The 56189-nt window shown below is 61.2% G+C and carries 56 protein-coding genes (2 of these 56 running past the window's edge); 29 read left to right on the forward strand and 27 right to left on the reverse strand.

Annotated elements, in window-relative coordinates; genetic code table 11:
• The 7 genes from O9K64_RS02910 to O9K64_RS02940 form a co-directional block, all read left to right on the forward strand.
• Nucleotides 1-100: the 3' end of a CmpA/NrtA family ABC transporter substrate-binding protein gene (locus O9K64_RS02910; RefSeq protein ID WP_335342221.1), read on the forward strand. 1334 nt of this gene lie to the left of the window's left edge; the window shows 100 of its 1434 coding nt (coding positions 1335-1434); the start codon falls outside the window, past its left edge; it ends in the stop codon at nt 98-100.
• Nucleotides 101-162: 62 nt separating this feature from the next.
• Nucleotides 163-1185, forward strand: coding sequence for an ABC transporter permease (locus O9K64_RS02915; protein WP_275096576.1), 1023 nt, complete (start codon nt 163-165; stop codon nt 1183-1185).
• An 11-nt stretch (nt 1186-1196) separates the two neighbouring features.
• Entirely contained in the window at nt 1197-2075 is an 879-nt protein-coding gene (locus tag O9K64_RS02920; protein WP_275096577.1) for an ABC transporter ATP-binding protein, read from the forward strand.
• Nucleotides 2076-2354: 279 nt separating this feature from the next.
• Nucleotides 2355-3311, forward strand: coding sequence for a DnaJ C-terminal domain-containing protein (locus O9K64_RS02925; protein ID WP_275096578.1), 957 nt, complete (start codon nt 2355-2357; stop codon nt 3309-3311).
• Nucleotides 3312-3629, forward strand: coding sequence for a chaperone modulator CbpM (locus O9K64_RS02930; protein ID WP_275096579.1), 318 nt, complete (start codon nt 3312-3314; stop codon nt 3627-3629).
• A 337-nt stretch (nt 3630-3966) separates the two neighbouring features.
• A complete protein-coding gene (locus tag O9K64_RS02935; RefSeq protein ID WP_275096580.1) occupies nt 3967-4254 on the forward strand; it encodes a BrnT family toxin in 288 nt (95 codons plus the stop codon).
• The gene (locus tag O9K64_RS02940) at nt 4251-4475 is read left to right on the forward strand and encodes a CopG family antitoxin (RefSeq protein WP_275096581.1); all 225 of its coding nucleotides are present in this window, start codon (nt 4251-4253) and stop codon (nt 4473-4475) included. Before O9K64_RS02935 ends, O9K64_RS02940 begins: the two co-directional genes overlap by 4 nt.
• Nucleotides 4476-4719: 244 nt before the next feature.
• Here O9K64_RS02940 and O9K64_RS02945 read toward each other — a convergent pair whose 3' ends face one another.
• Nucleotides 4720-5331: a glutaredoxin domain-containing protein gene (locus O9K64_RS02945; protein WP_275096582.1), complete on the reverse strand. Its 612-nt coding sequence runs from the start codon at nt 5329-5331 to the stop codon at nt 4720-4722.
• Nucleotides 5332-5901: 570 nt separating this feature from the next.
• Between O9K64_RS02945 and O9K64_RS02950 the strand changes: the two genes are divergently transcribed.
• The 3 genes from O9K64_RS02950 to O9K64_RS02960 all read left to right on the forward strand — a co-directional run bounded on the left by O9K64_RS02950 (nt 5902) and on the right by O9K64_RS02960 (nt 7202).
• Complete coding sequence (locus tag O9K64_RS02950) at nt 5902-6171, forward strand: hypothetical protein (RefSeq protein WP_275096583.1); 270 nt, start codon at nt 5902-5904, stop codon at nt 6169-6171.
• A gap of 31 nt (nt 6172-6202) precedes the next feature.
• A complete protein-coding gene (locus tag O9K64_RS02955) occupies nt 6203-6550 on the forward strand; it encodes a GFA family protein (protein ID WP_275096584.1) in 348 nt (115 codons plus the stop codon).
• 100 nt (nt 6551-6650) lie between these two features.
• Nucleotides 6651-7202 carry a YdeI/OmpD-associated family protein gene (locus tag O9K64_RS02960; protein ID WP_275096585.1) on the forward strand — a complete coding sequence of 184 codons (552 nt, stop codon included), beginning with the start codon at nt 6651-6653 and terminating at the stop codon, nt 7200-7202.
• A 206-nt stretch (nt 7203-7408) separates the two neighbouring features.
• On the opposite strand, the gene O9K64_RS02965 is transcribed toward O9K64_RS02960, so the two are convergent.
• Nucleotides 7409-8107 (reverse strand): copper resistance protein B, encoded by a 699-nt coding sequence (locus tag O9K64_RS02965; protein ID WP_275096587.1) that lies wholly within the window; start codon nt 8105-8107, stop codon nt 7409-7411.
• A gap of 10 nt (nt 8108-8117) precedes the next feature.
• Nucleotides 8118-10103, reverse strand: a complete 1986-nt coding sequence (locus O9K64_RS02970) for a copper resistance system multicopper oxidase (RefSeq protein WP_275096588.1) — start codon at nt 10101-10103, stop codon at nt 8118-8120.
• Nucleotides 10104-10778: 675 nt separating this feature from the next.
• On the opposite strand from O9K64_RS02970, the gene O9K64_RS02975 reads away from it, so the two are divergent.
• On the forward strand, nt 10779-10931 hold the full coding sequence (locus tag O9K64_RS02975) for a hypothetical protein (RefSeq protein ID WP_275096589.1): 153 nt from the start codon (nt 10779-10781) through the stop codon (nt 10929-10931).
• 268 nt (nt 10932-11199) lie between these two features.
• Here O9K64_RS02975 and O9K64_RS02980 read toward each other — a convergent pair whose 3' ends face one another.
• From O9K64_RS02980 to O9K64_RS03000, 5 genes are all read right to left on the reverse strand, one after another.
• A complete protein-coding gene (locus O9K64_RS02980) occupies nt 11200-12519 on the reverse strand; it encodes a TRAP transporter large permease (RefSeq protein ID WP_275096590.1) in 1320 nt (439 codons plus the stop codon).
• Nucleotides 12516-13031 carry a TRAP transporter small permease gene (locus O9K64_RS02985; RefSeq protein ID WP_275096591.1) on the reverse strand — a complete coding sequence of 172 codons (516 nt, stop codon included), beginning with the start codon at nt 13029-13031 and terminating at the stop codon, nt 12516-12518. Before O9K64_RS02985 ends, O9K64_RS02980 begins: the two co-directional genes overlap by 4 nt.
• Nucleotides 13028-14086 (reverse strand): TRAP transporter substrate-binding protein, encoded by a 1059-nt coding sequence (locus O9K64_RS02990; protein WP_275096592.1) that lies wholly within the window; start codon nt 14084-14086, stop codon nt 13028-13030. The genes O9K64_RS02985 and O9K64_RS02990 overlap by 4 nt, the downstream gene beginning before the upstream one ends.
• Before the next feature lie 210 nt (nt 14087-14296).
• A complete protein-coding gene (locus O9K64_RS02995; RefSeq protein ID WP_275096593.1) occupies nt 14297-15874 on the reverse strand; it encodes a benzoate-CoA ligase family protein in 1578 nt (525 codons plus the stop codon).
• A gap of 345 nt (nt 15875-16219) precedes the next feature.
• Entirely contained in the window at nt 16220-17185 is a 966-nt protein-coding gene (locus O9K64_RS03000; protein WP_275096594.1) for a sigma-54 interaction domain-containing protein, read from the reverse strand.
• Between the two features lie 209 nt (nt 17186-17394).
• Here O9K64_RS03000 and O9K64_RS03005 point away from each other — a divergent pair, with 209 nt between their 5' ends.
• Nucleotides 17395-18642 carry an MFS transporter gene (locus tag O9K64_RS03005; protein ID WP_275096595.1) on the forward strand — a complete coding sequence of 416 codons (1248 nt, stop codon included), beginning with the start codon at nt 17395-17397 and terminating at the stop codon, nt 18640-18642.
• 195 nt (nt 18643-18837) lie between these two features.
• On the opposite strand, the gene O9K64_RS03010 is transcribed toward O9K64_RS03005, so the two are convergent.
• The 3 genes from O9K64_RS03010 to O9K64_RS03020 are packed head-to-tail and all read right to left on the reverse strand — an operon-like array spanning nt 18838 to nt 21172.
• Nucleotides 18838-20052, reverse strand: coding sequence for a vWA domain-containing protein (locus O9K64_RS03010; RefSeq protein ID WP_275096596.1), 1215 nt, complete (start codon nt 20050-20052; stop codon nt 18838-18840).
• 17 nt (nt 20053-20069) lie between these two features.
• A complete protein-coding gene (locus O9K64_RS03015) occupies nt 20070-20639 on the reverse strand; it encodes a hypothetical protein (protein ID WP_275096597.1) in 570 nt (189 codons plus the stop codon).
• Complete coding sequence (locus O9K64_RS03020) at nt 20636-21172, reverse strand: PspA/IM30 family protein (protein WP_275096598.1); 537 nt, start codon at nt 21170-21172, stop codon at nt 20636-20638. Before O9K64_RS03020 ends, O9K64_RS03015 begins: the two co-directional genes overlap by 4 nt.
• Before the next feature lie 217 nt (nt 21173-21389).
• Here O9K64_RS03020 and O9K64_RS03025 point away from each other — a divergent pair, with 217 nt between their 5' ends.
• Both O9K64_RS03025 and O9K64_RS03030 read left to right on the forward strand, forming a co-directional pair.
• A complete protein-coding gene (locus O9K64_RS03025; protein ID WP_275096599.1) occupies nt 21390-22091 on the forward strand; it encodes a response regulator transcription factor in 702 nt (233 codons plus the stop codon).
• A gap of 2 nt (nt 22092-22093) precedes the next feature.
• Entirely contained in the window at nt 22094-24175 is a 2082-nt protein-coding gene (locus tag O9K64_RS03030; RefSeq protein ID WP_275096600.1) for a sensor histidine kinase, read from the forward strand.
• Nucleotides 24176-24333: 158 nt separating this feature from the next.
• On the opposite strand, the gene O9K64_RS03035 is transcribed toward O9K64_RS03030, so the two are convergent.
• Nucleotides 24334-24777 (reverse strand): CBS domain-containing protein, encoded by a 444-nt coding sequence (locus O9K64_RS03035; RefSeq protein ID WP_275096601.1) that lies wholly within the window; start codon nt 24775-24777, stop codon nt 24334-24336.
• A gap of 223 nt (nt 24778-25000) precedes the next feature.
• On the opposite strand from O9K64_RS03035, the gene nosD reads away from it, so the two are divergent.
• From nosD to ppc, 4 genes are all read left to right on the forward strand, one after another.
• Nucleotides 25001-26212 (forward strand): nitrous oxide reductase family maturation protein NosD, encoded by a 1212-nt coding sequence (gene nosD, locus O9K64_RS03040; RefSeq protein WP_275096602.1) that lies wholly within the window; start codon nt 25001-25003, stop codon nt 26210-26212.
• A 534-nt stretch (nt 26213-26746) separates the two neighbouring features.
• A complete protein-coding gene (locus O9K64_RS03045; RefSeq protein WP_275096603.1) occupies nt 26747-27253 on the forward strand; it encodes a HugZ family protein in 507 nt (168 codons plus the stop codon).
• A gap of 5 nt (nt 27254-27258) precedes the next feature.
• The gene (locus O9K64_RS03050; protein WP_275096604.1) at nt 27259-27999 is read left to right on the forward strand and encodes a tRNA1(Val) (adenine(37)-N6)-methyltransferase; all 741 of its coding nucleotides are present in this window, start codon (nt 27259-27261) and stop codon (nt 27997-27999) included.
• A 3-nt stretch (nt 28000-28002) separates the two neighbouring features.
• Nucleotides 28003-30606: a phosphoenolpyruvate carboxylase gene (ppc, locus tag O9K64_RS03055; protein WP_275096605.1), complete on the forward strand. Its 2604-nt coding sequence runs from the start codon at nt 28003-28005 to the stop codon at nt 30604-30606.
• A gap of 358 nt (nt 30607-30964) precedes the next feature.
• Here the strand turns inward: ppc and O9K64_RS03060 are convergent, their stop codons facing one another.
• Together O9K64_RS03060 and tal are read right to left on the reverse strand one after the other, a co-directional pair.
• The gene (locus O9K64_RS03060; RefSeq protein WP_275096606.1) at nt 30965-31546 is read right to left on the reverse strand and encodes an alkylphosphonate utilization protein; all 582 of its coding nucleotides are present in this window, start codon (nt 31544-31546) and stop codon (nt 30965-30967) included.
• A 371-nt stretch (nt 31547-31917) separates the two neighbouring features.
• Complete coding sequence (gene tal, locus O9K64_RS03065) at nt 31918-32895, reverse strand: transaldolase (protein WP_275096607.1); 978 nt, start codon at nt 32893-32895, stop codon at nt 31918-31920.
• Between the two features lie 531 nt (nt 32896-33426).
• On the opposite strand from tal, the gene O9K64_RS03070 reads away from it, so the two are divergent.
• From O9K64_RS03070 to O9K64_RS03090, 5 genes are all read left to right on the forward strand, one after another.
• On the forward strand, nt 33427-34185 hold the full coding sequence (locus O9K64_RS03070; RefSeq protein WP_275096608.1) for a 3-hydroxybutyrate dehydrogenase: 759 nt from the start codon (nt 33427-33429) through the stop codon (nt 34183-34185).
• Nucleotides 34186-34201: 16 nt separating this feature from the next.
• Nucleotides 34202-34393 carry a DUF5522 domain-containing protein gene (locus O9K64_RS03075; RefSeq protein ID WP_275096609.1) on the forward strand — a complete coding sequence of 64 codons (192 nt, stop codon included), beginning with the start codon at nt 34202-34204 and terminating at the stop codon, nt 34391-34393.
• Between the two features lie 63 nt (nt 34394-34456).
• On the forward strand, nt 34457-34882 hold the full coding sequence (locus O9K64_RS03080) for a glyoxalase (protein ID WP_275096610.1): 426 nt from the start codon (nt 34457-34459) through the stop codon (nt 34880-34882).
• A gap of 587 nt (nt 34883-35469) precedes the next feature.
• Entirely contained in the window at nt 35470-36759 is a 1290-nt protein-coding gene (locus O9K64_RS03085; protein ID WP_275096611.1) for an MFS transporter, read from the forward strand.
• A 315-nt stretch (nt 36760-37074) separates the two neighbouring features.
• Nucleotides 37075-37458, forward strand: a complete 384-nt coding sequence (locus O9K64_RS03090; protein WP_275096612.1) for a VOC family protein — start codon at nt 37075-37077, stop codon at nt 37456-37458.
• Nucleotides 37459-37462: 4 nt separating this feature from the next.
• Here O9K64_RS03090 and O9K64_RS03095 read toward each other — a convergent pair whose 3' ends face one another.
• On the reverse strand, nt 37463-37807 hold the full coding sequence (locus tag O9K64_RS03095) for a winged helix-turn-helix domain-containing protein (RefSeq protein ID WP_275096613.1): 345 nt from the start codon (nt 37805-37807) through the stop codon (nt 37463-37465).
• Between the two features lie 301 nt (nt 37808-38108).
• On the reverse strand, nt 38109-39353 hold the full coding sequence (locus O9K64_RS03100) for an MFS transporter (RefSeq protein WP_275096614.1): 1245 nt from the start codon (nt 39351-39353) through the stop codon (nt 38109-38111).
• 174 nt (nt 39354-39527) lie between these two features.
• Here O9K64_RS03100 and O9K64_RS03105 point away from each other — a divergent pair, with 174 nt between their 5' ends.
• The 5 genes from O9K64_RS03105 to O9K64_RS03125 all read left to right on the forward strand — a co-directional run bounded on the left by O9K64_RS03105 (nt 39528) and on the right by O9K64_RS03125 (nt 43557).
• Nucleotides 39528-40421 carry a LysR family transcriptional regulator gene (locus O9K64_RS03105; protein WP_275096615.1) on the forward strand — a complete coding sequence of 298 codons (894 nt, stop codon included), beginning with the start codon at nt 39528-39530 and terminating at the stop codon, nt 40419-40421.
• Between the two features lie 141 nt (nt 40422-40562).
• Nucleotides 40563-41171 (forward strand): FMN-dependent NADH-azoreductase, encoded by a 609-nt coding sequence (locus O9K64_RS03110; RefSeq protein WP_275096616.1) that lies wholly within the window; start codon nt 40563-40565, stop codon nt 41169-41171.
• A 55-nt stretch (nt 41172-41226) separates the two neighbouring features.
• Nucleotides 41227-41844, forward strand: coding sequence for a cytochrome b (locus tag O9K64_RS03115; RefSeq protein ID WP_275096617.1), 618 nt, complete (start codon nt 41227-41229; stop codon nt 41842-41844).
• Complete coding sequence (locus tag O9K64_RS03120; protein WP_275096618.1) at nt 41841-42419, forward strand: YceI family protein; 579 nt, start codon at nt 41841-41843, stop codon at nt 42417-42419. Before O9K64_RS03115 ends, O9K64_RS03120 begins: the two co-directional genes overlap by 4 nt.
• Nucleotides 42420-42828: 409 nt before the next feature.
• The gene (locus O9K64_RS03125; RefSeq protein WP_275096619.1) at nt 42829-43557 is read left to right on the forward strand and encodes an MBL fold metallo-hydrolase; all 729 of its coding nucleotides are present in this window, start codon (nt 42829-42831) and stop codon (nt 43555-43557) included.
• A gap of 11 nt (nt 43558-43568) precedes the next feature.
• Here the strand turns inward: O9K64_RS03125 and O9K64_RS03130 are convergent, their stop codons facing one another.
• Nucleotides 43569-43928 (reverse strand): gamma-butyrobetaine hydroxylase-like domain-containing protein, encoded by a 360-nt coding sequence (locus O9K64_RS03130; RefSeq protein ID WP_275096620.1) that lies wholly within the window; start codon nt 43926-43928, stop codon nt 43569-43571.
• Between the two features lie 77 nt (nt 43929-44005).
• Here O9K64_RS03130 and O9K64_RS03135 point away from each other — a divergent pair, with 77 nt between their 5' ends.
• The gene (locus tag O9K64_RS03135) at nt 44006-44584 is read left to right on the forward strand and encodes a hydrolase (protein ID WP_275096621.1); all 579 of its coding nucleotides are present in this window, start codon (nt 44006-44008) and stop codon (nt 44582-44584) included.
• Nucleotides 44585-44630: 46 nt separating this feature from the next.
• Here the strand turns inward: O9K64_RS03135 and O9K64_RS03140 are convergent, their stop codons facing one another.
• The 10 genes from O9K64_RS03140 to O9K64_RS03185 form a co-directional block, all read right to left on the reverse strand.
• On the reverse strand, nt 44631-46352 hold the full coding sequence (locus O9K64_RS03140) for a cation:proton antiporter (RefSeq protein WP_275096622.1): 1722 nt from the start codon (nt 46350-46352) through the stop codon (nt 44631-44633).
• Between the two features lie 175 nt (nt 46353-46527).
• On the reverse strand, nt 46528-46803 hold the full coding sequence (locus tag O9K64_RS03145) for a hypothetical protein (RefSeq protein ID WP_275096623.1): 276 nt from the start codon (nt 46801-46803) through the stop codon (nt 46528-46530).
• A 297-nt stretch (nt 46804-47100) separates the two neighbouring features.
• Nucleotides 47101-47277, reverse strand: coding sequence for a hypothetical protein (locus O9K64_RS03150; protein ID WP_275096624.1), 177 nt, complete (start codon nt 47275-47277; stop codon nt 47101-47103).
• A gap of 280 nt (nt 47278-47557) precedes the next feature.
• Nucleotides 47558-48187, reverse strand: coding sequence for a PRC-barrel domain-containing protein (locus O9K64_RS03155; RefSeq protein WP_275096625.1), 630 nt, complete (start codon nt 48185-48187; stop codon nt 47558-47560).
• Between the two features lie 306 nt (nt 48188-48493).
• Nucleotides 48494-48979, reverse strand: a complete 486-nt coding sequence (locus O9K64_RS03160; protein WP_275096626.1) for a retropepsin-like aspartic protease family protein — start codon at nt 48977-48979, stop codon at nt 48494-48496.
• A gap of 622 nt (nt 48980-49601) precedes the next feature.
• Entirely contained in the window at nt 49602-52775 is a 3174-nt protein-coding gene (locus O9K64_RS03165) for a response regulator (protein WP_275096627.1), read from the reverse strand.
• 6 nt (nt 52776-52781) lie between these two features.
• A complete protein-coding gene (locus tag O9K64_RS03170; protein WP_275096628.1) occupies nt 52782-53222 on the reverse strand; it encodes a response regulator in 441 nt (146 codons plus the stop codon).
• The gene (locus tag O9K64_RS03175) at nt 53215-53412 is read right to left on the reverse strand and encodes a hypothetical protein (protein WP_275096629.1); all 198 of its coding nucleotides are present in this window, start codon (nt 53410-53412) and stop codon (nt 53215-53217) included. Before O9K64_RS03175 ends, O9K64_RS03170 begins: the two co-directional genes overlap by 8 nt.
• Before the next feature lie 81 nt (nt 53413-53493).
• Complete coding sequence (locus O9K64_RS03180) at nt 53494-55311, reverse strand: PAS domain-containing protein (protein ID WP_275096630.1); 1818 nt, start codon at nt 55309-55311, stop codon at nt 53494-53496.
• Nucleotides 55308-56189: the 3' portion of a response regulator gene (locus O9K64_RS03185; RefSeq protein WP_275096631.1), read on the reverse strand. The gene runs 219 nt beyond the window's last position; only the last 882 of its 1101 coding nucleotides appear in the window; its start codon lies off the right edge, out of view; its stop codon occupies nt 55308-55310. Before O9K64_RS03185 ends, O9K64_RS03180 begins: the two co-directional genes overlap by 4 nt.

Consider the following 56189-nt stretch of genomic DNA (forward strand, 5'->3'; position numbering starts at 1 on the left):
CCAGACCCACTTCATCGACGGCATTACCTACAACGGCAAGCAGCCGAATGAATACCTGGAGCAGTTCAAGATCGGACTCAAGGGTGCTGACAAAATCTAACCGCAATCGCCCCCGCCGCCGGTTGGCGGGGGCATGCAGAACGGATCAAGCAGGATACGACTATGAGCACAACAATCATCAATCCAGGCAAGAGTTTTGACCTCAAGTGGTTACAGTCGCTGTTCGCCTTTCTCGAGGGCGATCGGCTGGTCAAGGCCACCTCGTCACTGATCAAGCAGCTGTTGATTCCCCTCGCCGCACTGGGTCTGTTCCTGATGCTGTGGAGTGCGGGGGCCGCCTCGGTAACCACCTCGCTGGGACAGCTACCGGGGCCGGTGCAGGTCTGGGGTCAGGGTGTTCAACTGTACAAGGAGCATCAGGCGGAGCGGCAGAAAGAGGTCGCCTTTTACCAGCGCCAGGAGCAGCGCAACCAGGCCAAACTGGCAAAGAACCCGGCTGCCGAGGTCAAGGTCCGCCCCTATACCGGCAAGCCGACCTTCCTGGATCAGATTGTCACCAGTCTGGTGACCGTGGCGACCGGCTTTATCATCGCCTCGCTGATCGCCATCCCGATCGGCATCATCTGTGGCATGAGCGCCACCCTGTACCGGGCGATCAATCCGCTCATCCAGCTGTTCAAGCCGGTCTCGCCGCTGGCCTGGCTACCGATCGTCACCATGGTGGTGAGCGCGGTCTACATCAGCGATGAGCCGATGTTCGACAAGGCGTTCATCACCTCGGCCATCACCGTCACCCTGTGCTGTATCTGGCCCACCATTATCAATACCACGGTGGGGGTCTCCTCGATCGACCGGGACCTGATCAACGTCAGCCGGGTGCTGCGTCTCGGCTGGTTGACCAAGACCATCAAGATCGTCATCCCGTCGTCGATACCGATGATGTTTGCCGGCCTGCGCCTCTCCCTCGGCATCGGCTGGATGGTGCTGATCGCCGCCGAGATGCTGGCGCAGAATCCCGGGCTCGGCAAGTTCGTCTGGGACGAATTCCAGAACGGCAGCTCCAATTCACTGTCGCGCATCATGGTGGCGGTGCTGGTGATCGGTTGTCTTGGTTTCATACTGGATCGCGGCATGCTGCTGTTGCAGCGCTGGGCCACCTGGGACCGCAATGCGGTACTGCGATAAGGAGCAATCACATGAATAATTACCTGAGTCTGGAAAATATCAGTATCACTTTCGCCACCGACAATGGGCCGTTGAATGTGCTCGATGACGTTTCGCTCAAGGTGGATCAGGGGGAGTTCATCTCCCTGATCGGCCACTCCGGTTGCGGTAAATCGACGGTACTCAATATCGTCGCCGGGCTGCTCAACGCCACCACCGGTGGGGTGCTGCTGGAGAATCGCGAAGTGACCGAGCCGGGACCGGATCGCGCGGTGGTGTTTCAGAATCATTCCCTGCTGCCCTGGCTCTCGGTCTACGACAACGTAAGACTGGCGGTCGACCAGGTGTTCGGCAAGCAGAAGAGCCGGCAGGAGCGTCACGAGTGGACCCTGCACAACCTGGAACTGGTGCACATGGGGCACGCCATCGAACGGCGCCCCGACGAGATCTCCGGCGGCATGAAACAGCGGGTCGGCATCGCCCGGGCCCTGGCCATGGAGCCCAAGGTGCTGCTGATGGACGAACCCTTCGGCGCGCTCGACTCCCTGACCCGTACCCACATGCAGGACTCCCTGATGGAGATCCAGGGCGAGCTCAACAACACGGTGATTATGATCACCCATGACGTGGACGAGGCGGTGCTGCTATCGGACCGTATCGTGATGATGACCAATGGCCCGTCCGCCACCATCGGCGAGATCCTCGCCATCGAGCTGGAGCGCCCGCGCCACCGGTTGCAACTGGCGGATGATCCGACCTATAACCACTACCGTGCCGAGGTGCTGCGCTTCCTGCATGACCGCCACGCCCAGCCGGATGTGCCCACCGGGAAACCGGCCAAGGCTCCGGAAGTGACAGCCGAAGCGCCGGCGGAAGAGCGGCACGCCAGGCTGAAACTGGCCACGGGTTGACGCTTTCCAATAAACGGTAGGGTGGGCACGTCGTCCGTGCCCACGCTGTCATCCCCGGGTGCCGCATCCGCATGGGCACAAAAAACGTGCCCACCCGACAATTACCGATCCCTTCTGGCCACACCTGAACAGGGCGTCACCGGCGACTATAGTTCAGGTGTGGGGAGTGCCATGACAGGGCCCGCCGATGGCCGGTCCGGCACACACCAGCCGCTGGAAAATGGGCCGTCCCAACCCCACCTCATATAACAACAAGGTTGCCGCTTTCAGGTGGAGGTTATGCAATACAAAGACTATTACGCGGTCATGGGGGTCGACAAGGGCGCGACCCAGGATGAGATCAAGCGCGCCTATCGCCGGCTGGCGCGAAAATACCATCCGGACGTGAGCAAGGAGGCGGATGCCGAGAAGCACTTCAAGGAGGTGGGGGAGGCCTACGAGGTGCTCAAGGACCCGGAGAAACGTGCCGCCTACGACCAGTTGGGGGCCAACTGGAAGGCCGGGCAGGATTTCCGTCCGCCGCCGGACTGGGATGCCGGGTTCGAATTCAGCGGCGGCGGCTTCACCGACGGCGACGCCTCGCAATACAGCGACTTCTTCGAGTCCCTGTTCGGCCAGGGCTTCGGCTCGGCGTTCCGTTCGAGCCAACGCGGTGGCGGTGGATTCCACGCCCCGGGACAGGACCACCACGCCAAGGTGCTGATCGATCTGGAGGACGCCTTTCACGGCGCTACCCGCAGCATCACCCTGCATGCCCCCGAGCTGGATCCGCGTGGGCATGTGATCACCCGCGAGCGCACCCTCAACGTGCGCATTCCCAAGGGGGTGCGTCAGGGCCAGCAGATCCGCCTGGCCGGGCAGGGTGCCCCCGGTATCGGCCGGGGCGCGGCCGGGGATCTCTACCTGGAGATCGAGTTCAGGCCCCACCCCCCCTACCGGGTGGACGGGCGGGATATCTATCTCGACCTGCCGGTGTCGCCCTGGGAGGCCGCGCTGGGTGCCAAGGTGAAGCTGCCGACCCCGGATGGAGTGATCGATCTCACCATACCGGCCGGCTCCAACAGCGGCCGCAAGCTGCGGCTGAAGGGGCGCGGCATTCCCGCCGCCAGCCCCGGCGACCTGTATGCGGTGCTGCAGATCGCCCTGCCGCCGGCAGACAACGCCAAGGCGAATGAGCTATACCGTAAAATGGCAGAGGAATTGGCGTTCAATCCACGTGCCGGACTGGGGGTGTAGATGAGACGGGAAGAGGAGATTCTGGTCGGCCTGCTGCTGGATGAGGAGTGCCTGCTGACCCTGGGTGAGTTGAGCCGGGCCTGCCGGGTGCACGCCGAGTGGATCGTCGAGCTGGTGGAGCAGGGCATAATCGAGCCGCGCGGCGACGATCTGCGTCACTGGCGGTTCAGCGGCAGCAGCCTGGGCCGGGTGATGCGCGTGCAGCGGCTGCAGCACGACCTGGGGGTCAATCTGGCCGGTGCCGCCCTGGCGCTGGACCTGTTGGATGAGATCCGTACCCTGCGCAACCGGCTGTCTATCATCGATCGCGACCTGTAGGAGGCCCGCCCCCGGGCCGATTCGCGGCGCAGCCGCGCCCGCCTCCGACCCCTCCGGCACGATAATTATAGGGCGGGCCGTGCCCGCCAACGGCGCCCACGGGGCGCCCTATGACGGGTTTTTGAGGTGACCACGTAGCCCGGATGCAGTCGCCATTCCCCCAACTGCATAGACCGCATGTGCCTATGGCGGAATTCGGGGGCTCGGCACAACGCCCCGGATTCCGCCCGTCGCGGGCCGTGCGCCTGTCAGGTTTTCCGGGAGCGGGCTCCATCCAGGCTACAAACTAACTGACAAGGCTGTTGACCCTCCTCATTAGTGTACATACAATGTACATATGATCGATTTCGAATGGGACCCTGCTAAATCCCGGTCCAACTTCAGAAAACATGGCGTATCCTTCGAAGAAGCCAAATCGGTGTTCTATGATGAATACGCTATCCAATTTGATGATGTAGAAAACTCTGAGGAAGAAGACCGGTTTTTGATGCTGGGCCTGAGCAATGAGTTACGCGTTCTCATAGTTGCACATTGTGAAAGACAGTCTGGAGAAATTATCCGGATTATCTCCGCGCGCAAAGCAACCAAGAAGGAGCGCAAGTTCTATAGAGGTGACGTATTATGAAGAAAGAGTATGACCTTTCAAAAATGAAGTCCCGGAAGAATCCTTATGCTTCCAAGCTAAAGAAGCCTGTCACAATGCGGTTAAGCGAGGATGTGATTGAATACTTTAAAGAAATGGCCGAAGAAAAGGATGTTCCGTACCAAAGTCTTATTAATCTTTACCTGCGAGATTGCGTTGTCCATCATCGCAAAGTTGATATTTTTTGGCGAGACAAGCCTTAACAAAGGTTAGGGTCCGCAAGGTCAAAGGATCTCAACGAGGAAATGGAAATGCAAAAGGGAGTACGGGGTCAGAGTAACAACTCAGGATTAGTGGCATCGGCCGAACTTGCCGATACCGGATCAATCAGAACACTTGAACCGACTCAGCGCCTCGCCGGTTTCGTCTTAATCGCCATCGGTGCGCGGACCCCGATCAAGGCATGACACCCACCTGGTGGGCATAAGCGGTGCCCTGCCTGCGGCTTCAGCGTTGCGGCGACATGGAGCACTGGCCCCGGTCGTAGTTGGGGTCCACCAATTGGTGAACGATCTCGCTGAGTTGGTCAGCACCCCCGACATACGCCCCGTCAATCCAGATCTGCGGCACGGTTATCGGCGTCCTGGGGCCGACAATCGGTTTCACCCGGGCCAGCATTTCATAGAGTGCCCGCGCGTCCCTGACCACATCATGGTAGCTGTAGTCGATACCCGCATCATCCAGATAGCCCTTCGCACGGATACAGTGGGGGCAGGTTGCCTTGCCGAAAAGATGGCTGCCGGTGATGACCTCCCGTCGCGAATGAACCTCTATCACCGCCTGGGTCAGCAATCCCCGGTTCAGCGCGTGGCCCTGGCTGATGACCCGTCCGTCGACGATCACGATCGGTGCATGCCAGCCCCCCCTGAGCAGCGGCACCCACCACTCGCTGAGCCATTCACGCATATCGAGCCGCACCGGGATATCGGCCAGTTCGTGCTCGCAGGTATCCAAAATCACGTCTTTGGTCAGGGCGCATTCACCACAGGGCACCTTAACCTTGAAAGGCCCCCAGGCACCGGCCCAGCGGAATACGGTCACTTCAACGGGTTCACTCATGCGCAACCTCTCCAGTTACTTATAGCACTTCGTCGAAGTGATATTGGTACCGCCATACCTGAAGCAGACCAGGAATATCGAGGAGTTCTTTCCTTGGCTGCCTTCAAGGGGGCAGCGGGCAGGTCAAGGGGTCAGAACACTTGAACCAAGCCGACTGTCGATCATCGACCGCGACCTGTAGCCGAGTAGCCTGGATGCAGCCGTCATGCTCCCAACCGGTTAGTCCGCACGTGCCTATGGCGGCGGAATCCGGGGCGTTCGGCACAACGCCGCCCCGGATTCCGCCCGTCGCGGGTTCTGCGCCTGTTAAGCCTCTCGGAAGCGGGCTCCATCCAGGCTACTCGCCGCCTTCAGCTGAACTACCACCCTGATCCCGAACTACCCCGAACTCCCCCCGAACTCCTATAACCCCGAACTCCTTGAGCAAGGGGCCAAGCTATTCGTCGTGGACTAAAATCACATAATCAAGCCATCCACCGGCTGCAAAACCTCCATTTTGCTGCGGTTTTGTCACCGGTGATGGCGGGTATCATGTTTCCAAGGCGGCGACACAAGGATAGAGGAGCTTGGATGCGCACACTACTAATCACATTCGGCGGTTTTGTTCTGTGGGCAGCATGCCTTGGAATCGCGCGCCTGCTTGGCGGTAAATCTGCCTTGTCGAAATGGACACCAACCATTGTTTTCGCGATTATCTGGTTTGTGCTGGCAGTCGCGAACATGTGGGTAGGTGTTGCACGGGCCGGTTACTCCTTCAGCGAAGAATTCCCCATCTTCTTGCTGATCTTTGTGCTTCCTGTCGCGGCGGCCGTCGTCTTTGTCAAGCGGAAAATCCTGTGAAATATTTCTCAAGCATGAGAGGAGCCAGAAAATGAAATATAAAGGTAGCTGTCACTGTGGTCAGATTGCCTTCGAAGCAGAGGGCGAAATTAACGAGGTCATGGAATGCAACTGCTCCATCTGTTCTCGCAAGGGTTCTCGTATGTGGTTTGTCCCCAGAGATAAATTGCGCTTGCTTACCCCTGATGAAAACCTGGCCACTTACATGTTCGGCGAACATACTATCAGGCATCATTTCTGCGCCGAGTGTGGCATTCACCCTTTCGGTGAGGCTACTGATCCATCCGGAAACAGGATGGCAGCAATCAATGTCCGCTGCCTTGAAGATTTTGATTTTACGTCGTTGCCAGTGAAGCATTTCGATGGCCGTTCGCTATAATCATCACTACGCCCAACAAGGCCATCAGCCGACCCGAGAACGCATAATGTTTTCGGGTCGGCTGATGGCAAGCATTAGCGTATTTACGGGCTGATTCGGAATGATACAAAGCGACACAAAATCTCAGTTCAAAGCAAAACTGCTTCGTCCGGCCAAGTTGGGCAGCGATATTCCGTGGGCTTTTGTAATTCTGCCCAAGAGCGCGAGCGCAAAGCTTCCTAGACGAGGAAGGACGACAGTAGAGGGTACCATCAACGCTCATGGCTTCCGGGCTATGCTTGAGCCGGATGGTCAATTGAGTCATTGGTTGAGGGTAAACAAGGCGCTACTCGAAACCGCAGGTGCGAACATCGGCGACATAGTCACGTTTGAGATCATGTCAGTGGAGCAAGAACCAGAACCTGAGATACCCTCTGACCTACACGAAGCCCTGGCGGCTGCTCCCGAGGCCCGGGCCGTTTGGGACGATACAACCACCATCGCACGCCTGGACTGGATACATTGGATTACTTCAGCCAAGCAGTCCAAGACTCGGGCGAAGCGGATTAGTAATGCTTGTGACATGCTTGCCTCCGGAAAACGACGGGTTTGCTGTTTTGATCAATCTGGCTACTACAGTAAATCCTTCAGCGCGCCTAAAGCGGCAGATTAGGTTAATCTGTATTTATGTTTGATATGCGCCTGGCAATGCAAGCCAAGGCGACGGCTTTTTCGTTCCGGCCACACCTCAACACATCATTCAGCGGGATGGACAGGGCGCCCGCGGTTTAATTGATGACTGTAAGCCGGCGATCACAGACAAGGTGTGATCGCCGGACGATTACAGTAAGAAAGATGAACTGTCAGTTCATCGTTATATCAGAACCAGATCCGAAGACCGGCCATGATCTGTACATCGCTGGAATCTTCACCGCCAGCCTTGGCAAAATCAGCTGTCTGGCCAAACTTCCTGGCCCAATTCACACCGATATAGGGGGCGAACTCGCGCCGCACCTCATAGCGCAACCGTAACCCCAACTCCATATCAGAGAGACCAGAGCCAATACCCAGTTGTGCATCGTCCTCGCTGAATGCATTGACCTCTATCTCGGGCGATAGAATCCATTTCTGCGTAAGCAGATATTCATACTCGGCGTTCAGGCGCACATTCACTTGTCCCGATTCACCAATAAACAGACCGGCGTCCACTTCGAACTGGTAGGGAGACAGTCCTTTGAATCCGAGCGCCAAATAGTCACGTGTCGGCTTTGGCTTGATGTCGTGCCGCCATCCGGCCTGAAAATCCCAGAACGGTGCAATGGCACGGCTATAAAGAAACTGTACCTCTGCTTCTTCGGTATTTCCGTTGACCCGCTCCACATCCGTTTTGATCCAGAACTTATCGAGGTCATAGCCGATCCAGGCATCCGCATCCAGTACCAAGGCATTGGATCCGCTGGTGTTTCTGAGTTCCAGTTTGTCGATCATCACCTTGTAAAGCAGTGGATCATCCGCCCCGCCGGCCATCGCCGTTGAAGGGAGACCGACAAACATCATTACCGCAATTATGTTTTTCATTTTTACTCCCTCAACTGACGATGACGGTGCGGAACATGCCCAGCATGTGATAAAGAAGGTGACAGTGGTAAGCCCAGCCGCCTTCCGCATCAACGGTCACGCGATAGCTAATACGTGCCCCGGGTTGCACAATTACCGTATGTTTACGGGGCAGATAGTTGTTATCCCCCGTTTCCAGATCACTCCACATGCCATGCAGATGCATCGGATGATTCATCATGGTGTCATTCACAAACGTGATACGAATACGCTCTCCAAGCCTCCAGCGCAGTGGTTCGGCATCGCTGTGCTTCACCCCATTGATGGACCACATATAGCGGCCCATGTTGCCCGTCAGGTGAAGTTCCAGCTCGCGATCCGGATCCCGATGATCATACGTGGTGCGCAAGTTGCGCAGATCGGAATAAGTTAAAACACGCCGCCCATTATTACGCAGACCGACGCCGGGATCATCGAGACGGTACTGTGGATCCTCCGATCGCATATCGACTTGGGGGCCATACTCGGTTGGGGCATGATTCACGGGGCCTGCTGTGAAATCGGAGGGGTTGGATTTAAGTGTTTTAATCTCCATGCGTCCATCCGCCATCATCTGGTGCTGGTCTTGCCCCATACCGGACATCATGTTGCCACCGGACATATCGTGTTGGCTGTGATCCATTCCGGGCATCATTCCTCCAGCCGGCATTTGCTGCTCTTCGTTTTTCATCCCGGGCATCATTTGCCCGCTACCCATCTGATGCTGGCTGTGATCCATGCCGGGCATCACCGTTCCCGAAGGCATCTGATGCTGACCTCCATTCATGCTGCCCATATCATGACCAGAGCCACCCATCATATTCATGCCCATGTCACCATGTTCCAGATTGGGCACAGGGTCGATCTCAGGGACAGCGGCTGTCAGCGCGATATCCGGTGTCAGGGTTCCCCGGGCAAATCCCGAACGGGCGATATCCTGGGCAAATATGGTGTAGGCCTGGTCATCCTTTGGCTCCACAATCACGTCATAGGTTTCTGCCACACCCATGCGGAATTCATCGACAGTGACAGGCTCGATGTTTTGTCCATCTGCCGCGACTACCGTCATCTTCAAGCCGGGAATGCGCACATCGAAAAAAGTCATGGCCGATCCGTTGATAAAGCGGAGTCGTACCTTCTCACCTTTCCTGAACAGTCCTGTCCAGCCGTCAGCCGGCGTCTGGCCGTTGGTCAGAAAGGTATAGGTTTGACCCGTCACATCGGAAAAGTCACGCTGACTCATGCGCATCTGGCTCCACATCTTGCGATCGTTCCAGGTGGCCGTCAGTCCCTTCTCCTTGAGGTCCTCCATCAGCTCTTGGTGAGTACGCTCATTGAAGTTGTAGTAGTGGCTAAGCTTCTTCAGTTTTGCGTATACATCCGTTGGATCTTCATCCGTCCAGTCGGATAACATCACCACATAGTCACGGTCATAGGTGAATGGATCGGGGTCTCTTGGATCGATGATGATAGGACCATAGAGCCCTGTCTGTTCCTGAAAACCGGAGTGACTGTGGTACCAGTAGGTGCCACTTTGGGTGACCGGGAATTGGTAGGTGAAGGTCTCACCCGGTTTTATGCCGGTAAAACCATTGGCAATGCCGGGTACGCCATCCATTGCACTGGGCAGAATGATGCCGTGCCAATGGATGGAACTGGTCTCTGGCAACAGATTGGTCACTCTCAAAGTCACGATATCGCCTTCACGCCAACGCAAAGTTGGCGCCGGCAGTGAACCATTGACCGTTGTGCCGATTCGGGGTGTACCGGTAAAGTTGACGGCCTGTTGGCCAATGGTCAAATTGAAATCCGTGCCACGCAGGGTTTGCGGTCCTTGTTGTTTCAAGGCGGCGGCCAGTACGGAACCGGACCCCAATCCCATGCCGGCGAAGGCACCTCCCATAGCCAATCCCTGTACAAATCGGCGACGCGTCAGCATGACGCTCCCCTTATATTTGGGGCGATTATTATCATTCATGAAATATATTTCCTCTACGAGTCAGTGGCATACACAACGCCGCTGACAAATAATCAACCAATTAGTCGCATCAGGTAATCCCTGATAATTCGGTAATCACGGGTAGGGAAATCAGGACTTGGGCGGTCGAAAAAGAGAGGCCGCAGGAGGGCTTGCAAAGTGTCCGCTTACTTGGAGCAGTAAGGGTTTTGAAGTGTAGATTGTAGAAAAGATTGGTGTCTGAGTCAGTACCAGTGCGCAAGCGGCACAATGACCAGATAAACAACTCGTATTCGTACTGCCTGTGTCGGTATCGAATGGGCCGGAATCCTGGAATGGCTGGCGATCTTCAATACCATTGTCGCCCTGCATAGCCACGGGATGATGCGCATGCCCCATTGGTTGAGCCCATGAAGTTAATTTTGCCACTGCGCCCTGCACCGGGGATAGGCCCAGTAACAGTGTCAACAGAGTGACCAGCAGTTTTTTAGAAAGAGAGTGCATACGGGACAATGGTACGATTCATAATTCTTGTTCCATGGTGTCTGTTTGGTCGTGTGCAGTAGAAATAGTTCAACCTTCACATAAGCTTTCATCAAGAATTAGATTTTGTCTATAAAAATTGCCCAAGATCTGCCTGCCACAGGATGGCGCAGGATCTGGCGTTCAATCCGTGCGGCCGGAGTGGGGGTTCAAATGAAACGGGAAGAGGAGATTCTGACCGGCCTGCTGCTGGATGACGAGTGCCTGCTGACCCTGGGCGAGCTAAGTCGCGCCTGCCGGGTACATGCCGAGTGGATCGGCGAGCTGGTGGAACAGGGTATTATAGAGCCGCTCCAACAGGTGTAGCCGCCCCCCTACCGACCTGCAATCATCAACCCGGGACCATAGGGCGGGCCGTGCCCGCCGACGGCGCCCACGGGGCGCCCTATGTCTGGCTGTGGGGTGGCCGCGTAGCCTGGATGTAGTCGCCATTCCCGCCACCGAATAGACCGCATGGGCCTATGGCGGCGGAATCCGGGGGCTCGACAGAAGGCCGCCCCGGATTCCGCCCGTCGCGGGTCCTGCGCCCATCAGGCTTCCCGGGAGTGGGCTCCATCCAGGCTACCTACGGCCATCATCCAAGCAATCGCGGCAGCAGCAGCGTGATCGATGGGAACAGGATCAGGATCACCACCCGCACGATATCGGAGATCAGGAACGGCATCACCCCCTTGAAGCTCTCGATCATCGGCACCTCCCTGGCCATCTTGTTGATGATGAAGACGTTCATCCCCACCGGCGGGGTGATCAGTCCCACCTCGACCACGATCAGGGCGATGATGCCGAACCAGACCTTGAGATCCTCCGGGCCCATGGCGAAATCCAGCCCCATCAGGATCGGCCAGAAGATCGGGATGGTGAGCAGGATCATGGAGAGCGAGTCCATGACGCAGCCGAAGATCAGGTAGAGCACCAGCATGGTGGCCAGCACCAGGTAGGGGGAGAGGGTGCTCTCGCCGATCAGGCGGGCCGCCTCCGCCGGCATCTGGGTGAGTGCCAGGAAGGCGTTGAAGAGATCGGCGCCGAATACAATCAGAAAGATCATGCCGGTGGCGGTGGCGGTGCCCAGCAGACACTCGCGCAGGCCGTCCCAGCGCAGCCGACCATGAAAAAATGCCAGTACGCCGGTGGCCACGGCGCCTACGGCGGCCCCCTCGGTGGGGGTGAAGGCACCAGCGTAGATGCCGCCGATCACCACCAGGAAGATGGTGGCCACCGCCCAGATATCACCCAGACTGGCGAACTTCTCCGACCAGCTGCTGGCCTCGCCGGCGGGACCGGCCTGCGGATTCAGCCGCACATAGATCGAGATGACGATCAGGTAACCCAGGGCGGCGAGAAAGCCGGGGATGAAGGCGGCCTGGAACATGGTGGCGATATTGCCTTCGGTGAGGATGGCGTAGATCACCAGGATGACCGACGGCGGGATCAGGATCCCCAGGGTGCCGCCGGCCGCCAGCGCCCCGGTGGCCAGAGCGCCGGAATAGCCGTGGCGCTTCAGCTCCGGCAGGGCCACCTGGCCGATGGTGGCGGCGGTGGCCAGGGACGAGCCACAGATGGCGCCGAAGCCGGCACAGCCGCCGATGGCCGCCATGGCGATACCGCCGCGGCGATGTCCTATCCAGACGCTGGCGGTGCGGAACAGGGCGCGGCTGAGCCCCGCCTTGCTGGCGAACTGGCCCATCAGCAGAAACAGCGGCACCACGGAGAGGTCGTAGGTGGTGAAGCGCCAGTAGGCGGCGGTCTTCAGATAGTTGATCAGGGGGTCCCATCCGGAGAGGTAGACATAGCCGATCATGCCCACCAGCAGCATGGCGACCCCGATGGAGAGTCGCAGTGCAATCAGCAGTAACAGAACGGCGAACATCAGGGATCCGATTGTGATACCACTCATGGCGTTCGGTTACTCCATTGGCGGGCACAGGTATAGAAACAGGTCAGGGTCAGCAGGGCGAGGGAGGCAACGATGGGAATAAAACCCCACCAGCGCGAGAGACCCAGGATCATGGTCTGCTCGCCATAGCGGTACATGTCATAGCCGCCCAGGGCGAGCCGCCAGGTCAGCAGCGCGGCGATCAGCCCGAACACCAGACTACCGATACTGTCCATGCGGCCGCGGGTGCGCGGGTGGATGTGCAGGGTGAAGAAATCCACCACCACATTGCCGTTGTGTAGCTGGCAATAGGGCAGGAAGGCGAACACCGCGATGGCGCAACCGATCTCCACCAGCTCGAAATCCCCGGGGACCGGCAGGCTGAACAGGTAACGGCCGACAATGCTGGCCACCGTCATCAGCGCCAGGCCCAGCAGGACCAGTCCGCCGCCGGTGGCAAACAGGTTACACAGGGTGTGCAGAATCCGGCCCGGGAACCCGGGCCGGATCGTGTCGGCGGATGCTGAACTCATTTTTGCGCTTGTTTCGGTTCTTCCCGGCTGTACTTGCCGACCAGTGCCCTGGCGTCATCGTACATCTGTTGGCCGTTCAGGCCGCGCTCGTCCATCGCCTTGATCCAGTTGTCCACCACCGGCCGGGTGGCGATCTTCCACCGCTCCAGCTCCTCGCCCTCGATGGTATTGAACTGGTTGCCGTTTTTTCGCGCCGCTTCCCGACCCGGGTTGTCGGCCTGGTCCCAGGCGGCGCCGATCTGCTGGGCCAGCGCCAGGCCGGAGTTGTTGTCGATCACCTGCTTCAGGTCATCCGGCAGGCTGTCGTACTTCTGCTTGTTCATGGCGAACAGGAACATCGCGGTATAGATGCCCCGGCCTCCACCAATCTCGGTGTGGAACTTGACCAGTTGATGCACCTTCAAAGGCAGGGTCACCTCGTAGGGCAACATGGCGCCGTCCACCACGCCCTTGGAGAGGGCCTGGGGAACCGCCGGCACAGGCATGCCCACCGGGGTGGCGCCGACCACGTTCAGCGCCTCGTTGATGGTGCGGGTGGGGGCGCGGACCTTGGTGTTCTGCAGATCGGCCAGGGTCTTGATCGGCTTGTCACGCATGTGGAACTGACCGGGGGCGTGGGTATGGATCAGGATCGGGTGCACATCCTGGTACTCCTCCCGCATGTATTTTTCGTAGAACTCCCAGGCCGCCTGGCTAGTCGCCTCGGCACTGCCGGCAACGAAGGGCAGCTCAAACACCTCGGTCAGCGGGAAGCGGCCGCGGGTATAGCCGGGCACGGTCCAGACGATATCCGCGACCCCGTCGCGCACCTGGTCGAACAGTTGCGGGGGCTTGCCGCCCAGTTGCATGGCCGGGTAGATCTTGATATCGATCCGCCCGTTGGACTCCTTCATCACCTTGTCGGCCCAGGGCTGGATGAACTGGCTGTGGGCGGTGGATGGCGGTGGCAGGAAGTGGTGGATCTTGAGTTCCACCTCCGCGGCCATGGCCGAGGCCGCCGATAGCGACAGGGTCATGAGCAGTGACTTCCACAGGGTGCTGGTGTGCATTTTCATCGATCTCCTCCTGATTTAAGGGCCGCGGAAAAAATAAATTATCCCATCTCGCTTCGCTCTCGGTCTGCTCACGGCGTTGTGCAAAGGGTTACATAGGCCCGCTATGCGCCCCTTTGCACGCCTTGTGAGCAAACCGATAGCTGTGCGATCTTGGAACAATTTATTCCTACCGCGACCCAAATTATCCGGCCGGATGTGGCTGATCGCCGTTCAGCCGGCCGGTGTGGGCTCTTCAAGCAGCTGTTGTAATTTGTATTTCTGAATCTTTCCCGTTGCCGTTCTTGGCACATGGTCAATAATGCGCACATCCTGTGGGCACTTGAAATGGGCCAGCTGGCTGCGTAGCGTCTGCTGCACCTGCCGGGCCAGGGCCTGCGGGTCCAGGCCGGTCTGTTGCGGCTCCAGGAACAGGACGATGCGGGCCGGTCCGTCGCCGCGAGGCGCCTCCACCACCGCCGCCTCGGCGACGTTGGGCACCGACAGGGCGCAATATTCGATCTCGCTGGGGCTGACCCACTGCCCGGATATCTTCAGCATGTGGTCGGCCCGGCCCTGGTGATACCACCAGCCCTCGGCGTCGAAACTGAAGATGTCACCGGTGCGATACCAGACGCCGTTGAAGGCGTGGCGCGTCATGTCCTGGCGATTCCAGTAGCGGTCGCAGACCGAGGGCATGCGCAGCCAGGCGACCCCGGGGGTATCGGGCGTCTCGATCGGGTTGCCGTGCTCGTCGGTCAGGCGCACCTCCGCCCAGGGCACCACCCGGCCGCTGGCGCCGGGACGGCACGCCTCCGGGGTGTTGACGATGAACAGGATCAGGGTCTCGGTGGTGCCGATCCCCTCATAGATCAGCTTGCCGGTGGCGGCGTGCCAGTCGCTGAACAGCGCCTTGGGCAACTGCTCGCCGGCGGAGACGCAGCAGCGCAGGTTCTTGAACGCGGGGCTCGCCGCGATCCCTTGGTTCAGCAGTTTGCGGTAGAAGGTGGGCACGCTGAACAGCAGATCCGGCCGGTGTTGCTCGACTAGTTCGCCGGTGCGCTCGGGCGTAGGCCAGCCGTCGAACAGGATCAGGGTGGCGCCGCAGCGCAGCCCGGCAAACAGGCCGTGCGCCAACGGGTAGGCAAAGAAGAGTTTTGAGGTGCAGAGGATCTTCTCCCCCGGCTGCACCTTGAGATTTTCCCGCAGGTGCAGGTCGCTGACGATCAGGTCGTGATGCAGGTGGACGGCCGCCTTGGGCTTGCCGGTGGTGCCCGAGGTGTAGATCCAGAAGGCCATATCGTCGGGCGACATGGGGGTGGATTCAAGTTCGGGGCTGCTGTCGGCGAGCAGTGCCTGGATACTCGGGTGATCGGCGCTTGCCGGGCCGCGCACGATCAGGGTGAACGGGTGCTGGATCCGCGGGCGCAGCGCCTCGATGGTGGCGACGTAGTCGGCCTCGACAAACAGATAGCGCGCGCGGCTCTCATTGATGGTGAACAGCAGGTCGCGCTGCACCGCCATCCGGTTGTAGGCGATGGCCACCGCGCCGATGCGCAGGGTGCCGATGTAGGCGGCCACCAGATCGGCGGAATCCTCCAGCAGGAACATCACCCGCTCTTCAGGGCGGACGCCGCGCGAGCGCAGGGCATTGCCGAAACGGCCGGCGCGTTGGTTCAGTTGGGAATAGGTGAGGGTTTCCTGCTCATCAATGACGGCGATCCGCTCGCCCAGTCCCAGACCGAGGGCGGGACCGAGGATCTCATCTCCCGCGTTCATTGCGCTTTCGATATAGGGCTGCTGAAGTGCCATGCAGACTCTCGTTCGTTTATCGGCAGGCAACGTGATAAATAATGCATGCCGTGGTTATATGTGCGGAATAATAATGCATCTACTGGGCCAATATCACTACTCAATGAAGGGTAGTTTTCTAATGCATTGTAAACTTGAAGGAAATTATGGACCGGTGAGTGGTGTCGCGAATCTCGGCGAGCAGGCCAGAGTGTTCATAAAATGTACATATATGGTGGGGTTTTTTTCCAGGTAGCGGCTTAAACCACGAAATTTAAAAGGAAATAGGGGGTGCATAGACCATTGTGAACACCATGTTCAGAAAATGGACAGTTATTTTTTCGTGAGGCAGATAGGTAATATTGTTCAGTTTTCGGTGGATTTCAGAATCCGGTAGATCGTGGTGCGCGAGATTTCCAGGGCCTTGGAGACCTTGCTGATGTTGCCTTTGCACTGTTCGAGCACCCACTCCACATAGGCCTTCTCGAGCTGGGACAGGGGCATGACCCGGGCAAATGGCCGTGTTGATTTGCTCTCCGGCTCGCCATTCCGACGGTTCAGCATCGAATCGATATTGACCGCCCTGATCTCCGCGTCGCAATGCACGCGCAGCCGTTCGATGATGTTCTTCAGTTCGCGTACATTACCGGGCCAGTGGTGGGCCATCAGCTGCTGCATGGCCTCCGGGGTGATGGTTTGCCGCGGGGTGTTGCCCAGGGGTTGTTGCAGAAAATGGTCCACCAGCAGGGGAATATCCTCCGCCCGTTGGCTGAGTGGCGGGATATCGATGGTGAGTACATTGAGCCGGTAGTAGAGATCCTGGCGGAAACGTCCCTGGGAGATCATCTTCTCCAGATCGCGATGGGTGGCGGCGATGATGCGCGCGTTGGTGCGCCGGATGGTGGTGCTGCCCAGGGGGCGGTATTCGCCGATCTCCAGTACCCGCAACAGCTTGGCCTGGCAGGAAGCGGTCAGCTCGCCGATCTCGTCCAGGAACAGGGTGCCGTCGTTGGCGGCCTGAAACAGGCCGTCATGGTCATGACTTGCCCCGGTGAATGCCCCCTTGCGGTGGCCGAACAGTTCGCTCTCCAGCAGCTGGTCCTGGAGCAGGCCGCAGTTCAGCGGGATGAAGTTCCTGCCCTCACGTTCACTCCAATGGTGCAGCAGCTGGGCGATCACCTCCTTGCCGACCCCGCTCTGACCGGTAATCAGCACCGGCATCTGCAGCGGTGCCATCTTTTTCGCCATCGCCATGGCGCGACACCAGGAGGCGCTGCGGCCGATGGCCGAAGGCGGGTTGCCGTGTGCGCCGTTAGTTGCGTGGGTAAGCATATCAGCGTAATTCCAAGCCCCGACAGTGATTTCCGGTGGCCCAGAATAGCAACATCGACGCGCCCATTGCAAAGACCCGTGCGTCTCCGACCCCGGGCCAGCAACCTTTTTCCGCCAACCTTGCGCGGGACCAGCTGCGGATCCTTCATGCAAGGCGGCACCGTTTCGCATATGCTTCAGTTTTTTACCCGGCCACGTTGATCAACACCATGACACCGACAATTCTGATACTGCTGAGTGGCTTGGGGCTACTGCTGGTGGGCGTGGGACTGCTGGGTACCCTGCTCGGCGTGCGCGCCACCCTCGCCAGTTTCAGCAATATCGAAATCGGCCTGATTATGGCCGGTTACTATGCCGGTTACATCGTCGGCACCCTGACCGTCCCCGGGGTGATCCGCAATGTCGGGCACATCCGCTCGTTCGCCGCCTTCGCCGCGGTGGGGGCGGCCGCTAGTCTGGCCTTCGGTCTGCTGGTGCATCCCTGGGTCTGGCTGGTGCTGCGCGTGCTCAGCGGCCTCTGTGTGGTGGGGCTCTATATGGTGGTCGAGAGCTGGCTCAATGCGCAGAGCGCCGGCCCCGTCCGCGGCCGCATCTTCTCCCTCTACATGATGAGCACCCTGGTCGCGCTGGGGGCCGGCCAGCTGCTGCTGTTGGCCGGGGACACGACCGAGCTGACGTTGTTCGCCCTGGCCGCCATCCTGATCTCACTCGGGGTGGTACCGGTGGCGCTGGCGCGGGTGCACGAGCCGACGATAGAGAAGGAGGTGTCGGCGAAATTCACCGAGCTGATGCGGATGACGCCCCTGGGTTTTATCGGCGCGCTGATTGCCGGCGTGGTGAATGGCGTGTTCTGGGGCATGACGCCGGTTTTCGGCCAGCGACTGGAGTTGGGGGACGGGCAGATCGCCATGCTGATGAGCGCCACCATTTTCGGTGGTGCCATCCTGCAGTGGCCGATCGGTCATCTCTCGGACCGGATCGATCGCCGTACCGTGCTGACCCTGACCAGTCTGGCCACCGCCGCGGTGGCGGCAGTGACCGCCCTGATCGTTATCCGGGGCTATCCGGGACTGACCGTGTCCGCCTTCCTGCACGGCGGATTGATGTTCTCGCTGTACGGGATCAGCGTCGCCTACGCCTATGATCACCTGGCGCCGGGGCAGGTGCTGGAGACCACCCGCGGACTGTTGCTGATCTATGGGATCGGTGCGCTCTCCGGGCCGTTGCTGGCGGGTATCGCCATGGACCTGATCGGCCCGGTTGGCTTGCCGGTGGTGTCGGCCACCAGCGCCGGCATACTGGCGCTGTTCGGGCTTTATCGCATGTCCAGGCGCTCTGCCATCCCGGTGGCGGAGCAGACCGTGTTCGTGCCCATGGTGCGCACCTCGCCGCTGGTGCTGGAGATGCATCCGGACGTGGATCCGGCACCGGAGCTGGATCTGGCGGGGCGGGAGTGAGCTATCCGTCATGCCGAATCGGTGGGTTACGCGGCACCCGGGTGTGGCAGCAGCCGGGAAGTGGGGTGCCTGTGCGCCGCTAACCCACCCTGCGAAACTCATTCAGACTTGTAGGGTGGGTTAGGCGCGCCCTTCACCGGGGGTGGCCGTTTGCATGGCACCGTGCGCGCCGTAACCCACCGTTTAACCCTCAGCTCAGTAGGCCGGTGCGTCGGCGTCGTAATGCAATCCTTTTTTCGCGGCCTGCTCCCTGACCGTGTCATAGAGCTGGTGATCCAGCGACGTGTCGGCGTCGCCGCGCGCCTCCACCCGCTCCCTGATGAAGGCCGCACGCGCCCCGGCCAGTTCACCGATCTGCCGTTCCAGCGACTGGCGTGCCGCCGCCTTTTCCGCGATCACGGCCCGTTGCTCGGCCGGGGCCATCGCCTGCAGCGATGCGGGGAGTTTTTCCCGTTCAATGGCGGTGATGTCGACCCGGCCACTGGCGACATCATCCACCAGTTCCCCGTCGCCGAGGAAGTTCTCCTTGCCGCTCTTTGACGCGTTGAAGGTGGCGCGGCGCGCGCGCGACGCGACCGACGCTTCCGCATGCAGTTTCTCGCTGGCGGCGAGCTTCTTCTGCTGCGCCCGCTGCTCCTCCTCGCTACCGTAATAGAGTCGTGTCTGGTCCAGTTTTTTTGAGAGCCTGGCGATCTGTTCATCGAACGGCGTGGCGATGGCCAGGGCGCCACCGCTCTGTTCGACCTGGAAGTAACTGCCGCTGCCCAGCTGGGCGATCCGCTGCCAGTTGTCCAGGGTGGTGCGGTCGTCGCCACACTGGATGGCGTTGATGACGATGCCGCGCTGCCTGGCCTTCACGATGGTCTCGGGATATTTCACCTCATCCGGGTAGTCCATGTGGGGCGCGGCGTCGCCGACCAGAAACACCACCTTGTAACTGTTGTCGTCCCGGCTCCAGGAGATCCGGTTGACGGCGTCGCTGAGTGCCTGGTTGACACTCTCCGGGCCGTCGCCTCCGCCGGCCGCCTGGAACTCCATGAGTGCCGCGTACATGCTGTCCAGGTCGCTCGACAGGTCCAGCACCCGGGTCACATAACTGTCGCCACGGTCGCGGTAGGCCACCAGCCCCATGCGGATCTCCGGGGCAGACCGGGCCGAGGCCATGGAGCTGGCGATGGACCAGATCTTCTCCTTGGCCGCCTCGATCATGCCGCCCATACTGCCGGTGGTATCCAGCACGAACACCACCTCGATGCGTTGAGCCTTCCGGGCGATCTGGTCAATCAGCGGCGACTGGTCCGGCTGGACCACAATCGGTGTCGTCGCGCCGTTGCTCTGATAGACCGGGTAGAGGGCGATCGCCCCAACGGTGGCGGTGAACAGTGACAGGGCGATAATTTTGGATTTCATGATGCGCTCCTTAGATGTCAATGGATCGATGAGAGTCGACGCAGGGCGGTTTCGGCGGCCTGCTCGGCCTGCTGAAAACGGTCGCCTGCTTCGTCGCTGGCCGTGCCGGGACCCGGGCGTTTTTTCATCTCGGACGGGATGGCGCAGAACAGTGCCTGGAGCAGGAAAAAACACCAGATACCGAGCAGCAGGCTGCCGGTCTGCAGCAACGCCCAGCTGGCTGTTGCCAGGCCCAGCCCACTCAGTCCCAGGTCGGCCAGCGCGGAGAACAGGCTGCTGTAGAAATAGAGCGAGCGGATCAGCCAGATCAGCCCGATGTGCAGCAGCAGGTAGAGCGTGAGGGGCGGATCGAGCAACCAGATGATGGCCGAACTGAGGAGCCAGGCGGAGAGTGTGACCACCCGGCCGAGCCGCTGTCCGCTGCGCCTGAGCAGGTAGAGGGTGTAGGCGAGGCCGATTCCGGCGATCAACAGTTTGAGCAGGGTCGGATGCCCGATCACGGGCGCCAGGGCGCTGAACAGGATCGCGCCGCTCAGGCTGGCCGCCAAGGCGAGGCCCACCCCTTCGAGAAAAGTGGGCCGCTTCATGAGTGACTCCTCTTGCGCTTTTCGCGCAGCAAGGCGATCTCCACATCGGCGTCGCTGATGTGGATGCCGGCCGGCTCCCGGCAGTCCTGCGCCCGGCTGTCGCCAGGTTGGGGCTCCAGCAGCTGCGCCTTCTGGCGCATGCCCTCCAGCCGGGTGCGGTTATCACTCAATCGCCGCGACAACTCGGTGAGCGCCTGTTGCAGCGTCTGCCGACGGCCCTCCAGTTGCTCGCTAAACCATTCCAGCTCCAGTTTTTTGCGCATCAGCTGTTTTGTCAGCGACTCCTGGTCCGACTGGAAACAGATGTCCAGCTCCTCGTCCATAGCGGCCAGCTTGCCGTGGCAGCTCTGCTGTTGGCCGCTCAGTTGGGCCAGTTCGTGTTGCAGCAGCCGGCTGCGCTGTTCATCCTCGGCAAACGCCGCCTCCATTTCCCGGATCGCCTGCCTGAGCAGCAGATCCGGCTCTTCAATGCGGTCGAGTAGCGCATGCATATCGGCCCGAAAGAGTCGTGATACCCGGTTGATCAGTGCCATGGATTACCTCCCGATAGCGGGTTTCGTGGATTGCGTGGGGAGAGTCTAGGATTGTGCGTCGGCGGGTTGTAGACAGGGTTTTGTAAAATCATACGCGGGCGGTTTACAAAAGTTTTACATGTCGGCCATGGCTGAAACTGATAGGCTTTCAGGCAGCGCGAACGACCACTTCGGTTAACCAGAGAAGTCATACCAGAGAAGGCAAATCAGAGAAGCCATGTCCCGCAAGATTCGCTTGTTGATTGTCGAAGACGAGACCGCCATCCGCGGCGGCCTGGTGGATCTGTTCGTATTCCACGGCTATGCGGTTGATGCCACCGATGATGGCCGGGAGGGGTTGCGGCTGGCGTTGAGTGGCCGCTATGACCTGATCCTGCTGGATGTCATGCTGCCCGGTGTCAATGGCTTCGATATCTGCGCGCGGATACGAGAGCAGGACCGGGAACAGCCGGTCATCATGCTGACCGCCAAGAGCGGCGATGAGGATGTGATCCAGGGGCTCTCCCTGGGTGCGGACGATTACGTGGCCAAGCCCTTCTCCGTCACCCAGCTGGTGTTGCGGGTGCAGGCGGTGTTGCGTCGCTCGCGTATCGGCACGCAAGCGGAGAGCCGGATAAGGCTGGGCGATGCGGTGGAACTGGACTGTCTGAATCTCTCCGGCCGCTGCGGTGATAGCGAACACGCCTTTACCCGGCGGGAGATGGAACTGCTGCAGTATCTGCATGCCAATGCCGAGCGCCCGGTCTCCCGCGATGAACTGCTGACCCGGGTCTGGGGCTATGCGAAAAATCTCGATCTGGAGACCCGCACGGTGGATATTCATATCGCCAGGCTGCGGCGCAAGATCGAGCCGGACGCCGCCCATCCGCGTTACCTGGTGACGGTGCGCGGTGCCGGTTACCGGCTGCTGGTGGAGTGACCATGGGACATGGCAACCGGCTTACCGGCCTGGACCCGACCCGGTTGCGGCGCTGGCTGCTGCTGTTTTTCCTGGCGCTGCTGATCCCCTCCGGGGTGCTGATCCGGCAATCCTACAGCCAGCTCAAGTGGGAGGCATTTCACCAGTACCGGCTGCAGGCGGAGGCGTTGAGCGCGCGCATCGATGACCGGCTCAGACGCCTGGTGAACAGCGAAGAGAATCGCCGTTTCAGCGATTATGCCTTCCTTGTGGTGAGCGGGGATCCGGGCGCCGGTTTTCTGCAACGTTCGGCCCTGTCGAACTATCCGGTCGACTCCTCCGTACCCGGCGTGATCGGCTATTTTCAGGTGGACGACACAGGACGCTTCAGCACGCCGTTGTTGCCCGCCGAGCCGGAGCAGGCGACCCGCTACGGCATTGCCACGGATGAGGTGAACCGGCGGCTGGCGCTGCATGAGCGTCTGCAACAGATCCTCGGTGAGAACCGGCTGGTGCGGAGCAACGGGAGCGGGCGCGACCGGACACCCTCCGGGAAGGAGGTGGAGCAGACGCCTGGCGAACCGTCCCCTGGGGTGCCCGCGGTCGGCCTGTCCGATAGCGGCAGCGGGTCGGCGATGGAGGCGGAGCGGGCCGACCAGCCCCAGGCGGCCTTTGACCGGCTGACCGAGAAATTCAGCAAGCGCCAACAGGCGCAGGCGCCCGCTGCCACCGCACAGCTGGGCCGGGTGGAGGATCTGAAGCTGGACCGGCGTTTTGAGTCACGGCTTGCCGGGGAGCAGGTCGTCGCCCCGGCAGAGGAGCAGCAGCGGGGTGCGCAGCGCAGTGTCCGCAAGGAGCGCGGCGTACTGCCGGTGCCGGCGCCGGTCGTGGACGCGGACCAGGCGGTGAGGCCGCCGGCAAGCCAGGCCGGGGTGCGCATCCACACCTTCGAGAGCGAACTGGACCCGTTCGAGTTCAGCCTGCTGGACAGTGGGCATCTGGTGCTGTTTCGCAAGGTGTGGCGGGACGGTCGGCGCCTGGTCCAGGGGCTGCTGATCGAACGCCAGCCGTTTCTGCAGGCGACCGTTGCAGACCTGTTCAGGGAGAGCGCCCTGTCCGGCATGAGTGAGCTGACCCTGGCCTACCGGGGTGATCTGTTCAGCACCTTCCGCGGCAAAAACGCGCAGGGCTATTACAGCCGCGCCGAGGAGTTGTCCGGGGCGCTGCTCTACCGCAATCGCCTCGCCGCCCCGTTGAGCGAGATGGAGCTGATCTACAGCATCCGGCAGCTGCCGGCCGGTCCCGGAGGCCGTCTGGTCCTCTGGGTGGCGGCCACCCTGCTGCTGGTGCTGTGTGGCGGGTTCTATCTGCTGTACCGCCTGGGCCTGCGGCAGATCGAGCTGGCCCGGCAGCAGCAGGATTTCGTTTCCGCCATCAGCCACGAGCTGAAGACGCCGCTGACCTCGATCCGCATGTATGGGGAGATGCTGCGCGAGGGCTGGGCCAGCGAGGAGAAGAAGCGCAGCTATTACGACTATATCCATGACGAGAGTGAACGCCTCACCCGCCTGATCAACAATGTGCTGCAGCTGGCCCGCATGACGCGTAACGGATTGGTGCTGGAGTGTCGGCCGGCCGGTGTGACGGAGCTGTTGGACGGCATCCGGTCGAAAATCGCCTCCGCGGTGGAGCGGGCGGGTTTCGAACTCAGGCTGCAGGTCGATGAGGCGGCGGCGGGAGCCGTGGTGAAGATCGACAGTGACAGCTTCAGCCAGATCATGATCAACCTGGTGGACAATGCGCTGAAGTTTTCCCGTGGCGCCGCGATCCGCCGGATCGATATCACGGCGGCGCTGGAGCGCGATAACCGGCTGGTGTTCACAGTCAGGGATTATGGTCCCGGGGTGCCCCGGGACCAGATGAAGAAGATATTTCGCCTGTTCTACCGCTCCGAGAATGAACCGACCCGCGAGACCATCGGTACCGGCATCGGCCTGGCGCTGGTCAGTCAGCTGGCCACCGCCATGGGGGGGCGGGTGGAGGTGATCAACCAACGGCCTGGCGCGGCGTTCCGGGTGATCTTTCCGGTCTGCGCGAGTCCTTAGGGCTCGCGCAAAAATAAGTTTCGGTATTCGGTCGCAACTGGACCCCGCTGGCGGCGTTACGCTTTTTGGCAAGGGAACAGCCATTGCCTGCAAAGCGTGCCTTGCCAGCATGGCCCAGTTACGCCCTCGGTACTGCGAAATTATTCTTGCGCGAGCCCTTAGTGCGGTGAGTAGTAGACTCCGTTGATGTAGTTGTACAGGTCGTCGATGACGATCTCCTGTTCGCTGATGATGCTCTTGACCACATCGCCGATACTCACCAGGCCGATCAGCCGGTTATTTTCCATTACCGGCAGGTGGCGAATGTGTTTTTCGGTCATGATCGCCAGGCACTCATCCATGTTCGTCTTCTTGTCCACGTAACAGACCTCGGTGGTCATCACCTCCCGCACCAGGGTCTCCTTGGATGACTTGCCCTTGATGATGATCTTGCGCGCGTAGTCCCGCTCCGAGAGAATCCCGATCAGCTTGTGCCCCTGCATCACCAGCAGGGCGCCGATATCCTTCTGGTCCATCAGCACCAGTGCCTCATAAACCGTAGCGTCCGGTGTGATGGACCAGATCTGACCATCTTTTTCCGCCAGTAAATTTTCAACAAACATGGCCCACCTCGCTGCTCTGACCGCTGAACATACTTATTAGTATAGTAACCGGATGAATAACGGTCTATCTGACCCGTTGGGGGGTTAATTGATTATTCTTAAGGACGGCATCGCAGAATAACCCTACTCTGTGTCAGAATTAAGAGCCCGGCGGCGGCCCCCGGATCGGCGCGGCGCCTCGGGCGTGTTTTCAACTCACTGGAACGGTTGCTGAATCTCTGTCATGAAGCGGTTATGGCTGATGCTCTGGCTGATGGCGGGCTGCCTGCTATCCACTTCGGGATATGCACTCCCGCCGCTGCAGCTGTTTGTCGACATCACGCCGCCGGGGGGCGTGCTGACCCTGCCGGCGGGCCGCTACGCCGGGCCGGCGGTGATCCGGCGGCCGATCACTATCGACGGCCACGGCGAGGTGACGGTCGACGGCGAGGGCGGTGGCACCGTGCTCACGGTCCAGGCCGACGGGGTGACGCTGCGCGGCCTGCACCTGACCAACTCCGGCCACTCGCATGATCAGGTGGACGCCGCCCTGCTGCTGGCGGCGGACGACGCGCTGGTGGAGGATAACCGCATCGACGATGTGCTGTTCGGTATCCATATCCGCCAATCCAACGGCAATGTGGTGCGCAACAACCGGATTGCATCCCGCGGCGACGCGCCGAGCCTGCGCGGGGAGGGGATCCGCCTCTGGTACAGCTCCGACAATCTGCTGGAAGGGAACCGCATCCGCGGCGTGCGGGATGTGCTGTTCACCAACTCCACCGACAACCGCTTTGTCGGCAACACCATCGAGAACAGCCGCATCGGCATGGAGCTGATCTTCTCGCACAATAACGAGATTGAGAACAATACCCTGGCCGGCAATACCAGCGGCATCGTGCTGATCTACTCCAATGAGGTGATCATCCGCAACAACCGGCTGCTGAACATGCCCGATGCCACCAGTTCCGCGCTGGCGGTAAAGGGGAGTTCCCAGGTGCGGCTGGAGGCCAACGACATCGTTCGCTGCGCCGTCGGCCTGACCGCCAACTCGCCCACTCACCCGGAGAATATCCTCTATCTCAACGACAACCACTTCGCCTACAACGATGTGGCGATGTATTTCTATGGCGAGAAGGGCGGGCATATCGTTCACGGCAACCGCTTCACCGGCAATATCATCCCGGTGGCGGTGAGCGCCGCCACCAGCGCGCGCGGCAACGACTGGCGCGATAACGCCTGGGATACCTATGAGGGTTTCGACCGCGATCGGGACGGTACCGGCGACACCCCGCACAACATCTATCTCTACTCCGACCGGCTGTGGATGGACCGGCCCATGGCCCGCTTCTTCCGTGCATCCCCGGTCCTGGAAATGGTGGATTTCGTCGAGCGCCTGGCCCCCTTCTCCACACCGGAGCTGATCCTCTCCGATCCCTCGCCGCGCATGCACTGAATCCTTGGGGTAATCCCCCGGCTCATCCGGGGCTCGTCAGGCGTGACCTCTGCATGGGGCGAACGCCTCTGGATTACAGATGGCAAATGGACTCTCGCCAAGACGCCAAGAAAAGCCGATTCTTTCCTTTAATCGTAACTACTCACGGGGTGATTGGCCTACCTTGCCAGCCTCACGTGATGGCTTGTTTCCTCGAATCCGGCCCCTTTTTCAGCGCCTGCCCAAACTCGCTTCGCTCAAACAAGGGCAGGCTTTAATCTGAAAAAGGGGCCGGATTCGAGGCGCCATCAAGATCGGCCAACAAGGCAGGCCAATCACTTACAGACCAGGTGAGTAGTTACCTTTAATCTTTGCGCTCTTGGCGTCTTGGCGAGAGTAATGATCCTTTACCGATCCGGGGCCGGGAAGGCGCCGTAAGGCGTCGCATGGCGGTTGCGGCGGGCACGGCCCGCCCTATCGTCGGCTGGGGTTTATCTCCGCGCCGGGTCGTGTCAGCATGAAGGCCTGTTTTTTCTGACCTGCGAGCGAGCCTTCATGACCACCCCCGAATCAACCGACCCGCGGCAGGCGGAGGCGGACTATCAGGCACTGATCGATTCCCAGCGGACCCTGCTGCTCTCCACCGTCACCGCCGCCGGCGAGCCGGAGATCAGTTATGCCCCCTATCTCCGGGACGAGTCGGGCCGCTTCTATATCTTCGTCAGCGAGCTGGCCGCGCACACGCGGAACCTGCGGCACCAGGGGCGCGCCGCGATCCTGTTCATCCGCCCGGAGGAGGAGACCCGCAACCCCTTCGCCCGGGAGCGGGTGATCCTGCAGTGCCAGGCGGAGGAGCTCCCCGCGGGCGACCCGGAGCAGGCCGGCCTGCTGTCGCGGATGGAGCAGCGCTTCGGCGAGACCGTGGCCCTGCTGCGTCGCCTGCCGGACTTCCATCTGTTTGTCCTGACGCCACAAACCGGGCGCTACGTGGCGGGGTTCGGCAAGGCCTATGACCTGGTACTGCCGGCGGGCGGCCTGCGCCCCGTCACCCCGCCGGACTAAGCGCGGTGTCAACTTTCCGCTTTCAGCAGTTCGGTGTGCGGCAGGGCGAAACGGCCATGAAGGTGTGCACCGATGCCACCCTGTTCGGCGCCACGGCCCCGGTCGCCGGTGGTGAACGGGTGCTGGATATCGGCGCCGGGAGCGGCCTGCTGTCGCTGATGCTGATGCAACTGGGGGCGGGGCGGGTCACTGCCGTTGAACTGGCCGCGTCGGCGTGTCGTGACGCCGCTGCCAATTTCGCCGCCAGTCCCTGGTCCGGGCGGCTGGAGTTGGTGTGGCGGTCGATACAGGACTACGCGACCGACTGCGACCGGCGCTACGATCTGATCATCAGCAATCCGCCCTTTTTCGAACAACACACCAAAAGCGGCACAAAGCTGCGTCGCCTGGCCCGGCACGCCGACCGCCTGCCCTATGCCGAACTGGTGCCGATCGCCGCCCGCCTGTTGTGCGAGGACGGATGTTTCTACCTGCTGATCCCGGTGCACGGGGTGGCCCGGGTCAGCGCGCTGGCGGCGGCTGCCGGCCTGCGGCTGAACGGGCGCGTCGACTATGCCGGATATGGCCACAGCCAGGCCAAGGTGGCCGCGCTCAGCTTCGGTCGCCGGCCCGAAATGTTCGTCTCCCGCCGGCTGGTCATCTATAATGCAGCGCGCCTTTACAGTGAAGAGAGTACCCGTTATCTCGCTCCCTTTCTGTTGCGGTTTGCCGCCCCGGCCCCGGGCGCGGAGCCCCTATTGGAGTAGACTATGACCAACCTGGATGAATCATTACGCGATGATGTGCGCATGCTGGGTGAGAGTCTGGGGCGGACCATCGAAAACCATCTGGGTCCGGCGTTTCTGCAGAAGATCGAACGCATACGCCGCCTGGCCAAGGCGGGGCGGCTGGAGGCCGGTTCGGATCACCAGGCGCTGTTGCGGGAACTCTCCGCTCTGAGCGAGGCGGAGATGCTGCCGGTGGCGCGCGCCTTCACCCAGTTTCTCAACCTGGCCAATATCGCCGAGGAGTTTCATCGTGTGCGGCTGCATCAGGATGTCTGCGAGCTGGATGCGGAGGACTCCTTCGCCCGGCAGCTGAAACAGCTGCAGGCGGATGGCCTCGACAATGAACAGATCCTGCAGGCGATCGGCCGCATGGAGGTGGACCTGGTGCTTACCGCCCACCCCACCGAGGTCAACCGCCGTACCCTGATCAAGAAATACAACGCAATCACCGACTGTCTGCGCAAGCTGGAGCGGGGCGAGTACCGCCAGCGGCGCCTGAATGAGCTGGTCAGCCAGATCTGGCACACCAATGAGATCAGGCGCCAGCGTCCCACGCCCATCGACGAGGCGAAGTGGGGCTTTGCCGTGATCGAGGGCTCGCTCTGGCAAGCGGTGCCAAACTATCTGCGCCAGCTGGATGAGTCGATGCAGGCGGTGCTGGGGCAGCCGCTGCCCCTCGACTGGTCACCGGTCCGTTTCTCCTCGTGGATGGGCGGGGACCGGGACGGCAATCCCCATGTCACGGCGGCGGTGACCCGGGAGGTGCTGCAGCTGGCGCGCTGGATGGCCGCCGATCTGTATGACCGGGATCTGGATGAACTGCGCTCCGAACTCTCCATGTACCAGTGCAACGATGAGCTGCGGGAGCGGGTCGGCGACACGGCCGAACCCTATCGGCATATCCTGGCCGGGCTGCGGCGTCGCCTGGATCAGACCAAGACCCTGATCCAGCAGGGGCTGTCCGGACACCACATCATCGCCGAAACGCTACTGACGGCCGAGGAGCTGCGGGAGCCGCTGATGCTCTGTCATCGTTCGCTCATCGAGTGCGGCATGCAGATCATCGCCGGCGGGCTGCTGGAGGATATCATCCGCCGCATCGCCTGTTTCGGGGTCACCCTGGTGCGGCTGGATATCCGCCAGAATGCCGACCGTCACACGGCGGTGTTCGAGGCCCTCACCCGGTTCTACGATCTCGGCTCCTACCTGGCGTGGGACGAGGCGGAGAAGCAGCGCTTCCTGCTGGGTGAGCTGCGCAGCAAGCGGCCGCTGATCCCGGCTAACTGGCAGCCGGACGGGGAGATCAATGAGGTGCTGGAGACCTGCCGGGTGATCGCCCAGGCCGATCCCAGCGCCCTCGGTTCCTATGTCATCTCCATGGCCAGCCAACCCTCCGACGTGCTCTCGGTCATCCTGCTGCTGCGGGAGATGGGGGTGGGTCACGACATGCGGGTGGTGCCGCTGTTCGAGACCCTGGTGGATCTGCAGGAGGCCCACCACTGTATCGACCAGCTGCTCGCCATCGACTGGTACCGGGACTACACACACGGGCACCAGGAGGTGATGATCGGCTACTCCGACTCCTCCAAGGACGCCGGCCAGCTGGCGGCGGTCTGGGGACAGTACCAGGCCCAGGAGGCGTTGACCGCCACCTGCCGCGGCCGCGGGGTGCACCTGACCCTGTTCCATGGCCGTGGCGGCACGGTCGGCCGCGGTGGCGGCCCCACCCACCGGGCGATCCTGGCCCAGCCGCCCGGATCGGTGGATCACACCCTGCGGGTGACCGAGCAGGGCGAGGTGATCCGCTTCAAGTTCGGCATCCCGGAGATTGCCGAGCGCAACCTGGAGCGCTATACCGGCGCCGTGCTGGCCGCCACCCTCTGTCCCTTGCCGGCGCCCCGACCGGAGTGGCGGGCGATGATGGAATCCCTGGCCCAGACCGCCTTTCACGAATACCGGGCGGTGGTGCGGGATGACCCGCGCTTCGTGCCGTTCTTCCGCGCCTCCACGCCGGAGCTTGAGCTGGGCAAGCTGCCGCTGGGATCGCGACCGGCGAAACGTCGCGCCGATGGCGGGGTGGAGAGCCTGCGCGCCATCCCCTGGGTGTTCGCCTGGACCCAGATCCGGCTCATGCTGCCGGCCTGGCTGGGGTCGGACAGCGCCCTGGGGCAGGCGATCGAATCCGGCCGGCTGGCGCAGCTGCACGAGATGTACGCGGCCTGGCCCTTCTTCACCAGTTATGTGGATATGCTGGAGATGGTGCTTGCCAAGAGCGACCCGGTGATTGCCGAATACTATGCCGCCCGGCTGGTGCCGGAGGAGCTGCAACCCCTGGGCGATACCCTGCGGGAGCGCCTCTGCGGCACCTTCGATCAGGTGTTGAAGATCAAGCAGACCCGCAAGCTGCTGGCGGATTTCCCCCTGATCCGGCGCTCCATCAATGTGCGCAATCCCTATATCGATCCGCTCCACTACCTGCAGGCGGAACTGCTCCATCGCGACCGCAACGCCCCGGATGAGCGCCTGGAGCAGGCGTTGATGGTGACCATGGCGGGGATCTCGGCCGGCATGCAGAATACCGGCTAGGCCTGCCCCTTACCCGTAAGTGGGTCGGACTGTATCCGTTCGTAGGATGGGTGGAGCGCCTCCATGAACTCTCCGCCGGCTCCGTCTCCGGCGCGCAACCCATCGTGCACCTGCATCCGCATCCGAAGATGGGTTACGGCGTGCCCGACCGCCGCGAATAGCCGTCAACAAGGGTGCCGCGCCTCCACCCATCCTACACGCTCGGGCACAAACAGCGTGTCACCCTGGTAGACGCGATTCGGTACGACTCGTAGGGGCAACCCCCCGTGGTTGCCGGGGGCGGCGAGTGCATCGGACCAGGGCAGGCACGGGGGCCTGCCCCTACGATCCGCATTTGGCCTGTGCAGTAAGGTAGCGTTCAGCCCGACTTCTTGACGAACTGGGTGAGGATAACGATCTGCTGTCCGTTCACCCGGCCCTCGATCTGTCCGGGATTGTCGGCCACCAGGGAGATGCCACGTACCGCGGTGCCGCGCTTGGCGGTAAAGTTGGCCCCCTTGACGTTCAGGTCCTTGGTCAGGGTGACCGTATCGCCCGCTTCGAGCCGGGCGCCGTTGCAGTCCAGATGCGGCGCTGACTGCTCCCCGCCGCCGCTTTCACTGCCGGCCTCCGCCCAGGCCAGGGTCGACTCGTCCAGGTAGAGCATATCCAGCAGATCCTGCGGCCAGCCCTCGGCGCTGAGGCGCTTGAGCATGCGCCAGGCCATCACCTGCACCGCCGGCACCTGGCTCCACATGCTGTCGTTGAGGCAGCGCCAGTGGTTGGGGTCGGTCTTCTCCGGCTCCTCGATCTGTTCGCGACAGGTGTCACAGAGCAGCAGGGACCGCTCGGCGCTGTCATCGGAGGCGGGCGGGACCGCGTAGGGCTGGAGATTTTCCGTGGCCGCGCAGAGTTCGCATTTGGATTCGCTGCGCTCAAGTAACGCCTGTTCTGTACTCATGGTGTCTGTTACCTGGTGTTGATTAGGGAAGTTGGAAAGTTTAATCCGGGCTAGTACTACTTAAATTTGATAAAAGTATCTTATGTAGGGTGGAATGGCACTAAGTTAAGCCCAGAGCCCCCGTCATCCCGGCGAATGCCGGGATCCAGAACCCGCATCCGCGGTGAATTCATGGATTTCATCCTCAGGTCCGTAAACGGTGCATCCCTGCACCACTCCTCCGGCCTGCGCCGGAATGACGAAAAAATGGATTCCTGCCTTAACTTAGTGCCATTCATGTAGGGTGGATAAGCGGCAGCGCATCCACCATTGTCGCGGTGGATGCGCCTACCGGCTTATCCACCCTACGTTAATGGGGTGAATTCGGGCGCCTAGTTTACCATTTTTCCGTCGATGGCCCGTTCCAGTTTTTCCAGATCGCGGCTGAACAGGCGGATCCCCTCGGCCAGCTTTTCGGTGGCCATGGCGTCCTCGTTCAGCAACCAGCGGAAACGCTTCTCATCGATCTCCAGTCGCTCGATATCCGCCTGGCGGGCGCCCTCGGCCGAGAGCGCCCGGGGCAGGGTGTCGTGCTGGCTGGCCAGCTCGTCGAGCAGCGCTGGGCTGATGGTGAGGCGGTCGCAGCCGGCCAGTGCCTCGATCTCTCCCAGGTTGCGGAAGCTGGCGCCCATGACAATGGTGGGGTGGTCGAACTTCTTGAAATAGTCGTAGATGCGCCGCACCGAGAGTACCCCGGGATCTTCAGCGGCGGGATAGCTGTCGCGGCCGCTCTGTTTCTTGTGCCAGTCGAGGATGCGGCCGACGAAAGGGGATATAAGGGTGATGCCGGCCTCGGCGCAGGCCACCGCCTGGACGAAGCTGAACAGCAGGGTGAGGTTGCAGTGGATACCCTCGGCCTCCAGCACCTCGCCGGCACGGATCCCTTCCCAGGTGGAGGCGACCTTGATCAGGATGCGCTCGCGGGCGATGCCCTGCTGCTCATACAGCTCGATCAGGCGGCGGGCGCGCCGGATGGTGGCTTCGCGATCGAACGAGAGGCGGGCGTCCACTTCGGTGGAGACCCGGCCCGGAATCAGCTTGAGCAGCTCACAACCGAAGCTGACCGACAGTTTGTCGACCGCATTCTCCATGAAGCGGTCCGGATCCCCCTGTGCCCTGGCCCAGTGGATGGCCTGGTCCGTCAAACCGGCATATTGCGGCTGTTGCGAGGCCTTCAGAATCAGCGAGGGGTTGGTGGTGGCATCTTCCGGAGTGTACTGTTTTACCAGTTCAAACTCGCCGGTGTCCGCCACGACAACCGTCATGCGCTTCAATTGATCCAGTTTGCTGAGGGTGGTGGTCTGATCCATCGCGGTGCTCTCTGTTTGCTGTGCGGGTAGTGGGATGCCCTGATTGGCGCTATGTCAGGTAATCCAGCGGCAGTTCGGTCGTGTGGATGATCGGCCGCATGACGAAGCTGGATTGTACCCCGGATAAATACCAACTCAAGTTTCGGAGTTCATTTCACAAAGCCCGAATCGCTGAATTCGCAGGGTGAGGAGCGCGAACTCCGAAACTTGAGCTACCAATAGGCTCGTCGGGGTAAGTCTGCGTACCCCAACGGCTACAAACCACGCTGCCCGGGGATGCCGGTGAGCTTGCGAACCGCATCATTCACGGTAAAGCTTGATGCGGTTCGTGCCTCACCGGCATCCTACGTCTCTGTCGGCAGCATAGCCTGGATTCCTCCCATTCACCCGCCGCTTCACGGCATCGGACCAGCGCACGGGAACCCCACGCTTTTTAATGTTTTTTTCATCAATAAATCGTCAACTCACTGGGTTATAATCCGCACCTGAACGACCGGCCGTGGCGCCGATACTTATCAGGAGAGCGATCAGATGCAGAATAAAGTTGCCGTGGTGACCGGTGGGGCGAGCGGTATCGGGCGGGCCGTGGCCGAGAAGTTGGTGAGTCTGGGCTGCAAGGTGGTGATTGCGGATTTCAATTCGCAGAGCGGAAACGCGACCGCCGCGCAGATCGGCGCCAGTTTCATCCAGGCGGACCTGTCCGATGCCGAGCAGTGCCGTTCCCTCATCGCCCAGGCCGCTCAACTGCACGGCAGTGTCGATATCCTGGTCAACAATGCCGGCTTCCAGCATATCTCCCCGATCGAAGAGTTTCCAGTGGAGCAGTGGAACAAGCTGATCGGGGTCATGTTGACCGCCCCCTTCCTGCTGATCCGCTATGCCTGGCCGATGATGAAGCAGAAGGGCTGGGGCCGGGTGATCAACATCGCCTCGGTCCACGCCATGGTGGCTTCCCCCTTCAAGGCGGGATATATCTCCGCCAAGCACGGGGTGATTGGCCTGACCAAGACCGCGGCCCTGGAAGGGGGCGAATTCGGGATCACGGTCAACGCCATCTGCCCGGCCTATGTGCGCACCCCGCTGGTGGAGAACCAGATCGCCGATCAGGCCCGTACCCGGGGTATCCCCGAGGACCAGGTGGTCAGCGACGTGATGCTGAAAAATGCCGCGATCAAAAAGCTGATCGAACCCGAAGAGGTGGCCGACCTGGTCGCCTTCCTGGCCAGTGACCGGGCCTCCTCCATCACCGGTTCCTCCCTGACCATCGATTCGGGCTGGACCGCTCAGTAATTGGGTCGGAAGGGCGATGAGAGAAGAGAACGAGACGGAAGCGATCGATCCCTGGCCCTTGGAGCAGCTGGTGGAGGGGCGGCACTACTACTGGGAGGACGGGCTGATGGTGTTCACCGAATGTTATCACCGCAGCCGGGGTAACTGCTGCGGTTCCGCCTGTCGCCACTGTCCCTTCGATCATGTCAATGTGAAGCCGGCCCGATGAGGATCGTCTCGTTGCCTTCTGTATATCCCCAAACCCTCCGCCGATAAGCTGAAGAATCCTCATATGGCAGCAGAACAACCGCCGTTCATGAACTACCGCGCCCTGTTGCTCGGCGCGTTGATGCTGGTGGCACTCTCCCTGGGGCTGATCGTGCTGGCCCTGTGGCTGGGGGTGCAGCAGGCGACCGCGCCGCAACTGCTCACGCTCTCCGCACTGTGGGTCGCCCCCGGCATATTCACCGCCCTGAAGGCGCGCGATGGCCGGCTGCTGCACGGTATGGCGATGGGGCTGATCGGCGCACTGCTGTTATCCCTGCTGATCCACCTCATGCTCTACTCGATGCCCCAACCCACCTTTCTGCAACAGCTGGCCGGCGACAAAACGGTGGTGGTGATCATTCTCGGCGGCCTCTGGGGCGCTATCGGCGGCATCTTTGCCGAGATTGTGCAGTTGCGGCGTACCAGAAAAGCGCAAAAACCGGGCCGCTAAGGCCATTCTTGAACTGCCACGTGGGATTAAGTACTATCCGAGAGATCAGACTCCCGGGCGGGATCGTCCTATGAACGATTTTGTCGATTGGGTGCTGATCAGGGAATGGAAGTCTATGGATAGAATAATAAACTGGTGATTCCGGTTCTTAGTCTATAACCAGCAAAACAGGACATCCAAAAATAATCAGGGGAATCAGCGCTTTTCTAAGAAATCTGTTCGGTTCTTTCATCAGCGATGTCCCTGCTGAAAGCGCACGTTGTGAATTCATCTGCGATAGGCTGGATTGCACATCTGAGCGTTTTGACAATTGCAATAAGAGAATCCGGTATCAGGATTGGCTGCGGGATAACTGAGCCAGGCGGCTCACAACCAGTCCAGATGATCGTGAGGCGGCGGTGTCCGGCCGCACTCGCCACTGGTATTCACCCCCTCTGTCGGCGATCTCGCCGTCCTGCCTAATTAATTGCGTTTGTAACCGATAAGCCGTAGCGCTTTGTTTGGCGAAGTAATAGCGGTCCTCCCTCTCGGGTTTTATCTCCCTGCAACACAGGCTATAGTGACGTGAACGTCAACTGGGATAATTCATGAACGCTGTAGCCTTTCCACCACTGCGCCTGGCCTGGATGATCTGGGGACTTGGGGCGGCACTCTACCTCATCGGTTTCTATCAGCGGGTGGCTCCGGGGGTAATGACCACCGAGCTGATGACCGATTTTCAGCTCAACGCCACGGCACTGGGGAATCTCTCCGCCTTCTATTTCTACAGCTATGTGGCGATGCAGGTGCCCACCGGGCTGCTGGCGGATCACTGGGGACCGCGGCGCCTGCTGGCCAGCGGGGCGACCATTGCCGGGCTCGGCACGTTGCTGTTTGCCATGGCCCCGGATGCGCTCTGGGCCAACCTGGGGCGTCTGCTGATCGGCGGGTCGGTGGCGGTGGCCTTTGTCGGCATGCTCAAGCTGGCGGGCCACTGGCTACCGCCGAAACAGTACTCGCTGGCCTCCGGCATGGCGCTGTTCTGCGGCGTGGTGGGGGCGGTGTTCGCCGGGGTGCCGCTGCGTCTGCTGGTGGATGGCTTTGGCTGGCGACCGGTGATGCTGGTATCCGCGGGGGTCGCCTTTGCAGTGGCCCTGGCCATCTGGCTGCTGGTCCGGGATGACCCCACGGAAAGGGGGTATGCCAGCCATGCCGCCGCCCATGACGACACCGCCACGCAGCACTCCCGGGGGGTGATGGCGGGCATACGGACGGTGCTGGGGTATCGCAACACCTGGTTGCTTTACTTCGTCCCCGGGGCCGGGGTTGGCAGCGTGCTCACCTTCGCCGGTCTCTGGGGTGTGCCGTTTCTCACCACCCACTATGGACTGGAGAAGACCTCTGCCGCCGCCATCTGTTCGGCGCTGTTGGTCTCCTGGGCGATCGGCGGGCCGGTGTTCGGCTGGCTGTCGGATCACCTGGGGCATCGCAAACCGCTCTATCTGCTGGGCTGCGTGGTGCAGCTGGCGGTCTGGTGTGTGGTGATCCTGGTGCCCGGTCTGCCGGTCTGGCTGCTGGTGCTGTTACTGGTCGTGATCGGTTTCTTTACCGGCAACATGATCATCGGCTTCGCCTTCGCCCGGGAGTCGGCGCCACCCCGCCTGGCCGGCACCGCCTCGGGCCTGGTCAACATGGGGGTGATGATCGGCCCCATGCTGCTGCAGCCTGCCGTGGGTTGGCTGCTGGACCGGCACTGGACGGGGGCCATGGAGAACGGTGCACGGATCTACGGGCTGGAGGCCTACCGCAACGGCTTTGGCCTGATGTTGGTCTGGCTTGTCCTGGCGCTGGTGTTGATACTGTTTACCCGGGAGACCCACTGCCGGCAGATTGCCTGAAATTACAGACTCAAGTTTCGGAGTTCAAAAGACGTCGTTCAGGGCGGGCTACCCCCTTGCCGAGACACGCCGTGAATACGTCCCTGTACGCTCGGCGTCGGCATCCATGCCTCCGACGGTCCCGGCAAGGGGGTGGCCTGACCGGTGTCTGGAACTGAACTCCGAAACGTAACTACTCACGGGGTGATTGGCCTGCCTTGCCGGCCTCACACGATGGCTGGATCAAGATCGGCCAACAAACCAGGCCAATCGCTTGCAGGTCGGGTGAGTAGTTACCTCCGAAACTTGAGTTACAGACAGTCGGGAGAGATTGCGATGCCGAAACTGGTGACCGGATTTCATCATGCCAGCCTGATCGTGGCCGATACCACGCGGGCGCTGGATTTCTATCGGGGCGTACTGGGGCTGACCATCGACCGGTCGCGCCCGGACCTGGGTTACCCGGGAGCCTGGCTCAACCTGGGCGACCAGCAGATCCATCTGCTGGAGCTGCCCAACCCGGACCCGCTGCGGGGCAGGCCGGCCCACGGCGGGTTGGACCGCCACCTCGCCTTTTGGGTGGAGACACTGGATGACCTGGTTACCGCCCTGGATGCCGCCGGGATCGGCTACACCCTGAGTCGTTCCGGCCGGCGGGCGCTGTTCTGCCGTGATCCGGATCAGAACGCCCTGGAGTTTATCCAACAGACGAAAGCGTGATCCGTCAGGATAGGCCCGGATCGGTCTGGTTAAGCAGCTCGAACAGCGGTCCGGCGGAGCCGTTGGCCTGTTTTTCGAGCTTTCGATAATGCTCGATCAGTGATTTGGCAAAGGGCGTCAGTTCGGCACCGCCGCCACCCTTGCCACCCACGGTGGTCTCCACCAGCGGTTGACCCAGCGCCTCCTGAACGGTTTCGATCAGTTGCCAGGCGCGCCGGAAGGTCATGCCGCACGCCTTGCCGGCACCGGAGATGCTGCCGTGTTGCGCGACCGACTCCAGCAGGGCGATCTTGCCGGGACCGATGACGCTGTCGTTAAAACGAATCTGGAGTCGCAGTTTTACTTTCATCGGAACACCTTGCTTTGCCCTTTAGCCCTAGTACTACTTCAATTTGATAAAGTACTTTCGTAGGGTGGATAAGCCGGTAGGCGCATCCACCAATGCTGCGGTGAGGAGTGGTACATGGATGTACCGTTTACGGACCTGAGGATGGAATGCGCTGTCGCTTATCCACCCTACGAAACTGAAACAGTTTTACCCGGCAATATTAAATTGGAAGACTACTAGTCTGGTCGCATCACCCCCAAAAACGCGCCCTATCCTAAAGCAGCGGCCGGGGCGTCACAACCAATGGGGTGCATTCAGACGCCTAGCTTGCGATCGCCCGACCGCGCCGGTACTCCCGGACGAACCAGCTGAATGCGCCCGCCTGCAGCAGCAGGGCAAAACCAAACGCCGTCTGGTAGGCGACGGCCGGATACTGGCCGGGACCCACTTGCGGCCAGAGATTGATAATGGCGCCGATGGCGTATTGCAAAACAAAAATTGACACAAACACCAGCAGATTCATCGCCGTATTGACCCGCCCGGCCAGGTGACGCGGATAGTGTTGTGAGAGTACCGCGTACTGGACGATGCCGGTGGTGCCGAAGAAGCCGAAACCGATCCAGACCGGGGAGAGCCAGGCCGCCGCCGGCCCGAGGATGATCAGCAGCTGAATGCACTGAAAGGTCAGCATGCCGGCGGCCGACAACAGGATGGGGCGTACCCCGATTCGCGCCAGTCGTTCCGCCAGTGTACCCATGGCCAGGAAACCGGCCACCATGGCGGTGGCCACCAGTAACAGGGTATCGGCCATGGCGGTGCGTTCGAGCCCGCCGATATCCTGCAGCCAGGGACCGGCCCAGAGGCTCTGGATGGAGATGAACGAGGCCTGTGACAGCATGGTCAGGGGTGCGATCATCCAGAAGAAGCGGTCGGCGAAGATGGCGCGAATGCCGCGCAGCTGGGCCCGCAGGGTCTCCTGTGGGCGCTCCTCGGTGTGGTCCGGTACCAGCACGAAGATGATCACGGATGAGAGCAGCAGCAGGCCCGCCAGCAGCAGGAAGACCCCGCGCCAGTCGGTCAACGACAGGGCGGCCTGGACCGGTGCCGTGGCGGTGATGGCGCCGACCCCACCCGAGGCGAGAATGATCCCGTTCAGCAGCGGCAGCTTTTCCGGCTTGAACCAGAGGGTGAAGGTCTTGAAGGCAGCCATCAGGCAGGCCGAGACGCCCAGTCCGATCAGGCCGCGGCCGATGATCAGGTCCCAGGCGCTGTCCCCCAGGGCGAACAGCAGGGCCCCGGCGGCCGCCACCAGCAGTAGCAGGGATTCAATGCGGCGCGGGCTGTAACGGTCCAGCAGGATTCCCAGGGGAAGCTGGGCGGCGGCAAAGGTGAAGAAGTAGGAGGCGGTCAGCAGTCCGAGCGTATCCGCGCCGAGCGAGAGTTCCGCCACCAGGTCCGGTGCCAGTACCGCATTCACCACCCGGGCGAGATAGGAGAGGTAGTAGCCCAGGGCAAAGGGGAACAGGATACTGAGGAACAGGTGGCGGCGGGTGAGGCTGGGATCCAAACAGGTGGCCTTTTATTATTGGTGGCGGAAAGGGTTGACTATGCCATTGCCGATCGAACCAAGACAAGCCGGAGTTGCGTGGGGAAATCGGTCGCAAGCGAAAATAATGCTCAATGGTTGGGGAATGCGTTAACGTATAGCCCGGCAACGAAACCGAAGGGAAGGTCAGGCTACATGCTGGATTTCAACGAGATGGTGATCTTTGTAAAGGTGGTGGAGGCAGGTAATTTTACCGCTGCCGCGACCAATCTCGGCCTGCCGAAATCGACCGTCAGCCGCAAGATCAGCCAGTTGGAGGGCCGGCTGGGTGCGCGCCTGCTGCAGCGGACCACGCGCAGCGTTCGCACCACGGAGCTGGGCGCGCTTTATTATGACCGCTGTGCCCGGCTGGTGGCCGAGGCGGAAGAGGCGGAGCGTGCCATCAGCCAGTGTCAGGAGCAGCCGCGGGGGCTGCTGCGGGTCACCCTGCCGGTGGATATCGGTATCTCCATCATGCCGGCTATCACCCGGGAGTTCCTGCGTCAGCAGCCGGAGATCCGGCTGCAGGTGGATGTCTCAGACCGCCTTGTGGACCTGGTGGGGGAGGGCTTCGACATGGCGATCCGGGCCGGGGAGCTGGAGGATTCCACGCTGGTGGCGCATCGGCTCTATACCGACCGGATGCGGGTCTGTGGCACACCGGAGTATTTCCAACAACACGGGATTCCCGGCTCACCCGAGGATCTCAAACAGCACGACTGCGTGGTGTTCTCCGCGCGCCGCGACAGTGAACTCCTCAAGTTCAGAGGGCCGCGGGGAACGGTCGCGGTGGAGATTACCGGCCGACTGGGTATCAACAACCTGAATGCCATCCGCGGGGCCTGCCTGACCGGCCGCGTGATCGGCCTGTTACCGGAGCTGCACTGCCAGGACCTGATCGCCAGCGGTGAGCTGGTCTCGGTGCTCGATGAGTGGAGTGTCCGGGAGGGGGGGATCTACGCGGTCTACCCTTCTCCCCGTCACCTGACCCCCAAGGTCAGGGCCTTCATCACCTTCCTGGACCGGCATTTCAGCAATCTTCCTCATTAACCTACCTTCATGCAGGCCCTCCCAAGGGGGTACATTGTTCCATATATGGAACATAGTTTTTGAAAAATACCGTCTAATAACGAAACAGGGACAATGATAGGCTGCTCGCCAAGTTGAACATTACCTGAGAGAGGGTGTGACATGAACAGAAAACGGCTACTCCATATCGACTCCAGTGCCCGGTTGACCGGTTCCGACTCGCGCCGGCTCAGCGCCCGGTTTGTGCGTCAGTGGCTCGACAACCACCCGGAATACCAGGTCATCGAGCGGGACCTGGTCGGCAAACCGCTGCCCCATCTGGATGAAACCATGCTGGCCGCCATGATGAGCCCGCCGGAGCAACATACCCCGGAGATGGCGCGGATTGCGGAACGCATCAATCTGCTGATTGATGAATTTCTCTCCGCCGACCTGGTAGTCCTGGGTGTGCCGATGTACAACCTGGGCATCCCTTCCACGCTGAAGGCCTACATCGACCATATCGTGATGGCCGGACGCACCTTCGCCTATACCGACCAAGGGGCGGTGGGGCTGGTGGAAGACAAGCCAGTCTTCATCATCACCGCGCGGGGCGGCGTGCACAGCGGTACCGCCACCGATCAGCAGGCCCCCTATCTGCAGACCCTGTTCAATTTTCTCGGCATACGGCAGGTGAACTTTATCCATTCGGAAGGGCTCAATATGGGGGATGAAATTCGTCGCAAGGGGATAGAAGATGCCCAGGCCGAGATCGAGCGGCATGCCGCCTGAGCCCGTCATATTCAAGATGGTACCGCGCCAGGTCCGCAGAGAGGGAGCTCAAGGGATGCGACTCGGCAACACCCGGCAAACCTACGGCGCCATCAGCATTGCGCTGCACTGGCTGGTGGCGCTGTTGGTCCTGGGCCTGTTCCCGCTGGGTCTCTATATGACCAGCCTGGATTATTACCACCCCTGGTATCAGGCGGCACCGCATCTCCATCGCGGTCTCGGGATCACCCTGCTGCTGTTGCTGTCGCTCCGGCTGTGCTGGCGGTTTATCAGCCCGCCGCCGCGGCCGCTGGATGGCGGTTCGCGGTTGCTGAGGCGTCTGGCTGGCCTGGTGCACGGCGGGCTCTACCTGCTGCTGTTCGCCATCGCCGTCAGCGGCTATCTCATCTCCACCGCCGACGGACGCGGTATCGAGGTGTTCGGCTGGTTCACGGTGCCGGCGCTGCTGCCGGCGTTTAAGGACATGGAGGATGCGGCGGGTGACATCCATTTTGTCCTCGCCGTCAGCCTGATCGGGCTGGTCGCCCTGCATGGACTGGCCGCCCTCAAGCACCACTTTATCGATCGCGATCCCACCCTGATGCGGATGCTCGGCAGGCCCAGGCGCGTGACAGGCCGCGCGACAGGCGCAATCACTGAATCAGAAACCTTTTTTACCAAGGAGACATCATGAAAAAACGCTTGATATTTTCACTGCTTACGGCGGCCGGGATTGCCCTTTCCGCTCCGGTATCGGCCGAGCGCTATGTCATCGATACGCAAAATGCCCATGCCTTTGTCCAGTTCAAGATCGCCCATCTGGGTTACAGCTGGGTGCTGGGCCGCTTTAACCAGTTCGAGGGGAGCTTCGACTATGACGAGAGCAACCCGTCGGCATCGACGGTTTCAGTCACGGTCAATCCCGCCAGCGTGGACAGTAACCATGCCGAGAGGGACAAGCACCTGCGCAGCAAGGATTTCCTGAAAGTGGACGAGTTTGCCCAGGCGACCTTCACCAGCACCAGCTATGCGGTCACGGGAGATAACACGGGGTTGCTCAAGGGTGACCTGACCCTGCGTGGCGTAACCCGGCCGATCAGCATCGATGTCACTCAGATCGGTGCCGGCAAGGACCCCTGGGGCGGTTACCGTCGGGGGTTTGAAGGCACCACCCGGCTGGCCCTGGCGGATTTCGGTATTCCCATGGACCTGGGTCCGGCCGCGCGTGAAGTGGAGCTGTTCCTCACCATCGAAGGCGTTCGCCAATAGTCTTTAAGCCGGGACCGGTTTACAGCACAGTAGTCCGGATGTGGCCGCTGCCTTGCACAGGGAGAAAACCCACAGGCCCATAGCGGCGGAATCCGGGGAGCAGACCCGAAAGGGTTCTACCCCGGATTTCGCTCGCCCAGGTCAGTGTATTGTTCAAACGTAACTACTTGCCCGGTCTGTAAGTGACTGGCCTGCCTTGTTGGCCGATCTTGATCCAGCCATCACGTGAGGCCGGCAAGGTAGTCCAGTCACCCCGTGAGTAGTTACGTTCGAACAATATGGGTGGGCCTTCATCCAGGTTACCGTCCGACGCACTTGTGGCCTATTACCTTAAAATTCTCTGGGTTGATCCGCGAACATTTAAACATCATCTGTAGTCCTATAGAGAAACATGCGGGAAGGACAAACCATGCAGATGCGACAGCTTTTCGATAGGGACTCCAGCACCTACAGCTACCTGCTCTGGGATAAGCAGAACCTGGAGGCGGTGATGATCGATCCGGTGCTGGAACAGAGTGAGCGGGACATTCGGCTGATCGAGGAGCTGGGGCTGGTTTTGCGTTATTCGCTGGAGACGCACATACACGCCGACCACATCACCGGCGGCGGGCTGTTGCGGGAGCGCTTCAACTGCCATGTGGCGGTACATGGGAATGCGCAAGTTCCCTGTGCCGACGTCTGGTTGAAGCAGGGCGATCATGTGCTGTTTGGCGACAATGCCCTGAAGGTGCTGTATACCCCGGGACATACCGATACCGATATCTGTTACCTCGCCGCCGACCGGGTGTTTACCGGCGATACGCTGTTGATTCGCGGCAGCGGCCGCACCGATTTCCAGTCCGGTGATGCAGGTAAGGCGTTCGATTCGATCACGGGCCAGCTGTTCGTCCTGCCTGACCGGATCAGGGTCTACCCGGCCCATGACTACAACGGCATGACCACCTCGACCATCGGTGAAGAGAAACGGCACAATCCCCGGCTGGGTAACAACCAGACGCGGGAGGGTTATATGCGCATCATGAGCGATATGGATCTGGATAAACCGCAAAAGATCGACCTGGCGGTGGCGGGGAATCAGCGTTGCGGTATCAGCGCGGCCGAGGGGCTGGTCAATCAGGCCGGGGTGATCAGGGAGTGAGGTGGCGTGAATCAGTCCGGGTCTGACTTCAATTCCGCCACCCGCTGTAGGTGCTCCTGCCAGTACTGCGCCTGATTGACCCCCAGCTCATGGAGAAACCGCCAGTCGTACAGGCCGGAGTTGTGGCCGTCGTCGAAATAGAGCTTCAGGGCATAGTTGCCGATCGGTTTGATCTCTTGCAGTACCACATCCTGCTTGTCCAGCACCAGAATCCGGTCTTTGCCGAAACGCCCCCTGACCTCCTTGGAGGGCGAAAAGACACGCAGGTACTCCCAGGGCAGATTGAAACGCTCGCCGCTATCGAAAACCACTTCAAGCGTTCGCGATTGATTGTGCAGGATGATGTCGGTCGGTTTGGGGTTTGTATGCATAACGGATAAGATGCGGATCAGTTCATTGAATGCAATAGTAGACCCAACAGGATGAAAACAGAAACAGGAGTGAGACGATGGAAGAGCGGATTCCAAGCCGGGATGAGGCGTACCGGCTGCTGACCACCTATACCCAAACGGAAAGTCTGGTCAAACATGGCCTGGCGGTGGAGGCGGTGATGCGCTATTTCGCCCGCCAGCGCGGGGGCGACGAGGAGCAGTGGGGGATCGTCGGACTGGTGCATGATCTGGATTACGACCAGTTTCCCGAGCAGCACTGCATCAAGACCGAACAGATATTGCGCCAACAGCAGTGGCCGGACGCCTATATCCGCGCGGTCATCAGCCACGGCTGGGGCATCTGCACCGAAGTCGAGCCGCTCAGCGACATGGAGAAGGTGCTCTATGCCACCGATGAGCTGACCGGGCTGGTGACCACCACCGCCCTGGTGCGTCCCTCGAAAAGTGTCCTCGACCTGGAGGCGAAGTCGGTGATCAAGAAGTGGAAGGACAAAAGTTTCGCCGCCAAGGTGGATCGCGGCATTATCGACCGCGGGGCGGCGATGCTCGGCATGGAGCGGCGCGAGCTGATCACCCAGACCATCCTCGGCATGCGCGAGGTGGCGGAGCGGATCGGTCTCAAAGGAGCGGGCTGAACAACCGTTTGCGGGGGCCGGGTCAACCGCGGTTTATTCATCCAGATCAATCCTCCGGCCCGCTCTTTTCCCCCTGCTGCACCAACTGGTAGCCTCCGCTGCGGATGCCCTCCATCAGCAGCTGCACGTTGTCCTCGGGTGCACCGACCAGCCGCAGTGCCTCCGCCCCCAGCCGGAGACTGGCCTCGATCGCCTCGGGGAACGCCTGGGTGGCCCCCGCCTTGAGCAGGTGGGCGCTGGCTTCCAGATCGCGGGCGCGGGCGATCACCGGTATCCGCGGATAGGTGTTGCGCAAGTGGGAGACCGCATGCAGCACCGTAGCACTCCGATCGATGGTGAGTACCACCAGTGAACAGCGCTCCACGTGGGCCGCCGCCAGCAGTTCCGGGTCGGAGATGTCGCCGTAATGTACCGGGAGCCCATCCGCCTGGCCGCGCTTGACGTGTTCCGGGTTGGTGTCGAAGGCGACGAAGGGGATGCCGCTGGCCTGCAGCAGGGTGGCGACGGTATGGCCGACACGGCCATAACCGCCGATCAGTACACTGCGCTCCGCCACCTCCACGCCCTTGGCCGTGTGATCATCGCCGGCGGGCTGTTCGCCTTCCAGGGAGCGGGCCAGCCGGTCGCCGAAACGGATCAGCAGCGGGGTAATCAACATGCTCAGGGAGATCACCGCTACCGCCATGATGAAGCTCCCCTCATCGATCACCTTGAGTGCCAGGGCCGAGCCGAACAGGACAAAACCGAATTCACCCGCCTGGGCCAGCAGAAAGGTGATGCGGGTGGCCTCTCCGCGGCTATAACCGAAGGCGATGGCCAGGGGAAACAGCACCGCCAGTTTAATACCGACCAGTACCGCCGTGTGACCGATGAACACCAGTGGCTGCTCGGCCAATGCCCCCAGGTCGATCGACATGCCCACGGCCACGAAGAACAGGCTCATCAACAACCCCTTGTAGGGCTCGATGAAGGCGCGGATCTGCATGTTGTAGTTGGAACCGGAGAGCAGCATGCCCATGATGAAGGCGCCCAGGGCCATCGACAGCCCGGCCTGGTTCATCATCCAGGCGGCGAAGAAGACCGCCAGCAGCACCACCAGCAGGAAGGCTTCGCGGTTGTCGTGGCGCGCCAGCCACTCCAGCGCCAGCGGGACGATGCGCAGGCCGAACAGCCAGAGGACCGCGAACATTCCGGCGAGGATCAGCAACTGTTGCCACAGCGGTATGCCGGAAGCGATCGCGGTCTCTTGCGACAACAGCGGTACCAGGGCCAAAAGCGGCACCACGGCCAGGTCCTGCATCAGCAGAATGGCGAAGGTACCGGTACCGTGGCGACTGGCCAGCTCGCCCCGTTCCTGCAGCAATTGCATGACGAAGGCGGTGGAGGAGAGCGACAGGGTGAGGCCGATCAGCAGCGCCGTCGGCCAGGAATCCATCCCCATGGAGACATAGAGGGTAATCGCCAGACCGACCAGCAGGATCTGCAGGGAACCGAGGCCGAACAGGTAGCGGCGCATGGACCAGAGCCGGGTGGGGCGCATCTCCAGGCCGATAACGAACATCAGCAGTACCACGCCCAGCTCGGTGAAATGGCGGACGTCCTCGACATGGGCGGTCACATAGGGGCCCGGTGAGTGGGGTCCCACCACCACGCCGGCAATCAGCAGACCCAGGATCGACCCCAGCCCGAGATGGCGAAACAGCGCCACCGCCACAGAGGTGACAGCCAGCAATAGCAGGGCGGAGAAGATGAAGCTATCCAGATACACGGATCACCGCTGAGCGATAAACAGAGTCAGATGATACCGGTCAGCGGCACTGTAGAGAAGGAGGTTGGCGTGTCGATCTTAATTGTTGAGGGAATAATGGACAGGCAGGATTGCGCGCAATAAATAAGGCCATCCGCGCTTCCCTTCGCGGATGGCCTTTCCATGGCTCTAGGGGTTATTCAGCGGGCTTTTTCTCGCCACCCTCTTTGAGCATGGTTTCAAACGCACTGAACTCGGCCTTGTCGACGGTGCCACTGCCGTCCTTGTCGATGGTCGTCCAGTTCTCACTCACTGCGGTGTCGCGGGCCGCTTCTTCGGCGGTCAGCTGACCATCCTGGTTCTGATCCAGGGACTCAAACTGAACGGTGTCCATCTCTGCGGCAAAGGTGGCAGCGGAAAACAGGGTCGCCATTGAGAAACCGAGTATTTTCACTAAAGTGGTAGTCTTCATTATTTCCTCCGTGGGTTGATTGTGGTACATCCACATCCCCGTTAGAGCACCATCCGTGCCAACTCCGCAGATGACCATAAAATCAATAAGATAGCCGTAGGTTGGCACGACTTTCGTGCCGTATCTCGCCCCATCTGTCGTTGGTTGGCAACGCCTTTGTTGATGGTTTTGCAACTGCTTGATCTACAAGAAGATTTGTGTTGCGAAACGACGACAGCGGGGTAGTTCAGGAGGCCGGGGATAACCCCGATGGGCAATTCGCCCATGCCGAACCGGTTGCGGATTGGCGATCAGGGATTACTCTGGTGCCGGTGGCGGTGAGCGCTTGACTGGCGTTTGCACTTCATAACCCTCGTCCTTCAACAGATAACCGGCGGTTCCGCCCACGGCGGCACCGACCAGGAAACCACAGCCCTGGACAAGCGTGCTGAGCGCCAGGACAACTATTGCGATAAATGACGTTTTTTTCCTCATATTGATTCTCCTGCTCTGTCTCTGCCGTGGGGGATCAATAAAAAAGCGGGAGCCAGGCTCCCGCTGTTGGTGAAATCCCCCAGGTGCGTAGTGCGCTAAAAACCTTCTCCCCCGGGGCCGGATTCAAATCCCTTTGAAAACCGGGCGTCAACTCAAACTGCCTGCCCGATCCGACGCCGGTCCCGTGAGAAAACCGGTTATGGCGACACCCTACCTTACAGTGAGGTCCCCACCATCCGCTGCCACACTACCGTGCCAGCGAGAAGCGGAGTACCAGCCGTCAGTTACTCTGCTGCTCCTTCGGCTGTTGCTGCTGCTCCGGCTCTTGTGGTTGCTGCTCGAATGCTGAGAATTCACTGATGGGCCGGTCATCCGGCTGGACGATAACATATTGATCTTCAGTGTATTCTTCACGGGCGGCCAACTCTTCCTGGGTAGCGCTGAGATGCAGTTTCTGCTCCTCCAGGCGCAGTTCGCTGAGCGGTACCACATGCTTGCTGCCGCCAATGAGTCCCAGGAAACCACCGGTGGAGATGACGGCGTAGATGTCAGCGCCGCCTCGGTCACTCACCACATCACTGATCCTTCCGATCGCCTCGCCGTCGCTGCCGATCACCTCCTGTCTGTGCAGGTCATCGGGTGTCAAGGCCAGCATGGAGTTGACCTCGTCGGCTGCGGGTTGCTCGGTCCCGGCCTGTTCATCCGTGGCTGCGGGTTGCTCGGTCCCGACCTGTTCATCCATCGGCTGTGGGGTGCTCGGGGAAGACTGTGGAGCCTCCTGTACCGGCTGCTCCGGTGTCATTCCCGGGGCCTCGGGCGCTTGTGCTGCATGTTCCGCACCCAGGACGGGCCCGGCGATCAGGGCGGCGATAGCGCCGGCCAGTAGTGTTTTACGATATCCCTTATTCATAACTTCCTCCTGCCTTTCGGCACCGTTTGAATTAGCCCCACCGTATCGAAATCCGATGCGGTGGGTTCCGTTCACTACCTGTTCTGCAATTTACTTGCCAGAATTGATGGGAGGCTAAAGCCGGGGTGCACAAGCCTTAGCGGACGGGGGTTCTGGAGGGGTAAGCGGCCACAGCGGGAAGCTGCCGGGATATGTGTGGCGGAGGGGCGGCGAATTTGCCTGGCATAGTCCCGCTTTCCGTCGCCGGACGGCGACGGAATTTAACCGGGCATGCGGGAGGGCGGATGGATTAGCTGTCGCGGCGGTTCACTTATCCGGTGCGCTGGCCAGCAGTTCGGGGTTGACACAGTTGCTGAGCTTCAGGTTCGGGGGTTCGAAGGAGAAGATAAACGGCGCGGCCTGTTTCAGGGCGCTCAGACCCAGGATCTGGCGTGTCTTGCCGGGGAACACCGCCGCCTCTACATTGCTGAGATGGCAACCACCGCCGATATTGAGACTGGCCAGGCGATACACCGGAACCACCATTTCGGTGCCGTTGGCCAGAATGCCGATCAGGTCACGCAGATATTGAGCCTGCTTGGTGCGCTGCAGTTCCGCCAGCGTCACCTCATTGATGGTGGTGTAGCCGGAACCGGTATCCACCATGAATTCCATGGCTTCCAGATCGCCGGCCACCGCCGTGACGTAATAGGTGGTGGCGTTGCCGGCGCGCATCGGGATGCTGGTGCCGAATTCGGCGGCTACGGCAGTAGCACCGAAGATCAGCGCGCACACTCCAGTGAAGGTTGTCATCAGAATTTTCATGGTTCACTAACTCGTGTCGGGTTTAGTAGGACCTGTACACTCCAACAGGCAAGCCTGCGTAAAATTGATTCCCAATATTTAAACCTTGGATATCTATGGGAATAATCTATCACTCATTGTATCGGCGGTCGGTTGGTAATCTTTAACGGTAGAGATCCATCCCTATGGCTTCTTATATCATGGGTCTGCCCGGAAAACACCTGGCGAGCGTCTTCGGATGGCCAGGAAATGGCACCGGATCACATCACAAAAGTGGAAGCTATTTCCCGGCTGAATGAACGAATCCCGTTTTTTCAGAATAGGGTTACCTGGTCAGTGCCCCTAGCCGTCATGGTCCGCTGCTGCCCATACCGCGTAAAATGAATTAAATATCATTAAAAACAAATGCTTGTGGACTGTTATGGTGTGTCGTTGGATGGCCGTAAACCATGAATTAACAAGGGAAATATCATCAGGAGGGTGGCTCGGACTCACCCTCCACGATCCGTTTTTCCGAATCAGGCGAGGTAGGCGCGAGCCGATTATTTATATCGGATTGCGTATCTGTTTGCGTTGGTTTGTCGCTGATCCCGACAAACCGGGGGAGTAAAGTTCCTGTCACTGTTCCGCTTCAGTCATCTGCTTCCAGCGTTGTGATCTCCTGCAGGATGCGCAGGGCCCGTTCATAGTCAAATCGGTCGAGCCGCCGGGTAAATTCCCCGTAGCGACTGCCCAGCCTGAGGCGCAGCAGGTCGGCTGAGCCGCGGGCCAGCTGATTGGCACGGGTGTTATCCTCACCGAGCAGGCGCTCCAGCTCCTTGAAGAGCTGCGCCGACTGTTCCCGGGTGATGCCGGTGGGGGGCGGTTCGGAAGCCGTTTTACCGGGTAGTCCATCTATCACCCCGACCAGTTGTCCCAGTGCCTGCTCACACTGCCGGAGCAAGCGATCGCACGCGGCGGGCGCCGCCTCTTTCCGCAGTGCCTGGTCCAGCGCGCCGGTCAATTCGGCAACCCCATCGGCACCCAGGGTGGCGGCGACCCCCTTCAGTTCATGGCTCAGCTGTTGGGCCGCCCGGCTGTTCTCCTGTTCCAGCAGGCGCTTTATCTCCGCTATATCCCCGCGGTGGGTATCGGCAAACATGTGCAGCAGCTGCTGATATCTAGCCGGATTCTGCTGGACGGCGGCGATGCCCTGGGCGGGATTCAGCCCGGGGATGTTGGTCAGATGGGCGGGGATGGCGTCCAAGGGGAGCTGCCAGGACCTTTCCCCGGACGTGGTGCCGGATGGAGCGGTGGACTCCGCCCCCCGCTCAGGTGGTTCGAGCCAGCGCAGCAGGGTGGTGTAGAGGTCCTCCGGGTTTACCGGCTTGGCGACAAAATCGTTCATCCCGGCATCCAGACAGGCGCGCCGGTCCTCATCGAAGACGTTGGCGGTCATCGCCAGGATCGGCAGGTCGGCGTTGTCGGGTCGTGCACGCAGCGCCCGGGTCGCGGTCAGGCCGTCCATCTCCGGCATCTGCACATCCATCAACACCAGGTCATAGCGGTTGGCCGAGGCCTTCTCCAGGGCAATGCGGCCGTTTTCCGCCGTGTCAACCGACAGGCCGACCCCATGCAGCAGTTCCAGGGCCACCTCCCGGTTGATCGGGTTGTCTTCGGCCAGCAGAAGGCGGCGGCGGGCATGTTTCCGGCGCAGCTGGGATTCGGCGTCGCGTGGCGTGGCGATCGATTCGCCGGTCATGATGCCATGCCCGCGCTGCAGCCAGACGGCAAACCAGAAGCGGCTGCCCTTCCCGGGCTGGCTCTCGACCCCGCTATCACCCCCCATCATGAGCGCCAGTCGACGGGTAATGGCCAGCCCGAGACCGGTGCCGCCAAAGCGGCGGGTGGTGGAGATGTCTGCCTGCTCGAAGGACTGGAACAGTTTCGACAGCTCTTCCGGGGCGATTCCGATTCCGGTATCCCGCACCTCGAAGCGGATGTACAGCCGGTTGTCCAACTGATCCAGCAGCTGGGCACGCAGGGTGATGTTGCCCCGCTCGGTAAATTTGACCGCGTTGCTGGCGTAGTTGAGGAACGCCTGGCGCAACCGGGTCACATCGCCACGCAACCAGGCGGGGACATCATCGGTGTCGATCGTCACCGACAGGCCCTTGGCGTTGGCCGCTTCGCCAATCAGCGAACGGACATGGTCCAGTATCGAGGCGAGGGCGAAGTCGGTCTGTTCCAGTTCCAGCCGTCCGGCCTCGATTTTCGACAGGTCGAGCACGTCGTTGATGATCGACAGCAGATGCTGCGCGGCGCTGTCGATCTTGTCCAGGCGCTCGATCTGGCGCGGCGTGGCGTCGTCGCGGCGCAGCAGGTGGGTCAGTCCGAGGATGGCGTTCATCGGGGTGCGGATTTCATGGCTCATGTTGGCCAGGAAGGTGCTTTTGGCCTGGTTGGCGGTGTCGGCCAGGGCGCGTGCCACCTCCAGCTCCGCCGTGCGGCTGGCCACCAGCTCCTCCAGGTGATGGCGGTGTCGGTCCAGCTCCTCGCCCAGGCGTTTCTTCTCGGTGATGTCCTCCTTGACCGCGACATAGTGGGAGATGCGTCCGTCGGGCTGGCGCAGCGGGGTGATGATGGCGAACTCCACGAACTCGCTGCCGTCACAGCGTCGATTGTGGAACTCGCCCTTCCAGGTGTGCCCTTCGGTCAAGGTCGTCCACATCTCTCGATAGGTCTCCGGCGGCGTCTTGCCGGTCTTCAGGATACGCGGATTGCGCCCCAACACCTCTTCCCGGCAGTAGCCGGTGTTCTGCACGAAGGTCTCGTTCACATATTCGATCTCGCCCTGCAGATTGGTGAACACGATGCTCTCCGGACTCTGCTCGACGGCCAGGGAGAGTTCGCGCAACTGCTCTTCGTCCTGGCGCCGCTGGGTTACGTCGGTGAAGGCACCCACCAGGCGCAACGGTTTGCCCTGGGGGTTGCGTGACACGATCTGCCCCTGGTCGAGCACCCAGAGGTAGCGGCCGTCGGCGTGGCGCAGACGGTACTCGGCGACATAGTGCGCTTCACTCCTGAAGGCGTCCTTGAGTCGGCTGTTGACCAGTTGCCGGTCGTCTGGATGGATCAGCGCATAATAGAATTCGACCCCGTGCTCGGGCAGATCGTCGCTGATGCCCAGCAGTTCACACCAGCGCGGGTTGTGCTTGATCCGGCCGCTGGGCAGGTCCCAGTCCCAGACCGCCTCCTGGGTGGCGGCGAGGGCATAATTCAGCCGTGCCACGCTCTCCTGCAGCTCGGTGTGGGCCGCTTCGGCGCGCGCCCGGGCGGCCAGCGCATCCTCCATCAGATTCAGTGCCGCCAGCCGCGCCTGGTGCTGCTCCTGCAGCATCGAAGCCTGCGCCTCACGCAGTCCCAGCTCGGCGCTGCGGCGGGCGCGGCGCTCTTGCGCATCCGCCAGCACGCGCTGGATGGCCGGCCAGAGTCGCACCAGGCTCTCCTTGAGGACAAAATCGTTCAGGCCCAAGTGCAACAGTTCCACCGCCGTCTCCTCGCCGACACTGCCGGATACCAGTACCACCGGCAGGTCGGGTTCGGCCGTGCGGACCCGCTGCAGGGTCTCGCGGAACTCCATGCCGGGGACGGAGTAGTCGGAGAGCAGCAGGTCCCAGCGGGTCTGCAGGGCCCCCTCCAGCTCCGTCTTGCTGGCGACACGCCGACACTCGATGGCGATGCCTTGCTGACGCAGATGGCGTTCCAGCAGCAGGAAATCCGCTTCGCTATCCTCGATCACCAGCAATTTGAGGGGGACGTTCATCGCCAATCAATGCTCCGGTGGCGAGATGTTGGTCGCCAGCCAGTAAACGCCCAGATGGGCCACGGTCGCGGCGAATTCGGCAAACACCACCGGCTTGCGCACAAAACTGTTGCAACCGCTTTCGTAGCTCCGCAGGCGGTCCCGCTCGTCATCCGAGGAGGTGAGTATCACCACCGGCAACAGGGCGGTCCTGGGGTCGCCGCGCAGCCGCTCCAGCACCTCCAGACCGGAGAGGCGCGGCAGGCCGATATCGAGCATCACCACGGTGGGCAGGACCGGTCCCTCCCGGTCGGCGAACTCGCCTTCCTGGAACAGGTAATCCAGCGCCTGCTGACCGTCCCGCACCACCTCCACCCGGTTGGCCAGGTTGGCGTTGCGCAGGGCGCGCAGGGCAAGCAGTTCATCCTGGGGATTGTCCTCCACCAGGAGGATCATCTTTTCATTCATCAAACGTCTCCTTGTCACTCGCTGCAGCATCCACGGTGGTGCTGTCCACGATGGTGCCGGGCAGGGAGAAGCGGAACAGCGCCCCCTTGCCCGGGTTGCGACCGGCCACAGAACTCAGGCCACCCAGTGACAGGCTGGCCGCCAGGGCCACGGCGAGAAAGGCGAGGCTGAGTCGGGTGGCTATCTGCATCAGGATCCTGTGTCGTTTATCATCCGTCGGGGGAGTGGCGTCGGTGGTCTGCCCCCCGGCTTGCAGGGCGGTGGATGCCGGTCATGATTCCCGATCCCCGCTTTGCCGATCCATGTCGTTGTCGAGAAAATTCAGTGGGTAGGGCGGTTCCTGGCCAAGCTGACGCGACAGTGCATTGATCTGGCGCTTGAGTTCAATCATGTCCAGTTCCCGTCCCACCGTGGCACGGTTGAAACGCTCCAGCTCCTCATTGCGCTGCGCCAGTTCCTCGGTCTGACGCTGGAGGGTTACCTCGAACTCCTTGCGCTCGGTGATGTCGCGTGACACCCCGTAAAGCCCCATGACTGCTCCGTGTTCATCGCGTAACGGGCCCTTGCTGGTGTGAAAAAAACGCTCGCTGCCATCGACCGATATGATCTCTTCGAATATCCGGTGTGCGCCGTCCGTCATCACCCGATGGTTGGCGGCGATCATCTGCTCGGCCTTCTCCGCCGGAAACAGCGCCCGTTCGTCCTGGCCGAGCACTTCCCCGGCGGTCTTGCCGGTAAACTGCTGGGCGGCCCGGTTGAACAGGATGAAACGGCCGTCCAGATCCAGGGCGAAGATCGCGTCCTCGGAGGCGTCGGCGATGGCCCCCAGCAGCTTCAGTGCGTGCAGGCGATCAGTCTGGGCCTGGCGGGCGCTCTCGGCACGTACCAGTTGTTCGCGCTGGCGCAGCATCACCAGGCCGGCCCCGGCGACCAGCAGGGCGAGCAGGCTGGCCAGGCCGATCCAGAGGCTGCCCTCAATGGCCCCGTAGAGGAACTCGCTCCGATCCAGCTTGGCCAGCAGGAACCAGTCGGTCCCGGCGATCTCGCGCACCACGCCGATGGCCGGTTCATCGCGATAATCGAGACCTTTCACCAGGTCACCCTGGCGGACCTCGCCCCGCAGTACCTGCGCGGAGAGCAGTGCCAGGCTGCCCAGTGGCCGGCGCAAGCTCATCGCCGCGTCCGCGCGATGGCGCAGCTGGTTGAGATATTGCACCTGGTCACCCTCGCGTCGGAACAGGACGGTATCACCCGTATCGCTGGGTATCGGCCAGGTCTGCAGGACCGGGTAGAGCCACTCCGCCAGATCGATATGCAGCACCAGGTAGGGTACCGGCAGGGTGGTGGTGAGCGGCACCACGAAATCCAGATGGGTTGCACCGTTCGGGTGGCGATAGGGGCCGGCCTGGTGGATCTGCCGGTCCCGTTTGACCTGTTCCAGGGCCGTCCGCAGGACCGGGGCCGTCAGCTCCGGTACAGCGCCAGTGCCCAACAGGTAGCTGCCTTGCGGATCGAACAGCTCAATGGCGCTGAAGCCATGGCTGCCACGCATCTGTTCCAGGCGTGAGCGCAGGGCGTCCCGGGCGCGTTGGTCATTCCGCTCCTGCCAGCGTTGGAACTGCTCGGTAAAGAAGCTGTTGGACTGTATCAGGGCCGCCTCTTTCTCTCGCTCCAGGCGCCAGTCCGAGATCTGTCGCGACTTGAGATCGGCAATCACCTGCAGGCGGGCAAGCGCCTTCTCCTGTTCATGTTGCACCATGAAACTGATGCCGGCACCGGCTGACAGGGCGATCAGGCCTGCCAGCAGCAGGAACTGGATCAAGGGTCGCCCCCCCAGGTGTACGGGGGCGGTTTCGTCGCTGCTGGCCAGTCGTCTCATCAATCCATAGAGCAGCAGCGAGGTGACCGCCACGAACACCCAGCCTTTCAGGGTGCTGACCAGGGTGAGGTTGGAGGTATCCTGGAACAGCCACGCCAGCGTCTTGTCCGAGAGCAGGATCCAGAGGGCGGCAAAGATGGCATAGATGAGAACGATATAGAGTATATATCCTTGGTTTATTTGGCTTTTCTTCGCGTGCTCCCGGGTCATGGTGAGGCGTTGTCGGAATAGCGTCTGGCGATGGCGACGAAATCCCCAAAGCCCGCCAGGAAGTTGTCCACCATGTCCGGATCGAACTGGCTGCCACGGCCTTTGGCGATGATCTCCCGGGCCTCCGGAAAGGGTATCGGCGGTTTGTACACCCGTCGGGAGATCAGGGCATCGAATACATCGGCGATGGTCATCAGCCGTGCCGATACCGGGATGGCATCACCCGCCAGGCCGTCCGGATAGCCGCTGCCGTTCCAGTATTCGTGATGCCAGTGGGCGATCTCCTTGGCCAGGGTGAGAAATTTGACCGGCTTTTCCGCATCCCGCTCGGCCTGTTCCAGCGCCTCCGAGCCCAGTTTGGCATGGGTCTTCATGATCACCCACTCCTCCGGCGTCAGCTTGCCGGGTTTCTGCAGGATGTGATCGGGGATGCCCACCTTGCCGATATCGTGCAGGGGCGCGGATTTTGCCATCGAATCGACGATATGGTCGTCCAGGTAGGCCGAGAAGCGGGGGTGATTCCGCAGCCGCAGCGCCAGGGTACGGACATAACCCTGGGTGCGGTGCAGATGGTTGCCGGTCTCAGGATCGCGAGTCTCGGCGAGGCGGGCCAGGGCATGGATGCTGACATTCTGCACCAGCAGGTTTTCGCTCATGCGCCTCTGGATCTCGGCCTCCAGCCAGGCATTCTGGTCGGACAGCCGGTCGCGCGCCTGCTTCAGTTCCATCTGGGTATGCACCCGGGCCAGCACGATGGGGGGCACGATCGGTTTGGCGATGTAGTCCACCGCGCCCATCTCCAGCCCGCTCAGTTCCGCCTCGGTGCTGTCCATGGCGGTGATGAAGATGACAGGAATAGCGCGGGTGAGCGGGTCGGC

The organism is Sedimenticola hydrogenitrophicus, from assembly GCF_029017505.1.
GTDB classification, from domain to species: domain Bacteria; phylum Pseudomonadota; class Gammaproteobacteria; order Chromatiales; family Chromatiaceae; genus Sedimenticola; species Sedimenticola hydrogenitrophicus_A.

Excerpts from the sequence above, each read along its gene's own strand:
- O9K64_RS03095 (WP_275096613.1), bottom strand. The coding sequence starts at position 37,807 with ATGAAAGTAAAACTGCGACTCCAGATTCGTTTTAACGACAGCGTCATC.
- O9K64_RS02990 (WP_275096592.1), bottom strand. The coding sequence starts at position 14,086 with ATGAAAATGCACACCAGCACCCTGTGGAAGTCACTGCTCATGACCCTG.
- O9K64_RS03005 (WP_275096595.1), top strand. The coding sequence starts at position 17,395 with ATGACACCGACAATTCTGATACTGCTGAGTGGCTTGGGGCTACTGCTG.
- O9K64_RS03020 (WP_275096598.1), bottom strand. The coding sequence starts at position 21,172 with ATGGCACTGATCAACCGGGTATCACGACTCTTTCGGGCCGATATGCAT.
- O9K64_RS03150 (WP_275096624.1), bottom strand. The coding sequence starts at position 47,277 with ATGAGGAAAAAAACGTCATTTATCGCAATAGTTGTCCTGGCGCTCAGC.
- ppc (WP_275096605.1), top strand. The coding sequence starts at position 28,003 with ATGACCAACCTGGATGAATCATTACGCGATGATGTGCGCATGCTGGGT.
- O9K64_RS02950 (WP_275096583.1), top strand. The coding sequence starts at position 5,902 with ATGCGCACACTACTAATCACATTCGGCGGTTTTGTTCTGTGGGCAGCA.
- O9K64_RS03165 (WP_275096627.1), bottom strand. The coding sequence starts at position 52,775 with ATGAACGTCCCCCTCAAATTGCTGGTGATCGAGGATAGCGAAGCGGAT.
- O9K64_RS02975 (WP_275096589.1), top strand. The coding sequence starts at position 10,779 with ATGAAACGGGAAGAGGAGATTCTGACCGGCCTGCTGCTGGATGACGAG.
- O9K64_RS02985 (WP_275096591.1), bottom strand. The coding sequence starts at position 13,031 with ATGAGTTCAGCATCCGCCGACACGATCCGGCCCGGGTTCCCGGGCCGG.
- O9K64_RS03155 (WP_275096625.1), bottom strand. The coding sequence starts at position 48,187 with ATGAATAAGGGATATCGTAAAACACTACTGGCCGGCGCTATCGCCGCC.
- O9K64_RS03060 (WP_275096606.1), bottom strand. The coding sequence starts at position 31,546 with ATGAGTACAGAACAGGCGTTACTTGAGCGCAGCGAATCCAAATGCGAA.
- O9K64_RS03115 (WP_275096617.1), top strand. The coding sequence starts at position 41,227 with ATGCGACTCGGCAACACCCGGCAAACCTACGGCGCCATCAGCATTGCG.
- O9K64_RS02915 (WP_275096576.1), top strand. The coding sequence starts at position 163 with ATGAGCACAACAATCATCAATCCAGGCAAGAGTTTTGACCTCAAGTGG.
- O9K64_RS03130 (WP_275096620.1), bottom strand. The coding sequence starts at position 43,928 with ATGCATACAAACCCCAAACCGACCGACATCATCCTGCACAATCAATCG.
- O9K64_RS03135 (WP_275096621.1), top strand. The coding sequence starts at position 44,006 with ATGGAAGAGCGGATTCCAAGCCGGGATGAGGCGTACCGGCTGCTGACC.
- O9K64_RS03110 (WP_275096616.1), top strand. The coding sequence starts at position 40,563 with ATGAACAGAAAACGGCTACTCCATATCGACTCCAGTGCCCGGTTGACC.
- O9K64_RS03075 (WP_275096609.1), top strand. The coding sequence starts at position 34,202 with ATGAGAGAAGAGAACGAGACGGAAGCGATCGATCCCTGGCCCTTGGAG.
- O9K64_RS03080 (WP_275096610.1), top strand. The coding sequence starts at position 34,457 with ATGGCAGCAGAACAACCGCCGTTCATGAACTACCGCGCCCTGTTGCTC.
- O9K64_RS02945 (WP_275096582.1), bottom strand. The coding sequence starts at position 5,331 with ATGAGTGAACCCGTTGAAGTGACCGTATTCCGCTGGGCCGGTGCCTGG.
- O9K64_RS03160 (WP_275096626.1), bottom strand. The coding sequence starts at position 48,979 with ATGACAACCTTCACTGGAGTGTGCGCGCTGATCTTCGGTGCTACTGCC.
- tal (WP_275096607.1), bottom strand. The coding sequence starts at position 32,895 with ATGGATCAGACCACCACCCTCAGCAAACTGGATCAATTGAAGCGCATG.
- O9K64_RS02970 (WP_275096588.1), bottom strand. The coding sequence starts at position 10,103 with ATGAATGATAATAATCGCCCCAAATATAAGGGGAGCGTCATGCTGACG.
- O9K64_RS03175 (WP_275096629.1), bottom strand. The coding sequence starts at position 53,412 with ATGCAGATAGCCACCCGACTCAGCCTCGCCTTTCTCGCCGTGGCCCTG.
- O9K64_RS02930 (WP_275096579.1), top strand. The coding sequence starts at position 3,312 with ATGAGACGGGAAGAGGAGATTCTGGTCGGCCTGCTGCTGGATGAGGAG.
- O9K64_RS02955 (WP_275096584.1), top strand. The coding sequence starts at position 6,203 with ATGAAATATAAAGGTAGCTGTCACTGTGGTCAGATTGCCTTCGAAGCA.
- O9K64_RS02935 (WP_275096580.1), top strand. The coding sequence starts at position 3,967 with ATGATCGATTTCGAATGGGACCCTGCTAAATCCCGGTCCAACTTCAGA.
- O9K64_RS03105 (WP_275096615.1), top strand. The coding sequence starts at position 39,528 with ATGCTGGATTTCAACGAGATGGTGATCTTTGTAAAGGTGGTGGAGGCA.
- O9K64_RS03145 (WP_275096623.1), bottom strand. The coding sequence starts at position 46,803 with ATGAAGACTACCACTTTAGTGAAAATACTCGGTTTCTCAATGGCGACC.
- O9K64_RS02920 (WP_275096577.1), top strand. The coding sequence starts at position 1,197 with ATGAATAATTACCTGAGTCTGGAAAATATCAGTATCACTTTCGCCACC.
- O9K64_RS03180 (WP_275096630.1), bottom strand. The coding sequence starts at position 55,311 with ATGACCCGGGAGCACGCGAAGAAAAGCCAAATAAACCAAGGATATATA.
- nosD (WP_275096602.1), top strand. The coding sequence starts at position 25,001 with ATGAAGCGGTTATGGCTGATGCTCTGGCTGATGGCGGGCTGCCTGCTA.
- O9K64_RS03045 (WP_275096603.1), top strand. The coding sequence starts at position 26,747 with ATGACCACCCCCGAATCAACCGACCCGCGGCAGGCGGAGGCGGACTAT.
- O9K64_RS03070 (WP_275096608.1), top strand. The coding sequence starts at position 33,427 with ATGCAGAATAAAGTTGCCGTGGTGACCGGTGGGGCGAGCGGTATCGGG.
- O9K64_RS02980 (WP_275096590.1), bottom strand. The coding sequence starts at position 12,519 with ATGAGTGGTATCACAATCGGATCCCTGATGTTCGCCGTTCTGTTACTG.
- O9K64_RS02925 (WP_275096578.1), top strand. The coding sequence starts at position 2,355 with ATGCAATACAAAGACTATTACGCGGTCATGGGGGTCGACAAGGGCGCG.
- O9K64_RS03010 (WP_275096596.1), bottom strand. The coding sequence starts at position 20,052 with ATGAAATCCAAAATTATCGCCCTGTCACTGTTCACCGCCACCGTTGGG.
- O9K64_RS03125 (WP_275096619.1), top strand. The coding sequence starts at position 42,829 with ATGCAGATGCGACAGCTTTTCGATAGGGACTCCAGCACCTACAGCTAC.
- O9K64_RS03000 (WP_275096594.1), bottom strand. The coding sequence starts at position 17,185 with ATGCTTACCCACGCAACTAACGGCGCACACGGCAACCCGCCTTCGGCC.
- O9K64_RS03090 (WP_275096612.1), top strand. The coding sequence starts at position 37,075 with ATGCCGAAACTGGTGACCGGATTTCATCATGCCAGCCTGATCGTGGCC.
- O9K64_RS03030 (WP_275096600.1), top strand. The coding sequence starts at position 22,094 with ATGGGACATGGCAACCGGCTTACCGGCCTGGACCCGACCCGGTTGCGG.
- O9K64_RS02960 (WP_275096585.1), top strand. The coding sequence starts at position 6,651 with ATGATACAAAGCGACACAAAATCTCAGTTCAAAGCAAAACTGCTTCGT.
- O9K64_RS02940 (WP_275096581.1), top strand. The coding sequence starts at position 4,251 with ATGAAGAAAGAGTATGACCTTTCAAAAATGAAGTCCCGGAAGAATCCT.
- O9K64_RS03120 (WP_275096618.1), top strand. The coding sequence starts at position 41,841 with ATGAAAAAACGCTTGATATTTTCACTGCTTACGGCGGCCGGGATTGCC.
- O9K64_RS03085 (WP_275096611.1), top strand. The coding sequence starts at position 35,470 with ATGAACGCTGTAGCCTTTCCACCACTGCGCCTGGCCTGGATGATCTGG.
- O9K64_RS02995 (WP_275096593.1), bottom strand. The coding sequence starts at position 15,874 with ATGGCACTTCAGCAGCCCTATATCGAAAGCGCAATGAACGCGGGAGAT.
- O9K64_RS03035 (WP_275096601.1), bottom strand. The coding sequence starts at position 24,777 with ATGTTTGTTGAAAATTTACTGGCGGAAAAAGATGGTCAGATCTGGTCC.
- O9K64_RS03025 (WP_275096599.1), top strand. The coding sequence starts at position 21,390 with ATGTCCCGCAAGATTCGCTTGTTGATTGTCGAAGACGAGACCGCCATC.
- O9K64_RS03015 (WP_275096597.1), bottom strand. The coding sequence starts at position 20,639 with ATGAAGCGGCCCACTTTTCTCGAAGGGGTGGGCCTCGCCTTGGCGGCC.
- O9K64_RS02965 (WP_275096587.1), bottom strand. The coding sequence starts at position 8,107 with ATGAAAAACATAATTGCGGTAATGATGTTTGTCGGTCTCCCTTCAACG.
- O9K64_RS03170 (WP_275096628.1), bottom strand. The coding sequence starts at position 53,222 with ATGAATGAAAAGATGATCCTCCTGGTGGAGGACAATCCCCAGGATGAA.